The organism is Phytobacter sp. MRY16-398 (assembly GCF_003925915.1).
Lineage (GTDB): Bacteria > Pseudomonadota > Gammaproteobacteria > Enterobacterales > Enterobacteriaceae > Phytobacter > Phytobacter diazotrophicus.
This window is the reverse complement of record NZ_AP018756.1, coordinates 690,047-747,717: the sequence shown is the minus strand read 5'-3', so window position 1 is coordinate 747,717 and position 57,671 is coordinate 690,047. Positions and strand designations below refer to the sequence as shown.

49 protein-coding genes and 1 tRNA gene (2 of these 50 running past the window's edge) are annotated in these 57,671 nt (G+C 51.2%); 24 read left to right on the top strand and 26 right to left on the bottom strand.

All coding sequences use genetic code 11. The annotated features are described in order from the left end of the window. The 8 genes from rpoD to MRY16398_RS03575 form a co-directional block, all read left to right on the top strand. Window positions 1-271, top strand: partial view of an RNA polymerase sigma factor RpoD gene (gene rpoD / locus MRY16398_RS03605; protein ID WP_039078118.1) — the end only. It extends 1,577 nt beyond the left edge of the window; the window shows 271 of its 1,848 coding nt (coding positions 1,578-1,848); the start codon falls outside the window, past its left edge; it ends in the stop codon at window positions 269-271. A gap of 68 nt (window positions 272-339) precedes the next feature. After that, window positions 340-1,320, top strand: coding sequence for an IS5-like element ISKpn26 family transposase (locus MRY16398_RS03600; RefSeq protein ID WP_000019441.1), 981 nt, complete (start codon window positions 340-342; stop codon window positions 1,318-1,320). Then, window positions 1,302-1,532: a hypothetical protein gene (locus MRY16398_RS31210; RefSeq protein WP_350354095.1), complete on the top strand. Its 231-nt coding sequence runs from the start codon at window positions 1,302-1,304 to the stop codon at window positions 1,530-1,532. The genes MRY16398_RS03600 and MRY16398_RS31210 overlap by 19 nt, the downstream gene beginning before the upstream one ends. Beyond that, window positions 1,522-1,722 carry a hypothetical protein gene (locus MRY16398_RS03595; RefSeq protein ID WP_125123846.1) on the top strand — a complete coding sequence of 67 codons (201 nt, stop codon included), beginning with the start codon at window positions 1,522-1,524 and terminating at the stop codon, window positions 1,720-1,722. Before MRY16398_RS31210 ends, MRY16398_RS03595 begins: the two co-directional genes overlap by 11 nt. A gap of 82 nt (window positions 1,723-1,804) precedes the next feature. Continuing rightward, window positions 1,805-2,956 carry a capsule biosynthesis protein gene (locus MRY16398_RS03590; protein ID WP_071194530.1) on the top strand — a complete coding sequence of 384 codons (1,152 nt, stop codon included), beginning with the start codon at window positions 1,805-1,807 and terminating at the stop codon, window positions 2,954-2,956. Between the two features lie 34 nt (window positions 2,957-2,990). Then, a complete protein-coding gene (locus MRY16398_RS03585) occupies window positions 2,991-4,667 on the top strand; it encodes a polysaccharide biosynthesis/export family protein (protein ID WP_125123845.1) in 1,677 nt (558 codons plus the stop codon). A 113-nt stretch (window positions 4,668-4,780) separates the two neighbouring features. Next, window positions 4,781-6,805: a capsular polysaccharide biosynthesis protein gene (locus MRY16398_RS03580; protein ID WP_125125627.1), complete on the top strand. Its 2,025-nt coding sequence runs from the start codon at window positions 4,781-4,783 to the stop codon at window positions 6,803-6,805. Window positions 6,806-6,831: 26 nt separating this feature from the next. Continuing rightward, on the top strand, window positions 6,832-8,094 hold the full coding sequence (locus tag MRY16398_RS03575; protein ID WP_107223697.1) for a capsule biosynthesis protein: 1,263 nt from the start codon (window positions 6,832-6,834) through the stop codon (window positions 8,092-8,094). A 225-nt stretch (window positions 8,095-8,319) separates the two neighbouring features. Here MRY16398_RS03575 and MRY16398_RS03570 read toward each other — a convergent pair whose 3' ends face one another. The 5 genes from MRY16398_RS03570 to MRY16398_RS03550 are packed head-to-tail and all read right to left on the bottom strand — an operon-like array spanning window position 8,320 to window position 15,525. Continuing rightward, a complete protein-coding gene (locus MRY16398_RS03570) occupies window positions 8,320-9,222 on the bottom strand; it encodes a hypothetical protein (protein WP_125123844.1) in 903 nt (300 codons plus the stop codon). 30 nt (window positions 9,223-9,252) lie between these two features. Next, on the bottom strand, window positions 9,253-13,029 hold the full coding sequence (locus tag MRY16398_RS03565) for a CDP-glycerol glycerophosphotransferase family protein (RefSeq protein WP_125123843.1): 3,777 nt from the start codon (window positions 13,027-13,029) through the stop codon (window positions 9,253-9,255). 41 nt (window positions 13,030-13,070) lie between these two features. Beyond that, complete coding sequence (locus MRY16398_RS03560) at window positions 13,071-14,063, bottom strand: galactosyltransferase-related protein (protein ID WP_079497086.1); 993 nt, start codon at window positions 14,061-14,063, stop codon at window positions 13,071-13,073. A 23-nt stretch (window positions 14,064-14,086) separates the two neighbouring features. Next, a complete protein-coding gene (locus tag MRY16398_RS03555) occupies window positions 14,087-14,752 on the bottom strand; it encodes an ABC transporter ATP-binding protein (protein WP_079497085.1) in 666 nt (221 codons plus the stop codon). Then, window positions 14,749-15,525: an ABC transporter permease gene (locus MRY16398_RS03550; protein WP_079497194.1), complete on the bottom strand. Its 777-nt coding sequence runs from the start codon at window positions 15,523-15,525 to the stop codon at window positions 14,749-14,751. Before MRY16398_RS03550 ends, MRY16398_RS03555 begins: the two co-directional genes overlap by 4 nt. A gap of 1,168 nt (window positions 15,526-16,693) precedes the next feature. Between MRY16398_RS03550 and MRY16398_RS03545 the strand changes: the two genes are divergently transcribed. Next, window positions 16,694-16,769 (top strand) — tRNA-Ile (locus MRY16398_RS03545). 74 nt (window positions 16,770-16,843) lie between these two features. On the opposite strand, the gene MRY16398_RS03540 is transcribed toward MRY16398_RS03545, so the two are convergent. Then, window positions 16,844-17,167 (bottom strand): DUF1889 family protein, encoded by a 324-nt coding sequence (locus MRY16398_RS03540; RefSeq protein ID WP_039078157.1) that lies wholly within the window; start codon window positions 17,165-17,167, stop codon window positions 16,844-16,846. Between the two features lie 226 nt (window positions 17,168-17,393). Here MRY16398_RS03540 and MRY16398_RS03530 point away from each other — a divergent pair. Further along, a protein-coding gene (locus MRY16398_RS03530) for an IS3 family transposase (protein ID WP_202816177.1) occupies window positions 17,394-18,529 on the top strand; the annotation gives its coding sequence in 2 pieces (ribosomal slippage) (window positions 17,394-17,640 and window positions 17,640-18,529; 1,137 coding nt in all). A gap of 633 nt (window positions 18,530-19,162) precedes the next feature. Here the strand turns inward: MRY16398_RS03530 and MRY16398_RS03525 are convergent. After that, window positions 19,163-19,639 carry a hypothetical protein gene (locus MRY16398_RS03525; RefSeq protein WP_039078158.1) on the bottom strand — a complete coding sequence of 159 codons (477 nt, stop codon included), beginning with the start codon at window positions 19,637-19,639 and terminating at the stop codon, window positions 19,163-19,165. A 244-nt stretch (window positions 19,640-19,883) separates the two neighbouring features. Between MRY16398_RS03525 and MRY16398_RS03520 the strand changes: the two genes are divergently transcribed. From MRY16398_RS03520 to MRY16398_RS03510, 4 genes are all read left to right on the top strand, one after another. Next, a complete protein-coding gene (locus MRY16398_RS03520; RefSeq protein WP_000019441.1) occupies window positions 19,884-20,864 on the top strand; it encodes an IS5-like element ISKpn26 family transposase in 981 nt (326 codons plus the stop codon). Further along, window positions 20,846-21,046 (top strand): hypothetical protein, encoded by a 201-nt coding sequence (locus MRY16398_RS31205; protein WP_350354094.1) that lies wholly within the window; start codon window positions 20,846-20,848, stop codon window positions 21,044-21,046. Before MRY16398_RS03520 ends, MRY16398_RS31205 begins: the two co-directional genes overlap by 19 nt. A gap of 397 nt (window positions 21,047-21,443) precedes the next feature. Next, window positions 21,444-22,406 (top strand): hypothetical protein, encoded by a 963-nt coding sequence (locus tag MRY16398_RS03515; RefSeq protein WP_125123842.1) that lies wholly within the window; start codon window positions 21,444-21,446, stop codon window positions 22,404-22,406. 62 nt (window positions 22,407-22,468) lie between these two features. Next, entirely contained in the window at window positions 22,469-22,999 is a 531-nt protein-coding gene (locus tag MRY16398_RS03510) for a YoaK family protein (protein WP_125123841.1), read from the top strand. A 53-nt stretch (window positions 23,000-23,052) separates the two neighbouring features. On the opposite strand, the gene MRY16398_RS03505 is transcribed toward MRY16398_RS03510, so the two are convergent. The 3 genes from MRY16398_RS03505 to MRY16398_RS03495 all read right to left on the bottom strand — a co-directional run bounded on the left by MRY16398_RS03505 (window position 23,053) and on the right by MRY16398_RS03495 (window position 26,374). Further along, complete coding sequence (locus MRY16398_RS03505) at window positions 23,053-23,313, bottom strand: hypothetical protein (protein ID WP_079497083.1); 261 nt, start codon at window positions 23,311-23,313, stop codon at window positions 23,053-23,055. Window positions 23,314-23,341: 28 nt separating this feature from the next. Continuing rightward, window positions 23,342-24,346: a LacI family DNA-binding transcriptional regulator gene (locus MRY16398_RS03500; protein ID WP_125123840.1), complete on the bottom strand. Its 1,005-nt coding sequence runs from the start codon at window positions 24,344-24,346 to the stop codon at window positions 23,342-23,344. A gap of 141 nt (window positions 24,347-24,487) precedes the next feature. Then, a complete protein-coding gene (locus tag MRY16398_RS03495; RefSeq protein WP_039078162.1) occupies window positions 24,488-26,374 on the bottom strand; it encodes a beta-glucoside-specific PTS transporter subunit IIABC in 1,887 nt (628 codons plus the stop codon). Window positions 26,375-26,738: 364 nt separating this feature from the next. Between MRY16398_RS03495 and MRY16398_RS03490 the strand changes: the two genes are divergently transcribed. Continuing rightward, window positions 26,739-27,908, top strand: a complete 1,170-nt coding sequence (locus tag MRY16398_RS03490; protein ID WP_039078163.1) for a coiled-coil domain-containing protein — start codon at window positions 26,739-26,741, stop codon at window positions 27,906-27,908. A 146-nt stretch (window positions 27,909-28,054) separates the two neighbouring features. On the opposite strand, the gene MRY16398_RS03485 is transcribed toward MRY16398_RS03490, so the two are convergent. Then, window positions 28,055-28,828, bottom strand: coding sequence for a siderophore-interacting protein (locus MRY16398_RS03485; RefSeq protein WP_272879240.1), 774 nt, complete (start codon window positions 28,826-28,828; stop codon window positions 28,055-28,057). Window positions 28,829-29,064: 236 nt separating this feature from the next. On the opposite strand from MRY16398_RS03485, the gene MRY16398_RS03480 reads away from it, so the two are divergent. Further along, window positions 29,065-29,661, top strand: coding sequence for a PadR family transcriptional regulator (locus MRY16398_RS03480; RefSeq protein ID WP_079497081.1), 597 nt, complete (start codon window positions 29,065-29,067; stop codon window positions 29,659-29,661). Here the strand turns inward: MRY16398_RS03480 and MRY16398_RS03475 are convergent. The 3 genes from MRY16398_RS03475 to MRY16398_RS30515 all read right to left on the bottom strand — a co-directional run bounded on the left by MRY16398_RS03475 (window position 29,658) and on the right by MRY16398_RS30515 (window position 33,486). Then, entirely contained in the window at window positions 29,658-31,220 is a 1,563-nt protein-coding gene (locus MRY16398_RS03475) for a methyl-accepting chemotaxis protein (protein ID WP_125123838.1), read from the bottom strand. The two genes, MRY16398_RS03480 and MRY16398_RS03475, sit on opposite strands and share 4 nt — an antisense overlap. A gap of 454 nt (window positions 31,221-31,674) precedes the next feature. Continuing rightward, window positions 31,675-33,195 (bottom strand): methyl-accepting chemotaxis protein, encoded by a 1,521-nt coding sequence (locus tag MRY16398_RS03470; RefSeq protein WP_039078167.1) that lies wholly within the window; start codon window positions 33,193-33,195, stop codon window positions 31,675-31,677. A 135-nt stretch (window positions 33,196-33,330) separates the two neighbouring features. Then, a complete protein-coding gene (locus tag MRY16398_RS30515; protein WP_158276533.1) occupies window positions 33,331-33,486 on the bottom strand; it encodes a hypothetical protein in 156 nt (51 codons plus the stop codon). Between the two features lie 142 nt (window positions 33,487-33,628). Here MRY16398_RS30515 and ygjG point away from each other — a divergent pair, with 142 nt between their 5' ends. Further along, window positions 33,629-35,008, top strand: a complete 1,380-nt coding sequence (gene ygjG / locus MRY16398_RS03465; protein ID WP_047373471.1) for a putrescine aminotransferase — start codon at window positions 33,629-33,631, stop codon at window positions 35,006-35,008. A gap of 203 nt (window positions 35,009-35,211) precedes the next feature. Here the strand turns inward: ygjG and lsrG are convergent, their stop codons facing one another. From lsrG to lsrA, 6 genes are read right to left on the bottom strand one after another with little or no spacing between them, the layout of a single operon-like run. Further along, window positions 35,212-35,502, bottom strand: coding sequence for a (4S)-4-hydroxy-5-phosphonooxypentane-2,3-dione isomerase (lsrG, locus tag MRY16398_RS03460; RefSeq protein WP_125123837.1), 291 nt, complete (start codon window positions 35,500-35,502; stop codon window positions 35,212-35,214). Then, window positions 35,499-36,386 (bottom strand): 3-hydroxy-5-phosphonooxypentane-2,4-dione thiolase, encoded by an 888-nt coding sequence (gene lsrF, locus MRY16398_RS03455; RefSeq protein WP_071194481.1) that lies wholly within the window; start codon window positions 36,384-36,386, stop codon window positions 35,499-35,501. The genes lsrG and lsrF overlap by 4 nt, the downstream gene beginning before the upstream one ends. Window positions 36,387-36,398: 12 nt before the next feature. Beyond that, complete coding sequence (gene lsrB, locus MRY16398_RS03450; protein ID WP_071194480.1) at window positions 36,399-37,412, bottom strand: autoinducer 2 ABC transporter substrate-binding protein LsrB; 1,014 nt, start codon at window positions 37,410-37,412, stop codon at window positions 36,399-36,401. 16 nt (window positions 37,413-37,428) lie between these two features. Next, entirely contained in the window at window positions 37,429-38,406 is a 978-nt protein-coding gene (gene lsrD / locus MRY16398_RS03445; RefSeq protein ID WP_039078171.1) for an autoinducer 2 ABC transporter permease LsrD, read from the bottom strand. Beyond that, on the bottom strand, window positions 38,407-39,441 hold the full coding sequence (gene lsrC, locus MRY16398_RS03440; protein ID WP_039078172.1) for an autoinducer 2 ABC transporter permease LsrC: 1,035 nt from the start codon (window positions 39,439-39,441) through the stop codon (window positions 38,407-38,409). Further along, the gene (gene lsrA, locus MRY16398_RS03435; RefSeq protein ID WP_125123836.1) at window positions 39,438-40,928 is read right to left on the bottom strand and encodes an autoinducer 2 ABC transporter ATP-binding protein LsrA; all 1,491 of its coding nucleotides are present in this window, start codon (window positions 40,926-40,928) and stop codon (window positions 39,438-39,440) included. Before lsrA ends, lsrC begins: the two co-directional genes overlap by 4 nt. A gap of 216 nt (window positions 40,929-41,144) precedes the next feature. Between lsrA and lsrR the strand changes: the two genes are divergently transcribed. The 3 genes from lsrR (at window position 41,145) to MRY16398_RS03420 (ending at window position 45,973) form a co-directional block, all read left to right on the top strand. Next, window positions 41,145-42,116 carry a transcriptional regulator LsrR gene (lsrR, locus tag MRY16398_RS03430; RefSeq protein WP_039078174.1) on the top strand — a complete coding sequence of 324 codons (972 nt, stop codon included), beginning with the start codon at window positions 41,145-41,147 and terminating at the stop codon, window positions 42,114-42,116. A 43-nt stretch (window positions 42,117-42,159) separates the two neighbouring features. Next, window positions 42,160-43,752: an autoinducer-2 kinase gene (lsrK, locus tag MRY16398_RS03425; RefSeq protein ID WP_079497077.1), complete on the top strand. Its 1,593-nt coding sequence runs from the start codon at window positions 42,160-42,162 to the stop codon at window positions 43,750-43,752. A gap of 199 nt (window positions 43,753-43,951) precedes the next feature. Next, entirely contained in the window at window positions 43,952-45,973 is a 2,022-nt protein-coding gene (locus MRY16398_RS03420) for an NADPH-dependent 2,4-dienoyl-CoA reductase (protein ID WP_125123835.1), read from the top strand. Between the two features lie 113 nt (window positions 45,974-46,086). Here the strand turns inward: MRY16398_RS03420 and rlmG are convergent, their stop codons facing one another. Beyond that, window positions 46,087-47,217, bottom strand: a complete 1,131-nt coding sequence (gene rlmG, locus MRY16398_RS03415; RefSeq protein ID WP_125123834.1) for a 23S rRNA (guanine(1835)-N(2))-methyltransferase RlmG — start codon at window positions 47,215-47,217, stop codon at window positions 46,087-46,089. A 69-nt stretch (window positions 47,218-47,286) separates the two neighbouring features. Here rlmG and MRY16398_RS03410 point away from each other — a divergent pair, with 69 nt between their 5' ends. Then, complete coding sequence (locus MRY16398_RS03410; protein ID WP_039077543.1) at window positions 47,287-47,784, top strand: M48 metallopeptidase family protein; 498 nt, start codon at window positions 47,287-47,289, stop codon at window positions 47,782-47,784. 446 nt (window positions 47,785-48,230) lie between these two features. Here MRY16398_RS03410 and MRY16398_RS03405 read toward each other — a convergent pair whose 3' ends face one another. Then, window positions 48,231-49,415 carry an aminotransferase-like domain-containing protein gene (locus tag MRY16398_RS03405; RefSeq protein ID WP_079497073.1) on the bottom strand — a complete coding sequence of 395 codons (1,185 nt, stop codon included), beginning with the start codon at window positions 49,413-49,415 and terminating at the stop codon, window positions 48,231-48,233. Window positions 49,416-50,102: 687 nt separating this feature from the next. After that, window positions 50,103-51,485, bottom strand: a complete 1,383-nt coding sequence (locus MRY16398_RS03400) for an amino acid permease (protein ID WP_071194474.1) — start codon at window positions 51,483-51,485, stop codon at window positions 50,103-50,105. A 335-nt stretch (window positions 51,486-51,820) separates the two neighbouring features. On the opposite strand from MRY16398_RS03400, the gene MRY16398_RS03395 reads away from it, so the two are divergent. From MRY16398_RS03395 to MRY16398_RS03385, 3 genes are all read left to right on the top strand, one after another. Beyond that, window positions 51,821-52,300, top strand: coding sequence for an Lrp/AsnC family transcriptional regulator (locus MRY16398_RS03395; protein WP_039077540.1), 480 nt, complete (start codon window positions 51,821-51,823; stop codon window positions 52,298-52,300). Between the two features lie 251 nt (window positions 52,301-52,551). Then, window positions 52,552-53,166: a YitT family protein gene (locus MRY16398_RS03390; RefSeq protein WP_039077539.1), complete on the top strand. Its 615-nt coding sequence runs from the start codon at window positions 52,552-52,554 to the stop codon at window positions 53,164-53,166. 38 nt (window positions 53,167-53,204) lie between these two features. Continuing rightward, a complete protein-coding gene (locus MRY16398_RS03385; protein WP_125123833.1) occupies window positions 53,205-54,398 on the top strand; it encodes an amino acid aminotransferase in 1,194 nt (397 codons plus the stop codon). Between the two features lie 4 nt (window positions 54,399-54,402). On the opposite strand, the gene MRY16398_RS03380 is transcribed toward MRY16398_RS03385, so the two are convergent. From MRY16398_RS03380 to MRY16398_RS03370, 3 genes are all read right to left on the bottom strand, one after another. Further along, window positions 54,403-56,727, bottom strand: coding sequence for a molybdopterin-dependent oxidoreductase (locus MRY16398_RS03380; RefSeq protein ID WP_125123832.1), 2,325 nt, complete (start codon window positions 56,725-56,727; stop codon window positions 54,403-54,405). A 160-nt stretch (window positions 56,728-56,887) separates the two neighbouring features. After that, window positions 56,888-57,649 (bottom strand): SDR family NAD(P)-dependent oxidoreductase, encoded by a 762-nt coding sequence (locus tag MRY16398_RS03375; RefSeq protein ID WP_125123831.1) that lies wholly within the window; start codon window positions 57,647-57,649, stop codon window positions 56,888-56,890. A 3-nt stretch (window positions 57,650-57,652) separates the two neighbouring features. Continuing rightward, window positions 57,653-57,671: the final stretch of an S-ribosylhomocysteine lyase gene (locus tag MRY16398_RS03370; RefSeq protein WP_039077535.1), read on the bottom strand. Its footprint extends 437 nt past the window's final position; 19 of the gene's 456 nt are visible here — the last part of the coding sequence; the start codon falls outside the window, past its right edge; its stop codon occupies window positions 57,653-57,655.

Genomic DNA, 57,671 nt, shown 5'->3' with positions numbered 1-57,671 from the left:
GGACACCACCCTCGAGCTGCCGCTGGACTCTGCGACCACCGAGAGCCTGCGTGCCGCTACGCACGACGTTCTGGCTGGCCTGACCGCCCGTGAAGCAAAAGTGCTGCGTATGCGTTTCGGTATCGATATGAATACCGACCACACGCTGGAAGAAGTGGGTAAACAGTTCGACGTTACCCGCGAACGTATCCGTCAGATCGAAGCGAAGGCGCTGCGTAAACTGCGCCACCCAAGCCGCTCTGAGGTTCTGCGTAGCTTCCTCGACGATTAAGGAAGGTGCGAACAAGTTCCTGATATGAGATCATCATATTCATCCGGAGCGCATCCCAGAGGGACATCATGAGCCATCAACTCACCTTCGCCGATAGTGAATTCAGCACTAAGCGCCGTCAGACCCGAAAAGAGATTTTCCTCTCCCGCATGGAGCAGATTCTGCCATGGCAGAATATGACCGCTGTCATCGAGCCGTTTTATCCCAAGGCGGGCAATGGCCGACGGCCCTATCCGCTGGAGACCATGCTGCGTATTCACTGCATGCAGCATTGGTACAACCTGAGCGACGGTGCCATGGAAGATGCCCTGTACGAAATCGCCTCCATGCGCCTGTTTGCCCGATTATCCCTGGATAGCGCCCTGCCGGATCGCACCACCATCATGAATTTCCGCCACCTGCTCGAGCAGCATCAACTGGCCCGTCAATTGTTCAAGACCATCAATCGCTGGCTGGCCGAAGCAGGCGTCATGATGACCCAAGGCACTTTGGTGGATGCCACCATCATTGAGGCACCCAGCTCTACCAAGAACAAAGAGCAGCAACGCGATCCGGAGATGCATCAGACCAAGAAAGGCAATCAGTGGCACTTTGGCATGAAGGCCCACATTGGTGTCGATGCCAAGAGTGGCCTGACCCACAGCCTAGTCACCACCGCGGCCAACGAGCATGACCTCAATCAGCTGGGTAATCTGCTTCATGGAGAGGAGCAATTTGTCTCAGCCGATGCCGGCTACCAAGGAGCGCCACAGCGCGAGGAGCTGGCCGAGGTGGATGTGGACTGGCTGATCGCCGAGCGTCCCGGCAAGGTAAAAACCTTGAAGCAGCATCCGCGCAAGAACAAAACGGCCATCAACATCGAATACATGAAAGCCAGCATCCGTGCCAAGGTGGAGCACCCGTTTCGCATCATCAAGCGGCAGTTCGGCTTCGTGAAAGCCAGATACAAGGGGCTGCTGAAAAACGATAACCAACTGGCGATGTTATTCACCCTGGCCAACCTGTTTCGGGTGGACCAAATGATACGTCAGTGGGAGAGATCTCAGTAAAAACCGGAAATAACGCCAGAAATGGTGGAAAAAATAGCCTAAATAGGCTGATTCGATGTGTTTGCGGGAAAAAAATCGGCCCAGATCCGCGAAATTTTAATCAGCGAGTCAGCTTGGGAAGAAATGACCTGCTTATTCGCACCTTCCTTAACTATGGCCTGGACACCGACCGTCACGTAGAGATTACCAACAGGAAACAAAATGGATTTTAACGTGAACACGGAAACAGAAGAGCAAGCGCTGATTAACAGCGTACGCAGCACATTGACGGAGCAAGGTGATGCACTCCGCCATCTGGCAGAAGTCATCAATGCGGAAGAGAAGATGACTAAACACCGCATCTCCACCCTACTCATCACCGATAATTCACAGGATGTGATTGGTTCAGTCAGGATTTTCTGACTGACACCTCACCTGTTTATACCGACATAAAAAGTCTTCCCCTCAGCAAATTTTTGCCGGGGAGAATAACGTTGAAAGTGACATGTCTACACACAAAGTAAAGTTGCTGGCGTCCTCGTTACGCGCACGTACGGCTAAATTTAATCTTGCCTGGATCCAGCAGCATCTTGCCTGGATTGTTATTGCCGCCCCGATGGCGCTGCTCGTCATCTATTTGGTGATTTTCAGCCAGCCGCGATATATGAGCGAATCAAAGGTCGCGGTAAAACGTCCCAGTGATATTGAAGGCGCCAGCCTGAATGTCGGCTTGCTGCTGGGTGCATCCAACCCCAGCTCCACCGAAGACGCGTTGTATCTCAAGGAGTACATCAACTCAGCAGATATGCTGAAAGTACTCGATAAACAGCTCGATTTTCACGATGCATGGAGCCATAGCGGGCTGGACTTCATTCATCATCTCTCTAAAGATACAACGGCAGAACAGTTCCTCAATTACTACCGCGACCGAATCTCTGTGGTCTTTGATGACAAAACCGGTCTTTTGACGATTCAGACCCAGGGTTTTACGCCGGAATTCTCACAGCAGTTCAATAAAGCAGTCCTGAAAGAGTCAGAGCGTTTTATTAACGAGCTCTCCCATAAAATCGCGCGAGAGCAGTTGAACTTCGCCCAGGAAGAACTACAGCAGGCCCGTATTCGCCTTGATAAAAGTAAAGCAGAATTACTGGCTTACCAGAATCAGAACAATATCCTCGATCCCGAAGCCTCCGCCACTGCTGCCACCTCTCTGGTGATGACCTTACAAGGTAAAAAAGTTGAGCTGGAAGCCGAGCTGCGTAATTTATTGAGTTACTTGCGTGAAGATGCGCCCCAGGTCATTAGCCTTCGTAATTCAATAAAAGCCCTGCAGGCACAGATCGACGCAGAGCAGAGCAAAATCACCGCGCCAGGCGATAAGAAACTCAACAGCATGGCGGCTGACTTTGACGAGATTAAAGCACGCGTCACCTTCGATACCGAAATCTACACGATGGCGATCAAAGCCATTGAAAAAACACGCCTGGAAGCGGCACGTAAACTCAAAGTGTTGTCGGTCATCAGTTCACCGCAACAACCGGAAGAGTCCAGTTTCCCCAATAGCGGCTACCTACTGGCAAGCTGGTTGTTAGTCTGCTGCCTACTCTTCGGCACCATCAAATTGCTGCTGGCCGTGATTGAAGATCACAAAGACTAATTTTGGACGCACAGTGAATTTTACAGAGTTGAACATGAAATTATTAAAATCGGCACTGCTCCTTCTGGTCTGCCATGCGGCCTGGGCGGCAGGTCCGACAGGTATTACAGCCGATCCAAATCTGACAGGGGCGGCGCCGTTGCCGTCGATTATCTCCGGCAAGACAGAAGAAACTCAGAACGCAACCGGGTTTGACAACACACCGCCACCCGTGGCTGCTGCACTGCCCAGCCGCATGTTCGGCGCACAGTTGTTTACTTCTATCAGCGCAGCTTCAGGCGCAGGTCTGGGGTTCAACCCAGGCTATGTGATTGGTCTCGGTGATACCATCCAGATTCGACTGTGGGGCGCATTCCAGTATGACGGGGCGCTCACCGTTGACCCGAAAGGCAATATTTTCCTGCCTAATATTGGCCCGCTGAAAGTCTCGGGTATGACCAATGCGCAGTTGAACAATACCGTCACCAGTAAGATCAAAGAAGTTTATACGTCGAACGTTAACGTCTATGCCTCCCTGCTGCAGGCTCAGCCGGTGAAAGTTTTCGTGACCGGCTATGTGCGAAGCCCAGGCTTGTATGGTGGCGTGGCATCTGACTCCCTGCTCTCTTATCTGAGCAAAGCTGGCGGCGTCGACAGTGAGCGCGGCAGCTACGTTAATATCATCGTCAAACGTGGCAAATCGGTTATCTCACACGTGAACCTGTACGATTTTCTGCTGAACGGTAAGCTGGGCCTGTCGCAGTTTGTCGATGGAGACACCATCGTCGTTGGTCCACGTCAGCATACATTCAGCGTAGAAGGCGATGTGTTTAACAGTTACGACTTTGAGTTCGCCAACAGTACGATCCCGCTCACAGAGGCACTCAGTTGGGCACGTCCGAAACCCGGCGCCACTCACATGACCATTATCCGCCAGCAAGGCACCGTAAAACGTAGCGAATACTATCCGCTCAGCTCCGCAGCGGGCCGCTCTCTGCAGGATGGCGACCGTCTTATCGTGAGTTCAGACCGTTATGCAGGCACCATTCAGGTACGTGTTGACGGCGCCCATTCCGGCGAACATGCGATAGTTCTGCCATACGGTTCGACCATGCATCAGGTGCTATCACAGATCCGCCCGAATAGCATGTCGCAGATGAAGGCCATCCAGTTGTACAGAACATCTGTTGCGGAGCGTCAGAAAGAGATGCTGAACCTGTCGTTGCAGAAACTGGAAGAGGCCTCTCTTTCAGCACAATCCTCAACGCAGGAAGAAGCCCGTTTGCGCATGCAGGAAGCGCAACTGGTTAGCCGGTTCGTCAATAAAGCGCGTGCTGTCGTTCCGAAAGGGCAAGTCGTGCTTAGCGAAAGCAACATCGACTCGGTGCTGCTGGAAGATGGTGACGTCATCATGATTCCGGAAAAAACGTCGCTGGTTATGGTGCACGGGGAAGTGCTGTTCCCGAACGCCGTCTCCTGGCAGGACGGAATGGATGTGGACGATTACATCAAAAAATGCGGTGGGCTGACGCAGAAATCCGGCAATTCAAAAATCATTGTGATTCACCAGAACGGCGAGTCGGTTGATGCTGACGATGCAGGAAAACTGCAACCCGGTGACGAAATCATGGTTCTGCCGAAATACGAATCGAAAAACATTGAAGTTACGCGTGGTATTTCGACCATTCTTTATCAGCTTGCCGTTGCCGCCAGGGTTGTGCTGACAATCTAATCAGCTCTGTCGCAGATGCTTTTCCCGGCATGCCGGGGAAAGCGAAACAAGCAGCGGTAAAAACGTTTTCTTCTTTAATCAACGGATTGATATTGATGGAACGAACGAGAAACATACTGGGTATTTATTCCGGGGGTATCTGGCGCATTCCGCATCTGGCCAGTTTTCTGCCTGGAGAACCAGTGCGGCTTTCGCCTTATAAAACCATTCCCGAGCAGGTGAATGCTATCGCCGTCTGGGGCCACCGCCCCAGCGCGCAAAAGCCTGTTGCCCTGGCACAATCCGTTGGTCTCCCGGTTATTCGCCTGGAAGATGGCTTTATTCGTTCTCTCGGGTTAGGCGTTCAGGGTTGCCCGCCTCTCTCCATCGTCGTTGATCATTTAGGCATCTATTACGACGCTTCGGTTCCGAGCTCGCTTGAATGCCTGGTAAAAGATAATGACGGCAATAAGCCGCTCGCGGCTGAAGCGCAGGCGATGATGCACGCCATCGTTGACAATGATTTGTCGAAATACAACCAGGCGCCGCCGTTTGTCGCACCGGATATTATGCCAGAGGCCGTGCTGGTGATTGACCAGACGTTTGGCGATATGTCTGTCACCAAAGGCAACGCCGGCCCGGAAAGCTTCCAGCAGATGCTTGAGACAGCAAAGCAGGAAAATCCGAGCGCAGAGGTTTGGGTGAAGGTGCATCCGGATGTGCTATGCGGCAAAAAGGCGGGGTACTTTGCGAACCTGAAATCCGACGACCGTGTGCGCGTATTTGCCGAAGATATCAGCCCGCAATCGCTACTGCGGCACATGCAAAAGGTGTATGTGGTCACCTCGCAGTATGGTTTTGAAGCGTTGCTGGCAGGCAAACCCGTCGTCTGCTTTGGGCAGCCATGGTATGCGGGCTGGGGACTAACAGATGACCGTCACCCAAAGGCCCGTGAGCTTGCCGCACGCCGACAACCGACCACACTGAGCAATCTATTTACCGCCGCCTATTTGCGCTACTGCCGTTACCGACACCCGGTAAGCGGAAAACCTGCAACGCTGGCCTGCGTTGTCGACTGGCTGGTCTTACAGCGTAACCACAACCAGTCACGCCGTGGCACGCTATGGGCGCCGGGATTAAGCCTGTGGAAAACAGCAATACTGAGGCCGTTTCTGAAAACAGCGGAGAACCGGGTACGCTTTGCGAAGCAGTGTCGACAAGCCAGCGCGCTTATTGCCTGGGGTACAAGGGGAGAGAAAAAATGGCAGGCGCAGGCAGATGCACAGCGCATTCCACTGTGGCGGATGGAAGACGGGTTTATCCGCTCCTCCGGCCTGGGTTCCGATTTGCTCGCCCCCCTGTCTTTAGTGCTGGATAAAACCGGTATCTATTACGACGCATCCCGTCCAAGCGATCTGGAAAACCTGCTGAACGCCAGCAGCCTGAGCGAACATCAGCGGGAGCGTGCGCAAGCCCTTCTGCAACAACTTGTGCGCAACAAAGTCAGTAAATACAACCTTGGACAGGAGTGGCACTTACCGCCCGAGGCTACCGGTAAAAAAATCATTCTGGTACCCGGTCAGGTGGAGGATGACGCCTCGATTCTGACAGGGGCGAGATCTGTTAACACCAACCGGGATTTATTGCGTACGGTACGCGAGCGTAATCCTGACGCGTTTGTTGTCTTTAAACCGCACCCGGATGTGTTGGTTGACAACCGTAAAGGGCAAGTCGTGGCGGAAGATATCGCCCGTTGGACCGACTGCCAGGCGCTGGATGCCGATATCATTCAATGCATTCAACTCGCTGATGAGTTACACACCATGACCTCTCTTTCCGGCTTCGAAGCCTTAATGCACGGTAAGCGAGTATTTTGCTATGGCCTGCCTTTTTATGCCGGCTGGGGACTCACTCAGGATGAGCACAATATTCCCCGGCGCGCCCGACAGCTCAGTCTTACGGATTTAGTGTGGCAAACGCTTATCGCGTATCCAACTTATATCCATCCACAGCGACTGGAGCCAATGCAGGCAGAAGAGGCCGTAATGTGGCTGAGCACCGCGCCACGCGGTGAAATGAAAATCACGAAAAAAAATATCGGCCGATTAGCCAGACAGTACCGCAAATTATTGATGTTTTACAAAGTTCGTTTTGGTTAGTGTTAATTTGAGACTCATGGACGATGATGCAAAATAATACCGTTAAGACATTACTCGCTGGGAAAAAATATCTGCTGTTGCAAGGACCAATGGGGCCTTTCTTCAATGATGTCGCCAACTGGCTGGAGACGCTGGAACGCGAAGCGGTAAATGTTGTATTTAATGGTGGCGATCGTTTTTATTGTCGACATCGTCAGCACCTTACTTATACACAAACGCCGAAGGAATTCCCGACCTGGCTGAAAGAGACCTGGAAGGTTTATCCATTCGACACCATCTTGTGCTTCGGTGACTGCCGTCCATTGCATAGGGCGGCGCATGCCTGGGCGAAAGCGAAAGGTATTCGTTTCCTGGCTTTCGAAGAGGGCTATCTGCGGCCTCATTTTATTACACTTGAAGAAGGCGGAGTGAATGCTTTCTCCCCCCTGCCCCGTGATCCTGATTTTTACCGGAGCTTGCCAGATTTCCCGCCCTCAGAACCCCAGCCACTGAAACCGTCCTCAGGCCGCCGTTACATCCACGCGACATGGTATTATCTTGTCGGCTGGCGTTATAGACACGAGTTCATGCATTATCGCCATCACAAATCTTTTTCACCATGGTACGAGGCAAAATGCTGGGTGCGCGCATGGTGGCGTAAGCAATGGTATGGCTGGAAACAACGTGGCGTAATGGAGACGCTGCAGACGACATTCGATCAACGCTATTACCTTGCGATTTTGCAGGTCTATAACGATAGTCAGATCCGCAACCATAGCCCATACGCTGATGTCCGGGATTATATTAACGATGTGATCTTCTCGTTTGCACGTAAAGCGCCGAAAGACGATGTGCTGGTCATTAAGCACCACCCCATGGATCGCGGGCATCGTCTGTATGGCCCCTTGATTAAGCGGCTGAGCAAGAAGTATGGCGTGACCAATCGCATAATTTATGTCCACGATTTACCGATGCCGGAATTACTGACGCATGCCAAAGCCGTGGTGACGATTAACAGTACGGCGGGAATTTCAGCGTTAGTGCATAACAAACCGTTGAAGGTGATGGGCAACGCCCTGTATGACATCAAAGGGATGACATATCAGGGACACTTGCACCAGTTCTGGACGGCAAATTTCAAGCCGGACATGAAGTTGTTTAAGAAATTTCGTGAGTATTTGCTGGAGAATACGCAGATAAATGCGGTGTATTATGGGGAAAAAACGGATGTTGAATGCATAAAGCGATTCGTAATTAAAAAAGTCAATCATCTTAGCAATGAATTACAAAGTCAAAACATGGTGAAGTGACTTGATGTAAATCACTCGCCATCAGCTAGTTTTAAGGACAATACCGTAAAAATGGATTTGATAATTCTTGTCATATTTTATCTTTGGTGATCCAGAATGAGATATTGTAAAATCCATTATCAATATAATGTTATTTAACACAGCAAATAACATTGACAATGCATTCTTCGATATTTTCCCGGAAACCCAGAATGGTAAATTCCGCAACATCATATAAAATCATCTTTAATCAGTTTCGGAATATTTATATATATAGTTACTGATGTTATTTTTTCTACCAATCAACATTAGTATTGATAAGATTCCATTATCGTCTATACTCAAGCCTTCTGGTTCAAAAAAACCTTCCTCACCATAAGATTTAACCCTGTCCATACCCACAGTAACGTTCGTATTAGAGCCCAGTAAATTTCCATCCATTGTAAAATTATAAATAGCCTTAGGATTTACTCTTGCATTGCCCAGAACAATACTTACTATTTTTCCATTGGATGCAATTGCCTGTAATGGTCTTAACTCGCCGGATTTATATGTAAATATATTATCAGGCAAAGACCATTGATATTTATAACCCGAAGTTACAAAGATAATATCTTTATTTGAATTTATAATCTTGTCAACGATATATTCCAAATCAAAAACTCTGATTATCATGTTCCTTGAAGCGAATCGCCCGCGAACTATTAGAAACTTACCATCACTGGAAATCGTGGGTATTACTTCATTTTTTTTGAAAAAAGAATCATCAAAAAAAACGATCTCACGCTTCATTACAAGATCATCATTTTTGATCAGGAAAGCAAGCCCGCTAAATGGTGAATTTTTTTTGCTGGTAAAAATCAAATTCATTCCACGCGTGCGATCTTCGTATACACCTATGCCTTGATGACCGATGGAACTATCAGTTAATATTATATTACGCTCCCCATCTTGATTCAAATAGACTAAAGGTATAGGATTATTACTTTGGTGTTCTAACGTATAAACACCTCCATCCAGGTTAATCACCATTCCTTGTATGTTGTTGCGCGTATCAATAATAATTGGCTCCTTTTGCGAAGCCAATACATTTGTTATACAGAATAACAACATAGATGCAATAACAATATCGCGAGTAAACCATCTCATTTCTTTAAATTTCCGAAAATTTAATTTTCCCTATTGCATACGATTTAAACCAGCAAGTGCATCATTCAACTCAGACACTGCTGATAATAGAGTTCTGTAATCATCAGCCCCTTTCCAATTTTTAATATCGCTGTAGAATTCCTCATGTTTTTTTATAATTGACAGGGTAGTAAGTTTCTTAGCCAGTCCAGGCCGTGATTTTTTAAAAAACAATAAAGCATATTGATATATTTCTGCACATGAGAATGGATAAAGATCTTTAGCAACAACACTTTCAATAATTTTAAAAATAACGTCTAAATCGATATCGTCATTATTAATAAACATGCTTTCCAAAACATACACTAGATTGTCATTTCCGGTTAGTATGAAGAGTTCGGATAAGAATTTCTCGATTCCTTCAGATATAAACACCGTGAAGAGATATTTTGCTCGATTATTATCTGAAATAAGATAGCATTTCTTCTTGATCTCATCATTAAGAATAGCACTCATGCTTGCGAAATTTTTCTCTCTGAACAAACGATCAAGATAATGAATAAGAATAGAGTCTGGCATCACATTCTTTTCGTTATAATGGCACAGCAAATCTATCGGGGTGTTCTTGCTCAAAAGTAGGAATGTTTCTATAGCCATAATGCTGTTTTCGTTGACCGGCAATAGTTGGCTTAATTGAAGATTCATTCTATCCTCAGGCTGATGATGCTTATAGATTTCAGAAAGGAGGTATTCTTTTTCTTCGGAAGTCATCGTTAAGCTAGAGAATGAGTTTATTGCCTTCGGTGCTTCCCCATTCTTGATTAATGTCAAGCAATTTAAAAGCATTACATTCCTTGGATTTTGTTCAGCATTGCGTTCTAATTTACTAGTGTATACAGTTAAAGCTCCCTGGTAATCCTGCTTATTATAAAAATCCACGAATGAAATTAGCGAACAGCAATAATTATATAAATTTAAATCAGACCCTTTTTCAAATACTTTACGCGATTTTAGCTTTAACAAATAGTTTTCAGTATATTTGAGAAATTGCATTGCATCAGGTATAACTTGAAAGCTATCTGCAAATGAAAAATCTGTTGGCGTATTAAAAGTTATATTATCCTGTATTACTTCTATTTTTGACAAAATATTATCATTATTATCAAGCTTACAAATAAAAACTATATCTTCAAATACTTCTATTAGCCTGTCATGGAGATAAAGAGGCATTTTTATTAAATTAGTTTCGAAGCTACTCAAAAATGTGTCTATAGATTTAAACTCTAAGTTACTTGTATATCTTTCAAGATATTCAAGAATAGTTTCGCAGTCATAAACTTTAACACCTTCATTCTTTAATCGGTTGAAGAGACGCGAAGAGTTGTTATGATCATCATAAGGAAAGAAGGATTTAATTCTTTTATCATAAAAAGGGGTCAATATAGATTTATTTGCAAGCGTGTTTTTAAGTTCAGCATTTAGTGTATCAATATCACCAACTACTGGTCCAAAGCCAAGCTCCTCATAGTCATAATAACCTTTAGAGTATGAATGTTCAGAGAAGAAAGTTGCACTATCAAACTGGAAATAGATTATTGGTTTCTTCATATATGCAACATCAAATGCAACGGAAGAATAATCAGTGATCAGTAGATCTGCATCTTTAAATATTTCCTGAATACTACAACTGGTTAGATCTCCAACCTGGATATAGTCTGGTATCGCCAACTCAGACAAATAATCAGTTAGATTTGGATGAGGTAAGAATATTATGCTATATCCATAATCCTCTGTTGTTTTGCGAAGCTGCTCTGAACGGAGAAAGCCTCCCCACATTTCACAAAATAATGAATTGATAAATTCAGGGTTTTTAATACGCTTACTGGATTTTCTTATTAATTCTCCAGCTAAGCTTTTACGCCATGTTGGCATTATAAGGATTTGTTTTTTACTTTCATCACGCTTTCTGAGGTTATCATAACGAGGAAAGCCAGTCAGAATTGTCTCTTGAGAAGTATAACGATACCTTCCACGACCAGAGATATCGCTAAATTCATGTCGTGCAGCAGTAACAAGATAATCAATTTTCCTACTATTCAACCATTCAGATTGGTCGTCTTTTGTGATGCCATGCTGAAGAAAAACAAATTTATATTTCATTATATCTGCATAATATTTGCGCGGCAGATAATTAACAATTGCGGGATTTGCATGTGATGAAAGGAGATACTTTGCATTCAATAGCGCTAATCTATGTGCTAAACTACCAAACTTTACCAAATTGAAACCATCATTCTTAAGACGTTGCCAATCGGGAGATTGCTCACTAATCAAAAAATAGCATTTTTCCCCTGGATGATATTTTGAAACATAACGATAAAAATGTTCTGCATTATCATCTGCACGCAATTCATTATCAATAAACAACCAGGAATTAGAATACTTATTTTTTATAATTGAAGATGTAGCTATAGAACGCAATATTTTTGCTTTTCTCGTTATTGCATAAGACTGTACATTTTTACGAACGTGGCTATTAATAATACTAACTATTGCGACTTTTGATAAGCGCTTGCCATTTACAATGATACCGGTGATAAAATCATTCTGCAAAGATAGTTCCTGAGTCGTTGAATTGTAGGAGACCCAAAAATAGATTTCAAAGGAAAAGGAGAGATCGAATATGGTTAATTCCCTTACTTTTGCGGACAAGGGTATCGTCTCTTTGCCATTTAAAAACAATCGCGGAAGAGTGTCATGATGTGAGGCAATTTTAAATTTAACACTCATGTTTGAAAGGTTGACGTCTTCGATGTAGCACAGATCTCTTTCAGCATCTAAACCTAAGAGTTTTAAATACCCTATTTTATGCACATGATTATAGTTTTTTGCCGAATAGCCTTTTAAAACATCGACCCCAAGTAAATTAACAATTGTAACAAGGCAAGTTTTGATTTCATCCTGTAAGTCTTGATTTATTAATTCGTCAGCTTTTTTATTCTTAAGTAAGAGAAGTATAAGGTTATGAATGAGGCAAAATAAATATTTACTTTCCTGTTTCGAAAATTGTTTTGCTTTGAGAATATCTTTAATTTCAAATAATAATATTTTTAGCGAATTTCCTTCTTTTACAATTTCCTGGAGTTCAGATTCGAGACTAGAGCCAGAACTACTACACGAAAAAGCATTTGGAATAAAATGGATATCAGAATCTAACACACATAAAGCAGCAATTTTAAGAGCATTAATAACCTTACTTGCTATGGCATCTGGTTTGATGAATTTTTTTATTTCATAAAGATATTTAGTTTTAAAAAAAATCACAGCCAATGACGGAAAAAAGTAATCCTTTGATGTTAGGTTTTCGACATTTGCGCTCGTTTTTAAATTGGCAATTAATGGATCGAGTTGTGTAACAGAAGCATCATTTGTATATCCGTGTAAAACTATTTCTGCTGACTGAGAGTTGAAACTATACAGATGATAATTTTTAAGGAAATTTTTATGTAATAATTCACCTTGCTCGAGGATTTTCACATAAAAGGTATTTACTTTACTTGCAGCTGAGTGAATCTCATCAGTGATATTTATAACTTCGCTGCTATTAATTATCACGTATGGACTATTTAACCCTGACGTTTTATTTGCCAGAACCACGCTTTCAACGGAATCGTTAATTTCTTGTTCATTATTTGCAATGATGATAAACCCAATTGATGGATTATTATTTAAACAGAATCCGCATGGTTTTATCTTTTTTATAAATTTAGAGTCAGCTATAAATTTCTTGGGTTCCCTGACCATTTTTCTTAATTTTTTTATAATCACTTTAACGTCCTAATGTTATAACTGATAACACTATTAAAATTTCACTTATTCAATAGAAAATTGATTCGTCTTTTAAATGTATCAAATCGATCTATATGTCCAGGTTTATTATCAAAGAAAATCGCATAATCATGAATACTCTTGCCCTGATTAACGCAAAGAGAAACGAAAGGTACGAGTAGTGTCGAATTTATTTCTTCCTGATCGCTAACATTATGTGAATGTGCCTCGATAAGTTTTTTATAATTTTCCTGACGCGCTAAATAATAGTCTTCATGGCCGTCTTTTTCATGATAGAGATGAAAAGCCATATCTTTTTCAAGCAGAACTTCAAGACAAGCTTCTCCTAGATATCTTCTAAAGCCAACCGCAAACAGGGGCGATCTCTCCGTTTTATCAAGCGTGAAATCATTAAATTTTTTTAACATGCCATGTAATTCATATAATCGTATGAGGAAATCAAAATCTTCATACCCATGCCCCCGAAATCTTTCATCAAACCCTTTTATCATCCTATAATCGTCGGATTTCAAAATTGTAATTGATGATGGGCTAGCCAGATGCAAAAATTCTTTACGGGAGAAATCAAAAAATTTTTTCTTCATTCCCTCAACGGAAACCTTTTTTTTCCTTAAAAGCGTGGTCCCATATTCAGTAAGATAAAGACATGGTAATACGTAAAATGGTCTTATCGATCTTTCAATTTTATCTTTGTATTTTATAAAAAGATCAAAATCTGGATAAATGTCCACATCAAGTAAAATTATATAGTCCGTATCAACCAGTTCAAATGCTAAATTTCGTAACAAAGATGAATTAATATATTCAGACACATTTTTTTTAGAATTCATCTGCACATATGGATATCTCTGTAACCGAGAAATTAATTCAAAATCATAGCGAGTTCCACGGTTATTATGTCCAAATATTATCTTAACGTTAGATTGCTGAGCAACCTCGGCTAACACTAGCGCTTTTTCGATGAGATCTTTCGACCTACGTTTTAGATCGATTGGAATTATTGCAGTAAGCATTTGACTATGGCCGTTTTTTACTTCTAAAGCTTTTCTTCTTCCAAATATTTTTTAATTGCATTTTCGACATTATCGAAATAATGAACAACATTATCTCGACCTAAGAAGAGAGCAACATCACAATATTCTTTCAAAGAATTTAAGCTATGTGACACCATTAAGAAACTGGATTCAGAATGGCGGGATTTAAAAAGATCTGAGCATTTCTGCTTAAATCTGGCATCACCTACTGCTGTAACTTCGTCGACGAGATAGTAATCAAATTTAAAAGCCATACTTAAACCAAAACCCAACCGGGATTTCATCCCTGAGGAATAAGACTTGATTGGCATATCAAAATATTTACCTAATTCTGCAAATTCTTCAACGAAATCAACTTTATTTTTTAATTCTGATTTCTCAGAATATAAGCGTGCAACAAATTTAACGTTTTCCCGCCCTGTTAAGCTGCCCTGAAAACCACCAGATAGCCCCACAGGCCAGGATATTGTTTTATTCGTATATATACTGCCACTATCAGGCCTATCTATGCCTCCTATAACGCGAAGAAGTGTTGATTTTCCTGCTCCATTTCGTCCAAGCAGTGCAACGCTTTTACCGCCAGGCAACTCAACATTCAAATCTTTAAAGACATAATGGCGCCCCTGGGGAGTGCGGTAGGATTTCGTGAGATTTTCAATTCTTATCATGATGTTAACATCGCCTCTTCACGTGTCCTGTACAACGCTAACCCAATGAAAAGCATTATTATTGCGCTCAAAGCTAAATATCCCAAACTAACGCCATCGGTCAAATATCCGGCGACAACAGATTCTCGGCTGAGCTCAATAGCATGAACAATTGGATTCCATAAAAGATAATGCCAATATTCTTTAGGAACTGAGTGGATTGGAAACATAATGCATGATATAAAATATAGAGGTTTCAACACTATAGGCAAAAATTTTGCAAGTTCTGGAAAGGTTTTACCAAGGACCATGAAAACCAAACCCAGTCCACATGAGAATATAATTAATAAAAACCAACTAAATACTAATATAAGAATATTAGTTACTGAATACTCCTCCCCCAAAACCCACACTATCGCCATAAGTATTAAATATACAGCGGCATATATTAAGGTTTCCAGAGATGCTCTGGCAATGATTGTATCAATTGGCTTTACTGGACGATAGTTAAATAATCCCAGATTCGCCTCGATAGCACCAATCGAGCGATTGGTTATATTGGTAAAAATAAAATAGGGAATAATGCCATTTAGTAGAAATACGGGAAATGATATATCTGGCATCGTTCTGTGCATTATGAAACCAAAAATAACCATGAGGACAAGCAAATGTGCTGCTGGTTCTAAAACTGCCCAAAAGTAACCGAGTCTGTACTTACCAAATCGCGTTTTAATCTCGCGCAGGAACAGCGCTTTCACAGCCGCTTGCTGAACTTCTAACCCACTTCTGACCATTAGTGATGCAACCTTCATGTCATGAGACACGCTACCGCCCCTGGCTTTAGCTACCAGCATGCTCGGGGGATGCGTATAAATAAAACTATAAATTTATCTTGCTAATTTTTTAACCTGGCGAATTTTCGCATTTTGGGAATGAAATTCCTGACAGGAAGGTAAAGACAAAAGGATAAAAATTGCGGGTATCTTCCTGATACAAACTTACTGAACTTCCAAATCAGCTATAAATGTAGCGAGGTATCCGGATAGATCCTATAAGTTATAATCTATTAATATAACGATATTAATTAATAAGTTCTATAACTATAGATGCTCGTTCAAAAAACTAATAAAATCTTTTAATATCAGCTAGTTAAAAATATTTAAAATTCACAAAACGAATAACTTCTAAATATTTCATAATTTCATGAATAATATTGATATGAAAAATATTTCATGATATTTATTTCGCCTGCCAAACTTATACATTTTTACAACCAAAATATATTGCATTTAACATTGAATATGCATTGAGCTAACGTATTACGATAAAGAATAATTAAGAACCTCATTAGTCAACTAACTTGAAAAAACGACAAGTTGATGGTTATTTAAAATAGATTTCATTCATTAGTTGTAGTGATGCTTTAGTGCAAAAATTAGTTTTATAGCGCCTCACCAATCACGTGGCGGGTGGTTCATGATAAATCTTGTATGTTGTTCTGTTTAGGCTGCTGAGCTTTCGAAGCTCCCAAATTTGAGACGCATCGATAGCAAAATGTTGTCGTCTTCGGGAGTCAACCTGCGCGGCATTCTCTTCAAAATTTCCAGAGTACGGAGCAATGAGTACCAAGAGTTAAGAGTCATCATTATGTTTAAGCAGACTTCACCCGTTTGAACGTCGCTCATCCTACCCACTGCCATCGGCTTTTAAAGCCGAACCTAAGCCACACAGGATCAGTTGATCTTCCACCGCTCGTTGTATGTGTTTCCTGAGGGGTTGCCGGAATTCATTCTGTAGAAAGCAACGCGCAGCCCTGGCACAAGAATATCGAGGCTATCTATTTCCCCGATGTTGGATGCGGAACTTAAGTATAAAGGATTGATAATGCGTTGTTTATAAAACAGCCAGATGGAATGTTGATGCTGGATCGCCTGGAGAAGTTACTTTATAATTGCCCGCCACGGCCCCTTAGCTCAGTGGTTAGAGCAGGCGACTCATAATCGCTTGGTCGCTGGTTCAAACCCAGCAGGGGCCACCAAATTCAAGGGCCTAAGTGAAAACAGAGGCCCTTTGTCGTATTAAAATCCATGTGAGAAGCGAACTGAGATGCGCTTAACTTGCCGGGTCAAACTCGACGTTCACCCGCGCGCGCAGCTCTTCCTTCATATACGAAGTAAAGTATTCAGGGTTTTTAATCACCACGCGGTCAGCGGACTCGATTTTATCCGCCCATCCCGCCACTTTTTTTGTGAACTCCGGGTGCCACCCTTCCCGCTCCCCTCGCGCGATAATCTCCTCGGCGTGAGCTGGAACACCAAGCTCTTTCAGATACTTAAACATCCCCTTCACTGTACTCTCATCCATGGAATGTGGTGTTGAGGCTGATGTGTTCATACCGCCAATAAAGTCCAATGCTTTCTCAATTACTGTTGGCATATTCGTATCCTTAAATTAACCATCTAATAATCACCTCTTCACTATGACCTGAAATGGCGAAGAGTCTGCAATTGATGGTCAAATCTGTTACCTGGCCCCAAAATCAGCTTCACATGTGACGTTTTTCTGGACTGACCCCACCCCGGTAGACGATCCTGCCCTATAGTTGGACTGACCCCACCCCGGTAGACGATCCTGCCCTATAGTTTGAGTATAGGAGGAGCGTATGGGCACACCACGATTTACACCTGAATTTAAGGAAGAAGCCGTCCGTCAGATAACGGAGCGCGGTTATTCTGTTGCTGAAGTATCCGACCGTCTGGGCGTTTCTGCGCACAGCCTCTACAAGTGGCTACGGGCTATCAAGCCTGATAACAGCGAACAGCATGCCCGGGATTTACTGGAAGCTAAAAGCGAGATCCTGAAGCTCAGGGCACAGCTGAAGCGCACTGAGGAAGAACGGGATATTCTGAAAAAGGCCGCGCGGTACTTTGCAAGGGAGCCCGACTGAAGTACCGCTTTATCAATGAGCACCGCACTGTATGGGGTGTCATGACGATGTGTCGGGTGTTGTGCGTTGCCCGGGCCGGGTTTTATGCGTGGCTGCATAATCCGGTCTCTGCGCGGGATAAAGATAACCAGCGTCTGCTGACGCTCATCCGTGATTCATATTCCCTGAGCGGTGGCGTCTATGGCTATCGTCGGGTTCATGGCGATCTGAATGAGATCGGTGAAACCTGCGGCAAAAACCGGGTGGGCCGTATTATGCAACTGAACCGGATTAAAGCCGTGCGCGGCTATAAAGCGCCGCGTCGTATCGCTGGCCGACCTTCAGTGGTTGCGCCTAATCGTGTGCAGCGGCAGTTTACCGCTGTCCGGGCCAATCAGGTCTGGGTCACCGATATTACTTATATCCGCACCTGGCAGGGCTGGCTGTATCTGGCGGTGGTTATCGATCTCTTCGCCCGTAACGTGGTTGGCTGGTCGATGAAGCCCACTCTCTCTCGCGAACTCGCGCTGGACGCTCTGATGATGGCCGTGTGGCGTCGAAAACCGGACGGCGAGGTTATCGTACATAGCGATCAGGGCAGCCAGTACGGCAGTGACGACTGGCAGCGCTTCTGCCGGGCCAATAACCTGGCACCGAGCATGAGCCGGCGTGGCAACTGCTGGGATAATGCGGTGGCCGAATCGTTCTTCAGTTCGCTGAAAAAAGAACGGATCAGAAAACGTATCTATAAAACCCGGGATCTGGCCCGGGCCGATATCTTCGATTACATTGAAGTCTTCTACAACCGGGCCCGGCGTCACAGCCACCTCGGCGGCGTCAGTCCGGAGGCCTTTGAACAGGCCTCGTCGTGAGGACAGGAAATGTCTACTGTTGTGGGGTCAGTCCATTCTGCGCGATGACGTGCCACACAAGCGCAAAGACTTTTCCTCATTGACCAGGGGCCGGGACTTTAGCGCGTTAGCCCACGCCAGTCATTGTGGTAACGACCAGTACAGTCCTCAGGAAGGGTACATACAACACAATGCTCTTATAAGGCTTACAAGTATGCTGAAATATCAGGTAAGTTAGTCCTCCACCTGACTATCGCCAGGCGGGTATGAAGTAGAGGGACTATCATGATCGGTAAAGCTTTATATGAGTTATTAAAAAAATGAAGCAGGCATTTTTATGGTTTTTACAGTCATATATCTATTTAATCCCTTTGGCCCTTATTGTGGCAGGGGCATATATCTTCGCAAGATTTATACCTGATTATTTTGGGATACTGACCTTTTTGTGGCTTATTATCGTCTCATTTTTTTATATCAAGTATAACCGCTGGTATTAGTGTAGCTGACACTGGTTGCGATCACGATTTGAGTCGATATTCGTCTGGTATAAGATGTTCAATGGCTCGTGCGGGGGTTCACGGTTATATTCTGACAGCCCTCTTTCCGTGATAACCCACACTTCATTCAATGTGCTCTTCATTGCCTCTTATGTGCTCACATAAACGCCGTATCATGCTCCCGGCTGTACGCGTCCCGCACGAACTCAACCCATGATGAATCTGCCGTTGGCTTACACAGCGCCTTCCAGAATACCTCGTCAAAACAGCCCGTCAGGAAAAGATAGCGACACACATTCATGACCTCATCGGGACGCCATTCACGCGAACTGCCAATGCCCATCAGGTCAGACTCCAGTCTGCTATACGTTAAATTATCCTCTTCATCTGCCCATGCCCGGTTAAGACGTTCATAAATGGATGCGCCCTTCTGAGCGCTGACCTCAAAAAAGTCGCCATATAATTCATGGGGAAGATACTGATGTTCGCCACCCAAATCATGCAAAAACGGATAAACACCGGACTCCCAGGCAAAGATGTACGCGTCGGTATATTCCTCGTGATGCTTACCCAAATGCATGATCTGAATTCGCTGCTGCGTGAACATGGCTTTCATTATGTGTTGATCAGACATCGAACCTGACTCCTTTTCAAATGCGAGAATAATTTTCGGCTCTAAGGTAATGCACAATGCACCAGGCCGCCAGCGGTGAAAACGTGGCGGCGTGAGCGTTTTGTCTATTTTGAGAATTAGCCCCCAATCCCGCCCGGAATAGGCTTACTGCGCATCTGCATTTGCAGTTATGTTAAGGAAGGTGCGAACAAGTTCCTGATATGAGATCATCATATTCATCCGGAGCGCATCCCAGAGGGACATCATGAGCCATCAACTCACCTTCGCCGATAGTGAATTCAGCACTAAGCGCCGTCAGACCCGAAAAGAGATTTTCCTCTCCCGCATGGAGCAGATTCTGCCATGGCAGAATATGACCGCTGTCATCGAGCCGTTTTATCCCAAGGCGGGCAATGGCCGACGGCCCTATCCGCTGGAGACCATGCTGCGTATTCACTGCATGCAGCATTGGTACAACCTGAGCGACGGTGCCATGGAAGATGCCCTGTACGAAATCGCCTCCATGCGCCTGTTTGCCCGATTATCCCTGGATAGCGCCCTGCCGGATCGCACCACCATCATGAATTTCCGCCACCTGCTCGAGCAGCATCAACTGGCCCGTCAATTGTTCAAGACCATCAATCGCTGGCTGGCCGAAGCAGGCGTCATGATGACCCAAGGCACTTTGGTGGATGCCACCATCATTGAGGCACCCAGCTCTACCAAGAACAAAGAGCAGCAACGCGATCCGGAGATGCATCAGACCAAGAAAGGCAATCAGTGGCACTTTGGCATGAAGGCCCACATTGGTGTCGATGCCAAGAGTGGCCTGACCCACAGCCTAGTCACCACCGCGGCCAACGAGCATGACCTCAATCAGCTGGGTAATCTGCTTCATGGAGAGGAGCAATTTGTCTCAGCCGATGCCGGCTACCAAGGAGCGCCACAGCGCGAGGAGCTGGCCGAGGTGGATGTGGACTGGCTGATCGCCGAGCGTCCCGGCAAGGTAAAAACCTTGAAGCAGCATCCGCGCAAGAACAAAACGGCCATCAACATCGAATACATGAAAGCCAGCATCCGTGCCAAGGTGGAGCACCCGTTTCGCATCATCAAGCGGCAGTTCGGCTTCGTGAAAGCCAGATACAAGGGGCTGCTGAAAAACGATAACCAACTGGCGATGTTATTCACCCTGGCCAACCTGTTTCGGGTGGACCAAATGATACGTCAGTGGGAGAGATCTCAGTAAAAACCGGAAATAACGCCAGAAATGGTGGAAAAAATAGCCTAAATAGGCTGATTCGATGTGTTTGCGGGAAAAAAATCGGCCCAGATCCGCGAAATTTTAATCAGCGAGTCAGCTTGGGAAGAAATGACCTGCTTATTCGCACCTTCCTTAATGCCGCTAAAAAAGTGTTTTTCCGTTGCTAAATAGATTGCCGCATCTTAATTTCACCTCGAAATTATTCATATAGAAAATACCCCATCTCATCACGCTGAAAGGATAAAAGCCCATTTTTTGGCGGGGTGAACTTTGCCTGTTCGCTGTCTAAAATAAGGAATCTCAAGGTTTCCTCTACCATTCGCCAGCAAAAACGGCAAGATAAAAACCAGAAAGAGAACAATTAAATCAGAAGGTTATGAAAAACCTGCATGTTTTCAGTTGCGTCAGCCAGTACATGATATTTAGCTATTTTCTTCGTCTGGCCTGAATAGTGTGCGGCGAAATAAACCTGTACACCGGAAAAAACATCTGTTTGTTAGCCCTGGGAGTCCAGGAATAATCCTGGATTAATACTTCTGTACTCATCATTACAAGGAATGAAAAATGACGCTGCCCGGACTCAACCCCGAAGCAAATATGCCTGGCTATGATTTTGCGCGCTTTAGCGGTAAAGGTGCGACAGATTTCAATTTCGATGCGCTTGGCGCAGCGATGGACTGTACACGTGATTTTGCGCAGGCTGGAATTATCTACGCCGATGGCACGGAGCGGTACCTGGTGCGCCCCAGCAAACGTCACCCGAATGGACAAAGCGGCATCGTAACGCATGTGGTTGTGACAAAGCCTCCCGCACAAGGGTCAAAAACCACGGTGGGTAAATCGTTGACCGACGCCGTCTCCGCAACCTCTCTCGGTCCGGAAATCGCCTCCACCGTCCTCTCCTGCGGCGCAATGATCATTACCGCCGGGGTGATGGCCACCGCGGGCGCCGCCGTCCCGCTCACTGCAGGAGCCAGCGGCGCGCTGGTCGCCCTGGGCTATGCCGGCGCCGCTGCCACGGGTCTGCAATGCATCAACGGCCTCTACCGTTTATATGACCTGGTGGAGAATGGCGGCGAAGATGTGGCCTGGCTGGATTCGCAAGGCTGGTATAATGCCACCTCTACCGCGCTCGATCTTATCTCGCTGGCAAGCGCAGGTGGCGTACTGAAAGAGGTGGTCACGACGTGGCGCGCAATGAAATCCGTTTCGTCGTTAAAAGCGTCTCAGTGGCTGAAAGAGTACCCCCGCCAGGATCGCAAACGCCTGACGGAGCTCATCATCAAGCTGCAAAACCCTGGCATCAGTAATAAAGAAATCAAAGCCCTTATCCGCGCAGGCATTTATCCTAAACGCTTCCCGGTCGAGCCGGTGCAGGTGGAGCTCGCCCGGCAACTGGGTAACCTGGTGACCAGCGTGGCGGCGCTGGCGGGAAGCGCAGTGAGCGGTGTCGTCGCCTCGCCGGGCAATATTCCTAAAACAGGCCGCTATATTGTGGGCACCATTCAGTCACTGGCGGTACTGTAATGCGCCTGGCCACGCTCATTTCCGGTTGGCTTTTTTGTGATCTGCTGGCCCATGGAAGGGAGATGGAACAGGTTATTGCCCGTGGCGATAACAGCCTGTTGCAACATTCAACGCCCGAACTGGAGCGCTGGTTTGATAAACCGCCATCTGAACTGCCCCGGCAGAACGGATTTCCTTTGGCGTTTGTGCTGTTGTTGTTACTGGTAGCCTTCGCTTGTAATTTACTGACGCTGATGGCGATACTGCCAAAACAGACACCGCCAGTCCGGGCGCTTATCTTCTTCCTGCCCGCTATCCTGTTTATTTTCAGCAACCTGACCGCCACCTATATGATCGCACGCGGTAAAACATCCGGGCTGGCCTGGTATGGCCTGGTGCATGGCGTCCTTACCGTGCTGAGTGCGCTACTGCTGGTATTTACCGTGCTGGATGGGCAGACGCATCATGCGGTCATCATGCTGGTGGCTCTGCTCATCATGCTGGCCTGCCGCTATGTGCTTAATGGACGCGGATTTATTTTATTCGTGCTCTACGGTCGCACGCAGCGGATCGCAACACTATCTCGCGGAATGCGCATACGATCGGGCCAATAAGGACAAAAAGGCCGCCGGTGCGTAACGCATGGCGGCTTTTTTTAAGCTGATGGCTATAAGCCAGTGCTAAAGGTAATCAGTCCGAGCACAATACCGGGCGAATTGGCTATCACAATCGGCCAGTTTTTCCTTTCACTCAGTAAACCGTACGTCACCCACAACACGCAGTTCACGGCGGCGGCCAGCGGTTGTAGCGGGTTAGTTTTCACCCCGTGCAGATTATCCAGAATCAACGGTATATACGAGATATACATAAAACAGCAGGCAATGGTCGCCACCCAGCCCACAACAGCATGCGCTCTTGCGTACAACATCACGCTTCGCCTTATGACGTGTGAATGTTCACTCCGCGTCAACGCGTCGGGCAACTGAATCCCGGCTCACCAGGGTTCCCTGATGGGAAAACACGTTTTTTGCGTCGGGATGCAGTAAAATTTCGACCGCATCGCGGATCATTTCGTCCATCGGGACGTGGATAGTTGTCAAAGAAGGCGTGTAGTACTTACCAATCACCGAATCATCGAACCCGGCCAACGAGATCTCTCCCGGCACCGATTTCCCCGCATCCTGAAACGCTTTCGCCAGACCAATGGCCATATCGTCATTGGCGGCCAGCACGCAGGTGAACGGAATATTGAGCGCCAGCAACTGGCGTCCCGCCTCATAACCGCTTTCTGTGCTCCAGGCGCCCCGCACCATCAGTTGCGGATCGGGGCTGATACCCGCTTTTCGCAACGCATCGCGGTAGCCGCGTAAACGGCGTTCACCGGTCGGCGAACCACATACGCCCGCCACAAATGCAATCCGGGTATGCCCCTGCGCCAGTAAATGTTCCACCATCTCCTCGCTGCTGCGGCGATGATCGGTAAACACGCAGCGGTTTCGGTTTCTGATAAGTTCACGATTGATGACAACTATCGGAGTCTGGTTGCCGTCAATGATGTCATCCAACTCACTGACCGACAGATATTTGGGGTAGATCATGATGGCTTCACAGCGAAGCTCAAGGAGCAAACCAATCGCATCGCGCTCGTCCTGAGCGCTGTGTTTCCCGTCTGCAAGCACCAGTTGACGGCTGTGACCTTCACTGCGCGTCGCCGCCTGATAAACCATGCTTGAGAAGAACGGGCCGTTGTACAACCCGTTGGTGATAACCAGCCCAATCGAATTCGTTTTGTTATTAGCAAGATTGCGCGCCAGTTGGTTTGGCCGATAACCGGTATCAGCAACGGCCTGTAAAATTCTGGCCTTCACCTCTTCCCGGACAAACACCTTACCGTTTAGCGCGCGCGATACCGTCGCCTTTGACACTCCTGCCATTCTGGCGACGTCCAGTATCGTTACCATAAGAAAACCTCAATCAATGGGTGGCTCACACTGAGCCAGAAACATCCGGCTCAGAAACATGCTGCAAAAGAGTGCGACTCGCGAAGCCCGACGGGTTACGTCGTGACGCCGTTGACACCATGTTCGTGCGCCCGTGCCTCCTTATGCGAGAGACATCAGCGGCGCCCCCATACCAATCGCGCCATCAAGCTGGTGCTTTGTCAGCGTGAAATCTTCACTGTTAACCACCAGAACCGGGGTTGTCAGATCATAGCCTTCGCGTTCGATGCTGGCTTTGTCGAATTCAAGAAGAGGCGTACCCGCTTTGACCACATCCCCCTCTTTCACTAACGGACGGAAATGCTGCCCCTGCAGGTTGACGGTATTTAACCCAACATGGATCAATAACTCTGCTCCATTATCGCACAATAACCCAATGGCATGATGTGATGCGATCACGGTCGCCACCGTCGCGTCACACGGTGCCACAACTTTGCCTTCTTCGGGCTTGATGGCAATACCATCGCCAAGCGCTTTACCGGCAAAGGCTTCATCTGCCACGCTCTCCAACGCCACCACTTCCCCTTTTAAGGGGCTAAGCATCTTCACTGCACTGGCCGCAGCGGTATTTGACGTCGCTTGCGCTTTGACAGGTGTTGCCGGTTTCGTCTCCTCTTCGTTTGCCGGATCCTCAAAGCCCACGAACTGCACCATCACAATTGTCAGCACGATACAGGTTCCGGCCCCCACCAGTTCGCCGACAAACGACATCGGCGCATTCGGGCTGATAGCATTGACCAGGGTAAACAAGCCAGGCAACGCGGCATACGCGTAGTACAGGCTACCGAAGAGACTGGCGACGACCGCACCCATCGCCCCGCCGATACAGCCGCAAATAAACGGTTTTTTAAAACGCAGCGTCACACCGTAAATCGCCGGTTCGGTGATACCAAAAATCGCCGTGATCCCGGCAGACATTGAGGTCGCTTTTAACTGGGTATTGCGGGTTTTCAGGAACACGCCAAACACCGCCGCCATCTGACCAATAACCGCAATGGTCTGGTAAGCCTGGAAGGAGTCGTAACCCTGGGTGTCAAAATTGGCCATGATTACCGGCGTAATCCCCCAGTGAACCCCGAAGATAACAATAATCTGCCACACGCCGCCAATCACCGCCGCCGCAACGGCCGGTGCTGCGTGAAAGAGCGCGTTGTAGCCATTTGCCACCCCCATTGCCGCCCAGGTGGTAATGGGGCCAATCACAATCAGGGTCAGCGGCACGATGACAACGAAGCAGATCAACGGCGTAAAGAGCGGGCTGACCACGTCCGGGATCCACTTTTCTACCCGGCGTTCGAACCAGGAGAGCGCCCACACCAGGAACAGCGGTGGCAAAACCGAGGAGGTATACACCGTTTTAGAAAGCGGGAAGAAAAGGAAATTGATGCTCTCCCCGCCAGCAATACGCCCCGCCAGCGCAGCCCAGTCAGGGCTAATCAGCGCACAACAGCAGAGAACCGCGATAAACGGGTTACATTTGAAATGGCGCGCCGCCGTAATGGCGATAAACACCGGCAGGAAGGCAAACGGCGTCCAGGACATAAAGTTGAGCACGGCGAAAGTGCCGGTGGTTTTGATATCGGCATCCATCAGACTGACAACAATCAGCAGCCCTTGCAGAATACCTGCCGCCGCCAGAATGTAGACAATCGGCGCGAACACTGCCGACATGGTGGCAATCACCGCGTCAAGCTTACGTGTTTTTTTCGGAGCGCTGCTTATGGAGCCATTCTCTTTTACCAGACCTGACATCGCGTTGAAGACGTCTGCCACGTGGGTACCGATCACCACCTGAAACTGTCCACCGCTTTCCACCACCGCAATGACCCCAGGCAGGCTTTGCACCAGACGTTTCGCATCAGCGGGCGTTTCATTAAGGACCAGACGTAAACGCGTGGCGCAACGGGTAAAGCTGTTGATGTTCTCTTCCCCTCCGACTTCCCGGAGGATATCACTTGCTAACTTATTGTAATCCCGAATAACAGCCATCTTTTTTCTACCTTTTATTTTCGGTAACTGAGTCATGCAATGAATGAAACCGGTTTCATGCTAACCTGGACAACCAGCCATGCAACCGGTTTCATGGAAATATGAGAGCTAAATCACTTGATGAGGTGAATATGAAACAGCCGGGAAGTGGGGAAAAAACGTACCGGGAAAGTATTTCTTTCAGGAATGCTAACGCCTGTAACTTGTGACCTGTATTATGATTTCAACCATATCTGCTTAGCTGAACTGATGCTAATCTTTCAGGGTTGAACGCAGCGGCTGCGGGTACGACAATGAGCTTATTTCGTGTTTGATCATTACCAACTACCATTAACTCAATCTTTAAGCGCCTTAGCGAAAGACCATGAACAAACCCATAAAACGGCTTGAGATCATTAAGTACGCCATTGAACTGGAAGACGAAGGCATTATTCAGAGCCAGCTTCCTTTTCTAAAAAACGAAGTCACCGACAGTGAACTGGCGTTCATCGTATGGGCGCTTGAAGAGAAAAACTTTTCCGATGCGTTGCGCACTATCAATGCCTGGCTGCAGAGCCAGCGTTCAGTGGTGCAGTGGCAGGATCCCCAGGTTGCCGCCAGCAAACTGGAACTGAAAGCGCTGGAAGAGCAGTTGCGTGAGTTAATCGATAAACGTAACACCCGCATTCAGTTGCTGGATGATTTCAACGATCTGTACCTCACCCGTCTTGGGCCACTGATGTCACAGATCCTGCGCCTGCGTAAGATCCTCGCCGAGGCCGCCGTGCGTCGCCAGGAAGCCGAAGCGCATCGTCGTGAGGCCGATTATCTTCGCTGCCAGAAATATCTGTCGCAGGCGGTGGAGGTGCTGGTCACCCTTACCCGCCGCTGGCAAAGTTTTCCGCCCCAATCCCCGCAGGCGGCGGAGGCGCGTAAGCATTTGCAGCAGCAGAATGCGCTGATCGCCTCTTTGCTGGCCGAAGCGCAGGAGCTGGAGCAAGGCTTAACGCGTGAAGATGAACCGGCGCGTCAGGCGCGGGATGAAGCGCGCCAGGAGTATGAAGATTACCAGGAACAACAGCACGATGCCGAGCAGCGTTTTGGCTTCGAGCAGAAAATGTCACCGGATGAGCGCGTTGAGCTGAAACGCTTGTGGCGCCAGGCCAGTAAACTTTGCCACCCGGATTTGGTGGACGATGCCTTTAAAGAAGAGGCGCATGCCATGATGGTTCAGTTGAATCAGGCCAGGCAGCGCGGCGATCTGGGGGCAATTCGCCTTTTGTTAACCCGCCTGCAAAAAGGGCTGGAGCCGTTAATGGCCAGCGATCGTCTTAACGATCTTGCCCGCCTGCGCCAGCGTATTCATGAGGTGAAGCAGCATATTGCCAGCCTGATCGATGAGCTGAATGCGCTGGAGAAAGAGGAGTCGTGGCAACTGGTATCGTCACTGACCGATCAGGAAGGGTATTTCCGCCAGCAAGAGAAAGCCCTTGCCGAGATTCGTCAATCTCTGGAGCAGCAGGTGAGCGAAGCCGAATACGACGAAGTGGCGTAATCCGCAATCTCCCGGATGCGGCGCAAGCGCCTTATCCGTGCTCTTATCGATACCCACCGCACAACCGTAGCCCCGGTAAGCGAAGCGCCACCGGGGAGAGGCACAGATGCAACACTCCCCTTCCTGGTGAAGAAAAGTGTAGCGAACTACTTCTTATGCCAATAAGCCTGACCACGAACCCGTTGCTGGTCGATAGCGTCAGTCGCATAGTGATCCAGCAACGCTTTCACTACCGCACCCTCGCCCGTCAGCCAGATAAAATAGTCTTCCGACGGCACAGCAACCGGCGTCAGCTTTTCCACCACCGTCTGCCCGTCATGGCCAACCACCCAATCAATGTTGTAATCACTCAAATGGGCGAAATAATCTTTGTACGAGGCGTCCCCTACGGTGACCACCGCTTTGACTTCCGGGCGCACCGTCAGGCGGTTTAACCCTTCCAGCCGACGACGCAACGCCGGCATCCCGGACTCATCGCACACATACAACTGCCAGGCATAATCTTCCGGCACCACCAGCGATCCACGCGGTCCGCCGATGGTCAGCTTGTCGCCTGCCCGGGCCTGCATCGCCCAGGTGCTTGCCACACCACCTTCATGAATAAAGAAATCGATCGCCAGCTCCTGGCGGCGCTCATCATACAGCGGTGTGTAATCACGCGTTGCAGGGCGTGGCCCCTCAGCCCAAACGATACCCTCATCGGTTACCTGTGGAGGCGTAAACGCGCTACCCGGCTGTGGGAAAAAGACTTTGGTATGGTCGTCGAACCCGCGAGAGATAAACCCCTCCAGCGCCTCGCCGCCCAGCACAATGCGCTGAAACCCGGCACCCACACGCTCGACGCGTAACACGGTCAACTCGCGAAAACGCAACTCATTGCGTACACGCTGCGGATAACGTTGTTGTTTGATTGTCATAATCGGCCTTCGTGAAATTGAATACGATATATCTAAATTGATTTTTAAATGATAATGATTGCTGTTTATTGAGATGGCAAGCCTTTTTTAGATACATAAAATCAGAAGCGCACAACCTGCAAAAAAGAAAATTAAAAATCATTAAAATCAATAAACTATAAAAATAAACAGAACCAGACTTGTCATATTTTTAATTTTAGATATAAATTAGATATATCAAATTCACCAGGGAGCACAACATGCGACATCATCACAATGCATTCGATGAAGAATGCCAGCAGGGTCACGACAGCGAGTGTCACGCCGGGCGTCGCGGGGAACATCATCGCGGCCACCACGGCGAAGCCCATCATGGGCGCGGCGGCGGACGCCGTCAGCGCTTTTTCGGCCACGGCGAATTACGCCTGGTTATCCTGGATATCCTGACCCGTAATGCCAGCCATGGTTATGAGTTGATTAAAGAGATCGAAACCCTGACCCAGGGAAATTACACACCCAGTCCGGGCGTGATTTACCCGACGCTGGATCTCTTGCAGGATCAGCAGTTTATTATTATTCACGAGGAAGACGGTGGACGTAAAAAGATAGCCATTACCTCGCAAGGTCAGGCGTGGCTTGCCGAAAATAGCGAGCACCTGCAGCATATTCAGGCGCGTATCAAGGCGCGAAGCGTGGGTTATCAGTTACGAAAAGATCCGCAAATGAAGCGCGCGCTGGAAAACTTCAAGGCGGTGCTGGATTTGAAAGTTAACCAGTCAGAAATCAGCGCCGCCCAGTTAAAACAAATTATCGGTATTATCGACCGGGCGGCGCTGGATATCTCTCAACTGGATTAAGCCATCGCCCCGTCTTCACGCAGGCGGAAAACTTGCACCAGCTCGCGCAGGTGCGTCGCCTGCTCATTAAGCGCCGCCGCCGCCGCAACGGACTCTTCCACAAGGCTTGAGTTCTGTTGCGTGGTGGAATCAATCAGCCCGATAGCGCTGTTGATTTGTGAAATACCGTCGGTCTGCTCGCGGCTTGCCTGGCCAATCTCGCGCAGGATCACATCCATCTCCTGAACGTTGCTCACCATGCCGTTGATCAAACTGCTGGCTTTTTCCACCAGCGCCATGCCCTCACGGGTCTGGCTGGTGGAGTTTTCAATAAGCTGGCGGATTTCATTGGCAGATGCGGCACTTTTTTGCGCCAGTTGACGCACTTCACCGGCCACAACCGCAAAGCCACGACCATGCTCGCCTGCACGTGCCGCTTCCACTGCCGCATTTAGCGCCAGGATATTGGTCTGGAAGGCGATGGCGTCAATCAGGTTGATGATGTCAGACATACGGTTGGAGGTCTCATTGATCACACGCATCTTCTCGGTGACCTGTTTCATCATCTCGCCATTGTTTTTAACCACATTGGCCGCATCCGCAGACAGGCTGGTGGCTTCGGTGGTGTGATCGGCCGTGTTTTTCACGGTCGCGGTAATCTGCTCCATGGACGATGCAGTCTGTTCGACAGAGCTGGCCTGCTCCTCTGTGCGGGCCGCCAGATCCTGGTTTCCGGCCACAATTTGCGCCGCGGCGCTTGAGATACTGGCCGAGCCAAACTGCACTTCCTGAACAATGTCCACCAGGCGGGTTTTCATCTCCATCAAAGCACGCAGCAGGATACCGGTCTCATCACGATAGTCGGAGTGGATAGTGCGGGTTAAATCACCGCTGGCAATCGCCTCGGCGAACGTCACCGCTTCACGCAGCGGGCGAGTAATGGCGCGCACTATCACCCATCCCAAAAGCGTACCCACGCCGATACTGATAATCGCCAGGGCAATCAGCAGTAAACGGTTGGTGCTGAAATCGCTTTGAACCTGCTCACTACCATGACGCATCTGCGCATCCTGGATAGCAATCAGGGCCAGCACTTTCTCTTTGTAGGCTTTTTGGATTGGCACCATTTTGATCATCATTTCAGTGATAGCCGCCGAATGATCATCCTTCTTCACGTCTTCCAGAATACGAAAACGCGAGTCCAGAAATTGCTGACGGATATCTTTAATCTCGGCGAGGATTTTTTGCGATTCGCTGTCATGGAGGTTTTTTGTCAGATCGTCCAGAAGAACCGTTACGCGGGAACTAATTTCGCCGAGCTGCTTCTCGGTCTCTGCCTGCCATTTGCCATCCGTGTCCAGTAACATAAGTTGCTGCGTACTGACAAAGCTCTGGAAGTTATCGATGAGTTGATTGGCTTTTACGGTGGTCGGATAATCATTGTGAATAATATCCTGCATTCCATTATTAGCACGATTCAGACTGAACAGTGAAAGAGCGGAGCTGGCTACCATCAAGACAATAAAAAATCCGAACGCGAAAAATAATTTCGCACCAATTTTTACATCATGTAAAAACATATATTCCCCCATGCACATGATTATAATTTTGCGAAAAAACCCTTTTCAACAAAGAGTTAGATGCGTTGCTTTAAAAGAGACGCCAGAAATAATATCTCCACTGCATGTTATCGGTAACCGCTGCGCTAACTTTATGAGATTGATCGTTTTTTTATTTCAGTTGTGATTATTCTGATAGTTATCAGCTATTAATTGAGATCTATCGATCGTTATATGTTCTGAGGGAAGAAGTTGCGCAACGTATATTAACGCCACTTAATTGTCTTTTAATAGGAATAACAAGTTAAATTAAATGGAATATAAGTGATCAAAAAAGAAACTATATTTAATATTAATTTAACATTTTATAAATATAAATAGAACAAATTAAAAGATGCAATATAACCATATAAAAAACAAGGTTAAATAAATACAAAGAGAAAATTCCCTCTCTATAAATAGAGAGGGAGAAGAATTAATGCAGCACGGAAACGGCGTCCTGCAAACGGCTGGCGCGGTGTTTTACCATTGAGGAAACATTGGCGTTTTCGGCTACCAGCCCGGCATTTTTTTGCGCGATGGTATCCAATTCTGCCACAGCATGGGTCAGCTCTGACAGCCCTTGCGCCTGTTCAGAAGTCGACTGGCTAATCTGACCGATCAGGGAGGTCACGTTTTGAACCTGGGTGACGATATTGTCCATTGTCCTGCCTGCCGCATGGACCTGTTCATAGCCCGATTGCACTTTGCTGGCGCTGGCATCAATCAACTTGCGAATATCATTTGCCGCACTGGCGCTACGGCTGGCAAGGTGGCGAACTTCCCCGGCCACCACCGCAAAACCTTTGCCCTGCTCACCGGCACGGGCGGCCTCCACTGCGGCATTGAGCGCCAGAATGTTGGTCTGAAAAGCGATGTCATTAATCAATGCGGTGATTGAACCGATGCGCTGCGTACTGTCAGCAATTTCGTCCATCGTTTTCACCACCGTTTCCATCGCTTTTCCTCCATTCGCCGCCGCGCTACTGGCGGAGCTGGAGAGTTTGTCAGCCTCTGTCGCGGTATGGGAATTATTTTGCACCGAGGCGGCCATCTGGCTCATCGTGGCAACGGTCTGCTGCACATTGACGACGGTCTGCCGAGTACGCTCGTTCAGATCGTCGTTACCTTTTGCCAGCGTTTCGCTACCGCTGCGCACGCTACTCACCTGACCGGAAACATCGTGAATCAGCCAGCGACACATTAACCCCAACTGCCCAACGGACCGCAGAGTAAGGCCCAGTTCGTCGCTACGTTTCAGATGCGTCACGCTGTTACGTTCACCGGTCGCCACGCTGAGGGCCTGACGGGCGACTTCCTCAACCGGACGCACAATTTGCCATTCAAGGCAGGCACAGCCCAATAGCAAGATCGCGGCACTCAACAAAATCGTCGCCGGACCATTCCCGGAAAGCCACAGACCAGCCGCCAGCACCATCCACAAGAGCGCCATCACCCCGCGTGTCCGCCAGCGTAATGGCAGAGAGGGCAGTTTACCCAGCCAGCCCCGGCTAACCACCAGCCCTTTATGGATCCGCTTTTTAGCTCGCCCTTCCTGAATGGCTTTATATAAAGGTGTGACAGCGGCAATTTCTTCCTGGGTGGCGCGGGTACGAATGGACATATAGCCCGTCACTTTTCCGTTACGCACCATTGGTGCAGCGTTAGCCCGTACCCAGTAATGATCGCCATTCCGACGGCGGTTTTTAACAATACCGCTCCAGGGTTCGCCCTGTTTCAGGGTGTACCACATGTCCGCAAAGGCGGCTTTCGGCATATCCGGGTGGCGTACCAGGTTGTGCGGCTGGCCGATCAGTTCGTCCAGCTCAAAGCCGCTTACCTGCGAGAAGGTGTCATTGGCGTGGGTGATATAGCTTTGCAAATCGGTGGTCGACATCAGGGTGGTGTCAGCATCAAGGGTGTATTCCCGTTGCGTGACAAACGGCGGAGCAGACATGATAAGCATCCTTTGCAAGTTATTCGGCTGTTAAAAATTTTATCGAATGTTATTTCGGCGATAATGAATTTATCTTTAGTTGTTAAATTTGATTTAGATCGCAATTTGCGATTAAACCGCACTATTTGTATGTTTTTAAGCTGCTGATTTATATAGTAACGCCTTGAAACTACCAAGTTTTCCTGATTTATCGCTGCGCGAAAATGAGGCAATAATCGCACCACCACGGTGCATTTCGCTTAAAAAACGCGCACTGCGCGTTTTCTTTTCCTCTATTTCAGAGCGTAACAAAGGGTAAGATCCGGGATCTAATCTCGTACAAATGCATTTTTCCCTGGTGTTTATCCCGATTTTCATTTACGGCTTCGATGTGGCGCAATCCCTGCAATACTTAAATCAGTATCATGTGATACGCGAGCCCCGGGAGCATATTTTGAACAGATTACCTTCCAGCGCATCGGCTCTTGCCTGCAGCGCACACGCACTGAACCTCATAGAGAAACGAAAGCTTGATCATGAGGAGATGAAAGAATTAAACCGAGAGGTACGAGAATACTTTAAAGAGCATGTCAATCCGGGGTTTTTAGAGTATCGAAAATCTGTTACTGCCGGCGGGGATTACGGAGCCGTAGAGTGGCAAGCGGGAAGTTTGAATACGCTTGTCGACACCCAGGGACAGGAGTTTCTAGATTGTCTGGGTGGGTTTGGTATCTTCAATGTGGGGCACCGTAATCCAGTAGTGGTTTCCGCCGTACAGAATCAACTCGCAAAACAACCTCTGCATAGCCAGGAGCTTCTCGACCCACTGCGGGCGATGCTGGCAAAAACGCTGGCGGCATTAGCCCCAGGCAAACTCAAATACAGCTTCTTTAGCAACAGCGGCACGGAATCCGTCGAAGCGGCATTAAAGCTCGCTAAAGCGTATCAGTCGCCACGGGGCAAATTTACCTTTGTCGCGACCAGCGGCGCGTTCCACGGTAAATCCCTGGGTGCGTTGTCTGCGACGGCGAAATCGACCTTCCGTAAACCGTTTATGCCGTTGCTGCCGGGCTTCCGTCATGTGCCGTTTGGCGATATCGAGGCCATGCGTACCCTGCTCAGTGAATGTCATAAAACCGGCGATGATGTCGCTGCGGTGATCCTTGAGCCCATTCAGGGTGAAGGCGGCGTTATCCTGCCACCGCAGGGTTATCTACCGGCCGTGCGTAAGCTGTGTGATGAGTTTGGCGCGCTGCTTATCTTTGATGAAGTGCAGACCGGGATGGGCCGTACGGGCAAGATGTTCGCCTGCGAGCATGAGAACGTCCAGCCGGACATTTTATGTCTTGCGAAAGCACTCGGCGGCGGCGTGATGCCGATCGGCGCGACTATCGCGACCGAAGAGGTCTTCTCCGTCCTGTTCGATAATCCTTTCCTGCATACCACCACGTTTGGCGGTAACCCGCTGGCCTGTGCGGCCGCGCTGGCGACCATCAACGTGCTGCTGGAAGAGAACTTACCGGCACAGGCAGAGCAGAAAGGTGACATGCTGCTTGACGGCTTCCGCCTGCTGGCGCGTGAATACCCGGACCTGGTGCAGGATGCACGCGGCAGAGGGATGCTGATGGCTATCGAGTTTGTGGATAACGAAATCGGCTATACGTTTGCGAGCGAAATGTTCCGCCAGCGTGTACTGGTTGCCGGGACACTCAACAATTCGAAAACTATTCGTATTGAACCGCCGTTAACACTGACGATTGAACAGTGTGAACAGGTACTCAAAGCGGCACGCACCGCGCTGGCAGCAATGCGCGTGGCGGTGGAAGAAGCGTAAAGACGGTGCGCCCTTCTCCCCCTCACCCCTGCCCTCTCCCTCAAGGGAGAGGGTGAAAAACAGCCCCCCACCCGCTCGATCGGTTCCCTCTTCCCTGTCGGGTTGAGGAATCCCCATAAAAATGCGAGCACGAACGGTCCCCCTCTCCTCTTTGGGAAGAGGGTCAGGGTGAAGTAAACACCGCGCACCACTCCAAACCGCTATTACGGCATCAGCCCCACAAACGTCCTTTTCTTACGCGGCTCCGACATCAGATCTTCCAGCTTCGCCACGCAGGCCAGATAGTGCGGCGTCTCCTTGTGCGCCAGCACAGCAGCCTCATCCTTATACGCCTCGTAGATAAAAAACCGCGTCTTCACTTTCGGATCCTGCAACACATCAAAACGCAGATTTCCCGGCTCCTTCACTGCCCCCTCGTGATTGGCGCGAAACACCTCAAGAAACTCATCGATCTTGTCCGGCTTGATGTTAATTTCCACCAGCGTCACATTCATTGTTGCTCTCCCTGTTTCTCTTCCTGCCAGAACTGATACGCCTCACGGGCGCTCATATTCTCGTGTACCACTTTTTTTACTGCTTTGAGCATGGCGAGCGGCGCGCTGGACTGGAAGATATTGCGCCCCATGTCCACGCCGGACGCCCCCTGGTCGATGGCGCGAAAACACATCTCTAATGCCTCCAGCTCAGGCAATTTCTTGCCCCCGGCAATCACAATCGGCACCGGGCAACTGGCGGTGACTTTCTCAAACCCCTCTTCGACAAAGTAGGTTTTGACAAACTGCGCCCCCATCTCGGCGGCGATACGGCTGGCCAGTGAAAAATAGCGTGCATCCCGCGCCATCTCTTTGCCGACGCCGGTGACCGCAAGCGTAGGGACACCGTAACGGTTCCCGGCATCCACCAGCTTAATAATGTTATTGATCGACTGATGCTCATGCTCGCTGCCGATATAAACCTGGGCCGCCACCGCACAGACGTTCAGCCGCAGGGCATCCTCCATCGCTACCGCCACGCACTCGTTCGACAGTTCGGTCAGAATAGAGTTACCTCCCGACGCCCGCAGCACCACCGGTTTATTGGTAGCGGGCGGCACCTGGCTTCGCAGCACCCCACGGGTACACATCAGCACGTCCGTTTCGCCAAACAGCGGGGCGATGGATAAATCGATACGCTCAAGGCCGGTAGTCGGCCCCTGAAAATAGCCGTGGTCAAACGCCAGCATCACCGTGCGGTTGCTTTTCGGGTTGAAGATGCGCGACAGACGCGACTGCATCCCCCAGTCCAGCGCCCCGCAGCCTTTAAGCGTAAACGGCACATTCTGTTGCGGCCGGTCGAGGCCAAAATCTTTGCCATCTTTGATGTCATCTAAATCCGCCATCGTTTCCTCCCATCAGAAGTCGTATTTGCCAATGTTCTCTTTGGTGAACACCACGCGTTCCGGCAGCAGCACAATCCCGTTGCCTTTCGCTTCATACTGATAGCCCTGCACGCTGTTTGGCTCGACTTTAAGCGTGCCGATATCTTTCACGTCGACGCTGTCGCCCACGTTAAGATCGCCTTTTTTCAGCAGATGTTCGGCGACATTCACCGAAATTTTCCCCTGTTGCACCACATCCCACAGGCCAAAGGCTTTCACCGTACCGCGCTCTACATACGGGCGCATGACGTTCGGCGTACTAAAGCCGACAATCGCCACTCCTTCCCGTTTCAGGTTCTCCGCAGCCTGTGCTGCCGCTGGCAGAGCATTGGCATCCGGCGCAATGATCGCGTCCAGATCCGGATACGCTTTTAAGATCCCTTCTGCGGTTTGCAGCGATTTGGTCGCATCGTTATAGCCAAACTGGGTGGTGACGATTTGCCACTGGGGATGATCTTTCTCGATTTTGGCTTTCGCCTCTTTTACCCACTGGTTCTGGTCGGTCACCGTTGGGCTTGAATAGAAGAAAGCGACTTTGGCATTCGGTTTGGTTACCTGCTTTGAAGCCATCTCCACCAGCAGACCACCCAGTTGCTCTGGCGTCCCCTGATTGATGTAGATGCTGCGACACTCAGGCTTGGTATCGGAGTCCCAGGTCAGCACTTTCACACCGCGCTGCATCGCCCGTTTCAGCGCCGGGCACAGCCCATCCGGCGAAACCGCGGAGACAATAATGGCCTTGTAGCCCTGGTTGACGAAGTTGTTGATGAGCTGAACCTGGCCGGAAACGCTCGGTTCGGTCGGGCCGTCATAGGTCACATCCACACCCAGGTCTTTGCCCGCCTCTTTCGCGCCGTTGCCGCCGCTGGTGAAGAAGCCCACCCCAACCAGTTTGGGAATAAAGGCGATACGGTCAGCCGCCTGGGCAGCCATGACGCTACCCGCCAGCGCCAGCGCGCTCAGTTGCACTATCAGTTTTGTCTTCATCTCATGCTCCAAAAAATTAACGCGAGAGAACCCGATGCCAGGTCATACGCACCCATTCCCGGTGCAGACTCAGCGAACGTCCCATCACCACCACCACCAACAGCGCCCCTGACAACGCGCTCGACACCTGGTTGGGGATGCCGACCATCTGTAACCCCTGCTGTAAATACCCCACCAGCAACGCTGCCAGCGCAGTACCCAGCACCGAACCTGAACCGCCATAAATATTGGCCCCGCCCAACACTGCGGCGGTAAGTGCAGGCATCAGCAAATCGCGCCCCAGATCGGAACGCGCTGAACCGAAATAAGAGACCAGCACCACGGCGGCAATGGCCGATGCCACCCCGACCAGCCCGTAAAGTGCGTAAGGCATACCGTTCACCGACAGCGCCGCATAGCGCGCCGCACGCGGGTTCTGCCCGAGTAAAAAGAGGTGACGGCCAAAACGCGCCCGGTGCGTGATCAGCCAGAAAAACAGCGTGATCACCGCAAACAGCACCAGCGGTACGGGCAGGCCCAGCAAAGTGAGATTGGCAAAGGCGGTAAAGCTATCCGGGAAACCGCTGATACCTTCATAACCCGTCGCGCCCGCCATGCCGGAGAGCAACAGCGCGCCACCGCCATAGAGATAAAGCGTGCCGAGGGTAATGACCAACGGACTGATGCCGGTATAGTGAATCAACGCCGCGTTGACCAGCCCGCACAGCAGCCCAAGCGCCAGCGTCAGCACTATGGCCACGCTCATCGGCCAGCCCGCCTGCATCATCACTCCCAGCGCGATGGCGCACAGGCCAATGGTCGAGCCAAGCGAGATATCGATACCGCCGCTGATGATCACCAGCGTCAACGGCAGCGCCACAATGCCAATACAGATAAAATCACTGGTGCTGAACAGCAGCATATTGACGTCCAGCATGCGCGGGTTCAGCGCGCCAAAAAGCAGGATCTCCAGCACCAGTAACAGCAGCAGCGCAAATTCCCAGTTGAGCTTCATTTACGCCACCTCTTTGTTTTTACGTTTGGGAAAAGGGGCCACGTTTTTGCTCCCCTTATTGCCGGGCATAAAGCGGCTGTATTTCAGTTGCCGTTGATGGCGGGCCAGCGCCTGGCGTAAACGTCCGTCCAGCACCAGCACGCCGAGCAGCACCAGACCCGCGATAAAGTCATTCCACCAGGCCGGGAGCTTAAAGAGCACCAGCACGGTGTCGATTTGGGTGAGGAAAAAGGCACCGAGAAACGCGCCGACAAGCGTTCCCGTCCCGCCGAGCAGCGAGATACCGCCGAGCACACAGGCGGCGATGGCTTTCATCTCCAGCCCGCTGCCGGTCTGATTCGGTACAAAGCCAATCTGCGAGGCAAAGACAATACCGGCGCAGGCCGCCAGCACGCCGTTCAGGGTGAAGGCCAGCATCCGCGTGCGGTTCACACCGACACCGAGCTGGCGGGCGGCGGCGAGATTATCCCCCACCGCATAAAAGTCGCGGCCAAACGCCGTGCGCGCCAGCACCCAGGTCCCTGCGCCGAGCACCAGCAGCACCAGCCAGCCCAGAGGGGAAACCCCGGTCGCTCCCGCCACAGAGAGTGATTTCAGACTGGCAGGCAGCCCTTCAATCCACTTACCGCCTGTCCACAGCAACATTGCCCCGCGATACAGCCCGAGCGTACCCAGCGTTGCCACAATCGCCGGAATTTTCAGTCCCACCACCAGCAGGCCATTAAAGGCCCCGGCCAGGGCGCCAATCGCCAGGGAGAAAAGCATGGCGACAGGCAGACTGTAGCCGCTGTTCAGCGCCACCCCGACGGCAATGGCGCACAGCCCCACCGTTGAGCCCACCGACACATCAATATTGCGGGTCAGCATCACCAGCGTTGCGCCGAGCGCCAGCAACATCAGGATCTGGCTACTGGCGAAAATCATGCCCACGGTTTGCAGGCTGAAAAAGGAAGGGTTCAGCGCCACCAGCACCACAAACAGCGCCAGGATAGCCAGAAACGCGCTGAGCTCACGGTTTTTCAGTAATGTTTTCATGGCTGTCCTCCGCCGAAAGCCAGTGTCATCATGCGATCCACACTCACCGCATGGCGCGGCAGTTCCCCGCTCAGTCGGCCCTGATGCATAACCAGCACCCGGTCGGCCAGCCCTGGAAACTCATCCAGATCGCTTGAGATCATAAGCACCGCCACGTTTTGCGCCGCCACGCTTTTGATCAATTGATAGATATCCGCCCGCGCCGCCACGTCCACCCCGCGCGTCGGTTCATCGACAATCAGCAACAGCGGGTTGGCCTCCATGCAGCGCGCCAGCAACACCTTTTGCTGGTTCCCGCCGGAGAGGGTGCGGACAATTTGATCCGCATGATTCAGCTTGATCCCCAACGCCCGGTGATAGCGCTCCACTACTGCAGCTTCACGTTTGCGCTGCTGCCAGAGAGAGGGTTCATTCAGGGCAACCGTGTTCCAGCGTACCGGGGCATCAAGAAACAACCCCGACACCTGGCGGTCTTCCGGCAGATAAACCAGCCCGCGCGCCAGGCGTGCGCGGGTGGAATCGCCACTGATCTCACGGTTCTCCAGCCAGATACGCCCCGCGCGCACCGGGCGCAGGCCATAAAGAGTTTCAGCAAACTCGGTACGCCCGGATCCCACCAGCCCTGCCAGACCAACGATCTCCCCGGCGTGGATCTCAAGGCTGAGATCGATAAACCCCTCCCCCGTCAGATCAGCCACCCGCAGCACCGGGAAATCCTGCGGCTGGGTACGGCGATTGCCCGGCAGCGCCAGCCACAGTTTTTGGGTATCGCTTAAGCTTTTTTCGCGGCTCGCGGGCGTCATGGCGGTAATCAGGGCGTTGTCGTCGAGGCTGGCGATTTCACCGCTCAGCACCACTGCCCCGTCGCGCATCACCGAGACATGGCTTGCCAGCGCGCGGATTTCCGGCAATTTATGAGAGATAAAAACAATCCCAACACCCAGCTCTTGCAGGGCGCGGATCTGGCGGAAAAGCCGGTCAGTTTCGCCGGGCGTAAGAGAGGCGGTGGGTTCGTCGAGGATCAGGATCTTCGCGTCGCGCATCAGGCCGCGTAAGATCTCCACCATTTGCTGATCGGCCACTTCCAGCGTACTGGCGGCAGCCTCCAGGTTAAGCTGGCAGTTAAGCTGCTGCAGTTTCTCAGTGAGCAACGCGTCATGTTGTGCGCTGCGCGGCAGACGAAACAGGATATTTTCCCGCACGCTCAGGTTGGGAAACAGCATCGGTTCCTGCGGGACCAGATAGATACCAAGCTGATGCGCCTGATTCGGCTTAAGGCGCGCAAACGCCTTGCCGCAAACGAAAAGTTCACCGCTGTCTGGCGTTTCCACCCCGGCGATAATTTTCATTAGCGTCGATTTTCCCGCGCCGTTACCGCCCATCAGCGCATGGACCTGGCCTGAATACAGCGTGAAATCAATGCCTTTCAGGACCGTGACGCCTGAAAATTGCTTATTGATACCTCGCGCTTCAATCAGTGGATTCATTGCAGCCCCGCTATTGAACAAATGATTTTTTATTTCAATAATGTTCAAAAGCGTAGACGGTGAACTATATTTACAACCGTGCAGTGATCACACTTTTATGTATTTGGATCTCTCTATTCCAACAGCGACATCAAAAGATCTGTTTTGCCAGGCGGCTCACATTTTCACCGCAGGCAAGCACGAACATATGATCTAAATTTTTATAAGAGTTCAGATATGAGCGAAAAAAGAACATTAGAAGAAGGACGCTTTGCAGGTCTGGCGCTGGCAGAAGAAGAGCTGGTGGCCCGTGTGGCCTGGTGTTACTACCACGACGGCCTGACACAAAACGATATCGGCGAGCGTCTGGGTTTACCGCGCCTCAAGATTTCGCGCCTGCTGGAGAAGGGGCGGCAGTCCGGGGTGATCCGCGTACAGATTAACTCCCGGTATGAAGGGTGTCTGGCGCTGGAAACGGAGCTGCAACGCCAGTTTGGCTTACGCCTGACCCGCGTGCTGCCAGCCCTGAATACCCCGCCCATGAGCGTGCGACTCGGGATTGGCGCCGCACAGTCGTTAATGGGAGTGCTGGAGCCGGGTCAGCTTCTGGCGGTGGGATTTGGCGAAACCACCATGAGTTGTCTGCAGCACCTGAGCGGGTTTATCAGTTCGCAGCAAATTCGCCTGGTGACGCTCTCCGGCGGTGTCGGCCCCTACATGACCGGGATTGGCCAACTGGATGCCGCCTGTAGCGTCAGCATGATCCCCGCGCCATTGCGCGTATCGTCGCCGGAGGTGGCAGAGATCCTGAAACGGGAATCGAGCGTGCGGGATGTGATCCTCGCCGCCACCGCCGCCGATGTTGCCGTGGTGGGTATTGGATCAGTGAACCAGAAGCGCGACGCCACGATCCTGCGTTCGGGCTATATCAGCGAAGGTGAACAACTGATGTATGCGCGCAAAGGGGCCGTCGGCGACATCCTGGGCTTCTTTTTGCAGGCCGATGGTGAACGGGTCGAAGGGCTGGAGATTCATCGGGAATTACTCGGCGTCACCCTGGATGAGCTGGCGCAATTGCCGACCATCATCGGTGCCGCCGGGGGCGTGGAAAAGGCAGACGCGATTTATGCCGCACTCAAAGGCCGCCGTATCAATGGCCTGGTGACGGAAGAAACAACAGCACGCGCGGTCCTGGCGTTGGCGCAATAACGCGCCGCTTGCCGCGCTGCGCTGATAACAGCGAGGCAAGCCCATGAGTTACCTTTTAGCGTTAGATGCAGGGACCGGCAGCATTCGTGCAGTGATCTTCGATTTAACCGGGAGACAGGTTGCCGTCGGCCAGGCGGAATGGAAACACCTGAGCGTGGAAAATGTGCCGGGCTCAATGGAGTTCGATCTCGCCACCAACTGGCAACTGGCCTGCCAGTGCATTCGCCAGGCGCTGGCGAACGCGGGTCTTTCCGGTGCGGATATCAAGTCCATCGCCTGCTGTTCCATGCGCGAAGGCATTGTGCTGTATGACCAGTACGGTGATGCCATCTGGGCCTGCGCCAACGTCGACGCGCGCGCCAGCCGGGAAGTGGCCGAACTCAAAGAGATCCATAACGATCGCTTCGAATCCGAAGTCTATGAGGTCTCCGGGCAGACGCTGGCCCTGAGCGCGATGCCCCGCCTGCTCTGGCTGGCTCACCATCGCCCGGATATCTATCGCAACGCGGTCACGATCACCATGATCAGCGACTGGCTGGCGGCGCGCCTTTCCGGCTGGCTGGCGGTCGATCCTTCCAACGCGGGCACCACCGGCATGCTCGATCTGTTTACCCGTGACTGGCGGCCTTCGCTGCTGGATATGGCCGGACTGCGCGCCGATATTCTCTCGCCTGTAAAAGAGACCGGCAGCGTGCTGGGCGAAGTGACCAGAGAGGCGGCACAGGAGAGCGGTTTGCGCGAAGGCACGCCGGTAATCATGGGCGGCGGCGATGTCCAACTGGGTTGTCTGGGGCTGGGGGTGGTACGCCCCGGACAGACGGCCGTGCTCGGGGGGACATTCTGGCAACAGGTGGTCAACTTGCCGCAGGTGCGGACCGACCCGGAGATGAATATTCGCGTAAACCCGCATGTGATCCCAGGCATGGCGCAGGCGGAGTCGATCAGTTTCTTTACCGGCTTAACCATGCGCTGGTTCCGTGACGCCTTCTGCGCGGAAGAAAAATTGATTGCCGAGCGTATGGGAATGGACACCTATAGCCTGCTGGAAGAGATGGCTGCTCGCGTTCCGGCAGGCTCCCACGGCGTGATGCCGATCTTCTCCGATGCGATGCATTTCAAGCAGTGGTACCATGCGGCGCCGTCGTTTATTAACCTCTCCATCGACCCGGAAAAGTGCAATAAAGCGACGCTGTTCCGCGCGCTGGAAGAGAATGCCGCCATCGTCTCAGCCTGTAACCTGGCACAGATTTCCCGCTTTTCCGGCGTGAAGTTCGACAGCCTGGTGTTTGCGGGCGGCGGTTCAAAAGGGGCGCTGTGGAGCCAGATTTTAAGTGACGTCACAGGCCTGCCTGTACGCGTGCCGGAAGTCAAAGAGGCCACCGCGCTGGGCTGCGCCATTGCCGCAGGCGTCGGGGCGGGTCTGTATGACGATATGGCGGCAACCGGTGAACGACTGGTGAAATGGAGCCGGGAGTTCACGCCGAACCCGCAGCATCGCGAGTTATATGACGAGATGATGCAGAAGTGGCAGGCGGTGTATGCCGATCAGCTCGGTCTGGTGGATAGCGGGCTGACAACATCCATGTGGCAGGCACCTGGGCTGGTACGCGCATCATCACCCCGTCTTTCTGTCTGAGGGCCCAGGCCGCAACCCCTGATGCGCCACGGCGAGGCAGAAACGCTCGATCGGTCCCCTCTCTCCGTGGGAGGGGGTCAGGCCGCGCCAATCTTTGAATCCCATCACAATCACCGCATTCCCCTTTTCCCTTTTCTCCGCCAAACGCTAAATTACAACTCATCCGACCACATAACAAAAAATTAACACTGGAAGCGATATGAGCCATTACCCGTCGTTATTTGCCCCACTGGATTTGGGTTTTACTACGTTAAAGAACCGCGTATTAATGGGGTCAATGCACACCGGTCTGGAAGAGCGCCCTGACGGCGCGACCCGGCTGGCGGCCTTCTATGCCGAACGAGCACGCCATGGTGTGGCGCTGATTGTCACCGGCGGTGTGGCGCCGGCGCTTTCGGGCGTAACGATGCAGGGTGGTGCGGTACTTAACGATGAACATCAGCTTCCGCATCATCGCCTGATAACCGATGCCGTACATCAGGAAGGCGGCAAAATCGCCCTGCAAATTTTGCACACCGGGCGTTACAGCTTTCAGCCAAACCTGGTGGCACCGTCCGCCATTCAGGCGCCGATTAACCGTTTTACCCCGCACGCTCTGCGTCATGACGAAATCCTGGCGCTGATTGACGACTTTGCCCGCTGTGCACATCTGGCACAGCAGGCCGGTTATGACGGCGTGGAAGTGATGGGCTCAGAAGGCTATTTGATTAACGAGTTTCTCGCCGCACGCACCAACCAGCGGGAAGACGAATGGGGCGGCGATTACGCCCGGCGAATGCGCTTTGCCGTGGAAGTGGTCAGGGCGGTGCGTGAACGGGTAGGCCGTGATTTTATTGTTATCTACCGCCTGTCGATGCTCGACCTGGTGGAAGGCGGCGGCGTTTTTGAGGAAACCGTCCAACTGGCGAACGCCGTTGAAGCGGCGGGCGCGACCATCATCAACACCGGTATCGGCTGGCACGAAGCCCGTATCCCGACCATTGCCACCCCGGTGCCGCGTGCGGCATTCAGTTGGGTTACCCGCAAGCTGAAAGGCAAAGTGGGCATCCCGCTGGTCACCACCAACCGCATTAACGACCCGCAGGTGGCAGACGATATTCTCTCTCGCGGCGATGCCGATATGGTGTCGATGGCGCGCCCGTTCCTTGCCGATGCCGGGATCCTTTCCAAAGCGCAAAGCGGTCGCGCTGATGAGATCAACACCTGCATCGGCTGCAACCAGGCCTGCCTCGATCAGATCTTCGTGGGCAAAGTGACCTCGTGCCTGGTCAACCCGCGCGCCTGCCACGAAACCAAAATGCCGCTCACACCAGCCACCCGCCAGAAAACGCTGGCCGTGATTGGCGCAGGTCCCGCCGGTCTGGCCTTTGCCGTCAACGCCGCTGCCCGTGGGCATAGCGTGACGCTGTTTGATGCGGCTGCCGAGATTGGCGGTCAGTTCAATATCGCCAAACAGATCCCCGGCAAAGAGGAGTTCTACGAAACCCTGCGCTACTACCGCAAAATGATCGACATCACCGGCGTGACGTTACGGCTCAATCAGTTTGTGCAGCCCACCATGCTGGAAGCCTTTGACGAGGTGATCCTCGCCAGCGGTATTGTGCCGCGCACGCCGGAGATCGAGGGGATCACCCATCCTAAGGTGCTGAGTTACCTTGACGTTTTGCGCGATAAAGTGCCGGTCGGCGAGAAGGCGGCGATTATCGGCTGCGGGGGAATTGGTTTTGATACCGCGATGTATCTTAGCCAGCCGGGCGAACCCACCAGCCAGAATATCGCAGAATTTTGTGTGGAATGGGGCATCGATACCAGCCTCAACCATGTGGGCGGTTTGCGCCCGGAAGGCCCACAGTTGCCGAAAAGTCCGCGTAAGATCGTGATGCTCCAGCGTAAAGCCAGCAAACCGGGTGAAGGTCTGGGGAAAACCACCGGCTGGATCCACCGTACCACCCTGCTGTCGCGCGGGGTGAAAATGATCCCGGCGGTCAGTTATCAGAAGATCGACGACGAGGGGCTGCATGTCTTGATCGGCGGCGAACCGCAGTTGCTGGCGGTAGACAATGTGATCCTGTGTGCAGGCCAGGAGCCGCGCCGCGAGCTGGCAGAGCCGTTACAGGCGGCGGGAAAAACGGTGCATTTGATTGGCGGCTGCGATGTGGCAATGGAGCTTGATGCCCGCCGGGCGATAGCCCAGGGCACGACGTTAGCGCTGACGATTTGATGTGGTATGACGACCCGGATGGCGGCGCAAGCGCCTTATCCGGGCCAGGGGTTGTTTTCCGGTATTCGGGCGCGCTTTGTAGCCCCGGTAAGCGCAGCGCCACCGGGGGAAAATCAGCGCTGTCTGCGCAATTTCACCGCTTTTAGCACCACAAACTTACCGTTAGACGCCACGTTGCTGCAGTTACTAAAAATCTTCTTAAGCTTACGGAAATAATCAAGATGACGGTTGCCCACCACAATTAATTCACCGCCATATTTCAGACTGCGGCGAGCATCGTGGAACATCTGCCAGGCAATATGATCGGTGATGGCGCTTTGCTGATGGAACGGCGGATTGCACAGCACCACATCAAAACGGTCCGGTTCAATACCCGACAGCCCGTTATTGACCATAAACTCGCTACGCTCCAGCGCGTCCGGCATGTTACGTTCCACATTCAGGCGGCTGGAGGCCACGGCCATATGGGATTCGTCGGTAAAGAGCACACGCGCCTGCGGGTTCTGCGCCAGCAGTTGCAGACCAATCACGCCGTTACCACAGCCGAGATCGACCATCTCCCCTTCCACGTTTTCCGGCAAATGCTTGAGGAAAAGACGCGCACCAATGTCCAGCCCGCTGCGTGAAAATACATTCGCATGGTTATGGATGGTCCAGTCCGTTCCCTCTAATTGCCAGTCATAGGTCTGCGGCGCATCAGCTACCGCCGGAGCAGTAAAAGTACAGTGGATCAGACGCGCTTTTTTCCACGCCAGCGACGTAGTGGTCGGGCCGAGGTATTTTTCAAACAACGCCATGGTGGAGTTGTGAATATCACGCGCTTTGGCACCGGCGATAATCTGCGTTTGTGGGGTCACGACGCGACGCAGCGCACAAAGCTGTTGCTCCAGCAGCGCAAGCTGTTTGGGTACTTTAATCAGCACGCGCACAGGGGCAGCCGGCAGTTCGCTCAGGCTATCCAGGAAAGTCACGGCGTCTTCGTCCATCCCGTTCAGACGCAGGTTATGGCGGGTAGCCTGTTCCGCGATAAACGAGTCATTCACGCTGACAGGACGATATGCCGCCAGGGCACAGGCCAACGCGCCGAAGCTATCGTTAAAGATGAGCGTCGTGCCTTCGGTCTCATTTACCTGATTTAGCAGATATTCATCTGCCGCATCCCACGCCTGTAACGACGCTTCTTCGGCATTGGGTGGGAAACGCTCTAATGCAAATGACTGTCCAATTAACTCAACCTGGCCCATCGACCCTCCGGGGTGCTAGAATTCGCGCGTTTTATCGCTTAATTATCCGGAGTTGTAAACCCCTTAAACATGACAACACTCACTTATTTGCAGGGTTACCCCGAATCACTGCTGGCACAGGTACAAACGCTGATCGCGCAAAATCGGCTGAGCGAGGTTTTGCTCAAGCGTTACCCCGATACGCACGACATCACGACCGATAAAGCGCTCTATGTTTATACGCAGGATTTTAAAAATCAGTTTTTGCGTAACGCGCCGCAAATCAACAAAGTCGCTTATGACAGCAAAATCCATGTGCTCAAAAACGCGTTAGGGCTGCATACCGCGGTATCGCGCGTGCAGGGCGGTAAGCTCAAAGCAAAAGCAGAAATCCGCGTCGCCACCGTTTTTCGCCAGGCACCGGAAGCCTTTCTGCGTATGATCGTGGTGCATGAACTGGCGCACCTGAAAGAGAAAGAGCACAACAAAGCGTTTTATCAATTATGTTGCCATATGGAACCTCAGTATCATCAACTGGAATTTGATATGCGTTTGTGGCTTTTATGTAAAGACGAAGGGTGGCTTTGATATGAAATTAAATAAAACATCAACGATCCACAAATAATTAAAGTCATTTATTCTGCATTTATTAATATGCGATCCCAGTCACTAATAATGCAACGAGTTAACCTTTATACGATGACATAAAAAAACCCGTAACTCTCTGTAAATAATAACTTATTTAAAAAATTCCGTATCACTATCTACCAAAGTGGATTCAGATAAACATCCAGCGCGTTATTTATCTTATTTTTGAATCATATGATTCAAGATTTGAATTTGACGCAGAGGGACAATAAAATCATTATGTAGAAATACTTTTACAGCTTGTTGTAGAAGTATTCTCGAAGCATTTAGATGATTGGTTTTAATACCTGTTCGCACTCGGGCACATTTATGTCAGCGAATAGGGATATAAACCCTTTACTCACCATGTATCCCTGATGGGATACATGGTTTTTTTATGTCTGAACTTATTCAAGAGAGGCTTTGAGGCGGGCGACGGCTTTTCTGAGATTTTCATCCGCCACTGACACATAAGACATACGCAGCGTCGATGCATCCGGGTTATCCGCATAGAAGAACTCACCCGGCACATAGACCACGCCATTCGCCAGCGTCTTTTTCAGCCAGTCGGTGGTATTCTTCTCGTACTTAAATTTGGCCCACAGGAACATGCCCCCTTGCGGACGGTGAAAGGTCAGATGCTCACCCAGTTCACGTTCGATCTCTTCGCATAACACCTGACATTTATCTTTATAAGAAGCGCGGATAATCTTTAACTGTTCTGGCAGGCGGCCCGTCTGCAAATAGTGATAGGCCAGCGACTGCGACAGAGAGCTGGTATGCAAATCCGTGGCCTGTTTCAGGGTCACAATCTGCTTTTTAATCCACTCCGGCGCAACAACCCAGCCGACGCGCGCACCCGGCGCCAGAATTTTGGAAAACGTCGAGGTGTAAATAACGTTCTCGCTGTTGTCTATCTCTTTTGCCCAGGCAGTTAATGGCTTGAACAGTTTGTCGGTAAAATTAATTTCGCTATAGGGATCATCTTCGATAATGACAAAGTTATAGCGCTTAGAGAGCGCCACCAGCTTTTTGCGGCGCTCATCAGAGAGTGTGACCCCGCCAGGGTTGCCGAAGGTCGGCACAATATAAACGGCTTTGATGGTGGTGGTTTTGACCAGATCTTCCAGCTCATCAACCTTCATGCCTTCCCCGTCTGTACCAACAGATGCAAGCTGAGCTTCCGCCAGATGGAAAACCTGCAACGCGGCCAGATAGGTGGGTCTCTCCACAACAATGACATCGCCAGGGTTAATCAGCACGCGGGCGAGCATATCCAGAGACTGCTGAGAACCGGAGGTAATCACGACTTCATCAGGGTTACAGGTAATCAGACGCTGTTCCAGAAGCTGGCAAATTGCCTCACGCAAATCCGGGCTGCCTTCGCTCAGGCCATATTGAAAAGCATCTTTCCAGGAAACGGATAACACTTTATCCATCGCCATCTGGAGCCCTTCGCGATCAAAGAGATCAGGATTAGGAATGCCCCCGCCAAGAGAGATAACCCCTTCCATTTTGCTGTGTTTTAATAATTCGCGGATGGCAGATGACTGCACATTTTTGACTTTATCGGAGATTCTCTCGTCTGACATTACCTTAACCTTACCCTTTGTTTTGCCGTTCGATCTTATTATGTTGCGATAGTTTTCATGCTAAGCATTTCCGTTATACAGCAATAAAAACAGGCCGTAAACGGAGCCGCCCGCTCACCCGTTTAATTTATACTATGCCAGAATTTTTATTTTTTCTGGTTTAATATTCCGCACATGACGCTAAATATTAATTAAATAGATATCTATAACCGGCAAGTGTCCGGGATTTCTTCTGATCATCGTCCGATCATTTTAAAACAATGCAGAAGGCTTATCTGCGCTCAACCATCCAGCCAGCATTATTATTTGAATTGCGGCCCGTCTCTTGTGTGTGTTCAGTAACTGTATTTATACACAGTCAATAAACACACAAGGTCGAGGCAAATGAAAAGAGAAAGATACTGCCTTTCTGTTGCGGTTTTTATCCTGCTCAGGAAAGGCAATCAGATATGTATGTTCAAACGCACGGGCACAGGATGGATGGCTTTTACAGCCTGCCGCCAGGGGCTTGAGGACGGTGAAACAGTGACCGCCGCCGCAACGTGTGCGGCCACACACCACCATTTCTTATGTCAGGCAGGCTATCGACAATATCCTGATTTCACATGTTTATTCCGAATAGGGCTGGTGACGTTCCCCACCCGTTTTCCACTTTGATGCCGGAGCATCGCTCCGGCATTATCATCTTTAGCCTTGATTCACTTCCGCTACCAGAACGGCGGCGGCGCGTTTTTTCTTGAACATATAGCCCGCCCCCAGCACCAGCAGCCATGCCGGGATCAAACATACAGAGATACGGATCCCCGGTGTCATAAACATCACCACCAGGATCCCCGCCAGGAAAAGCAGACAAATGATGTTAGTCAGCGGATAACCGAGGCTTTGAAAAGCGGTGGTTTTTCCGGCTTTTTGCATGGCGAGACGGAATTTCAGGTGGGTGATACAAATCATCGCCCAGTTGATCACCAGGGCCGCCACCACGAGCGCCATCAGCAATTCAAAGGCTTTGCCCGGCATTACATAGTTGATCAGCACGCACAGCGCCGTGGCCAAAGCCGATACCCCCAGCGCGGTCAGCGGGATCCCCCGGCGGTTCACCTTGAGCAGCGAACGCGGCGCGTTACCCTGCTGCGCCAGGCCAAACAGCATGCGGCTATTGCAGTAAACACAACTGTTATAGACCGACAGCGCGGCGGAGAGCACCACCAGATTGAGGGCGTTCGCGACGATGTTGCTGTCCAGCGCATGGAAAATCAGGACGAACGGGCTGCCGCCTTCCACCACGTTTTTCCACGGATAGAGCGACAGCAAAACGGCCAGTGAACCCACATAAAACAGCAGAATACGGTAGATAACCTGATTAGTGGCTTTGGGAATGCTCTTTTGCGGATCGTCGGCCTCTGCCGCCGTGATCCCCACCAGCTCCAGACCGCCAAAGGAGAACATGATCACCGCCATCGCCATGACCAGGCCACTGATGCCATTCGGGAAGAATCCACCGTCCTGCCACAAGTTCGCCACCGATGCATCCGGACCACCGCTGCCGCTAAACAAAAGATAGCCGCCAAAAGCAATCATGCTGATGATGGCCGCAACTTTGATAATGGAGAACCAGAACTCCATCTCGCCGTACACTTTGACGTTCGTCAGGTTGATGGCGTTAATTGCCACAAAGAAAATGGCCGCTGAGACCCACGTTGGCACGTCGGGCCACCAGTATTGAATATAAATCCCAACCGCCGTCAGTTCCGCCATACTCACCAGCACATAGAGCACCCAGTAGTTCCAGCCGGACATAAACCCGGCAAAAGGTCCCCAGTAGCGGTTGGCAAAATGGCTGAAAGAGCCCGCCACTGGCTCTTCAACCACCATTTCACCGAGCTGGCGCATAATGAAAAAAGCAATCACCCCGGCGATGGCGTACCCCAACAGTACCGACGGCCCGGCCATGCGAATGGTCTGCGCAATGCCCAAAAAAAGCCCGGTGCCTACGGCCCCACCGAGCGCAATCAACTGGATATGACGGTTTTTTAACCCGCGTTTTAATTCGTTAGTGTGTTGTGCTGCCACCTCTGACCTCTCCCCTGTCTGTAAACGTCACCTTCGGCCAGAGCAACTTTCAGGCCAGCCAGCGGGGAGAACACGACAATGGCAGGCTAACTATCTGAATAAGCGGGAGATATAAATTTCCTGTCATATCCACAGCTTGAGCGCGGCGATTGAATTTTCAGCAGCTTCGCGCAATAAGCACGCTTAAATCGCACGATGTATGAGAAAAACAGCCTCTGCATGCATGAAAACGAACCGTTTTGGTGCAGCGGAAAAAAGCGCAGCGCCGTCAGGCTTCTCGTCATCAAAAAAGCTGTTAGTCTGGTAGCCACTCTTTCGTTCCGGTATTGGCGCACATGTATAACATCGACGACTTTGATCTGAAAATCCTCACCTTGTTGCAGGCCAATGGCCGTTTAACTAACCAGGAGCTGAGCGATCTCATCGGCCTTTCTGCTTCCCAGTGTTCACGGCGTCGTATCGCGCTGGAGCAGGCGCAACTGATTCTGGGCTACCATGCGCGGCTTGCACCGGATGCCGCCGGGCGCGAGATGCTGGGTCTGATTGAGGTGCGTCTTTTAAACCACACGCAGGAGTATGTGGAAAGCTTCCACCAGATGGTGAGCGAAGTGGACGCGATTCTGGATGCCTGGAAAACCACGGGCGATGCCGATTACCTGCTCAGGGTAGCCGTGCCGGATTTGCCAGGTCTGAGCCATTTAATCAGCCATATTCTGGCGCAAAATAAAGGGGTCGCTCATTTGAAAACTTCGGTTGTCCTTAACCGCCTGAAAGAGAATGGCCAATTGATGCCGGGCAGTGGTCTTGCGCCCTAAGACAGGGCAACACGCCTTATTTTGGTGCAATCAATCGGTTAATTAATGTATCCGGCGAGACAAAAATACACATCTCAACCGAATAACAGCATGAAAACGCACAAAACACGCAACATTCTCTTTTTGCCATATCAATACGTTAGCGATATGGCCGCCTGTTTTTCCTCCATTCAATCGCATCAGGAAGCGGATCTGGTGCGGTTTTTGCAGGATATTTCTTATCTTTAGCAATTGTTGAATCGTACTTTCTTATGGATAACGTCCTGACTCCCAATAAACTTGCTCATACCTGGCTGGAAGATGCGCTGGCGCTGCTGTTCGGTACGCTAATGATCTCTTTTGGCGTGATAATGTTTCGCCAGGCGGGCGCGCTCACTGGCGGTACGGCGGGTATCGCTTTTCTGATCCATTACGCGACTCACCTGCCGTTTGGCGTGGCGTTCTTTTTGATCAACCTGCCCTTTTACTGGCTCTCTGTTCGCCGGATGGGCATGCAGTTCACGCTGAAAACGTTCTGCGCCGTGGCGCTGGTGTCGTTGTTCTCCGATCTGCACGGGCGCTTTATCCATTTCGATCAGCTTAACCCCTACTACGCCACGCTGTTTGGCAACATCATGGTCGGCATTGGTTTTGTGGTGCTGTTCCGTCATAAAGCGAGTCTCGGCGGCGTGAATATTCTGGCGCTCTATCTGCAGGATAAAAGCGGTATCCGCGCCGGTAAATTCCAGATGGTGGTCGATGCCTGTATCGTGACCGCATCGCTGTTCTTCGTGAGCCTGCCGATGCTGGCGGCCTCCATAGTGGGCGCCGTGATTCTGAATTCCATTATTGCCATGAACCACCGCCCGGGACGCTATGCGGTGTAATGGATTGACCTCTGACAGTAATATCAGGAGTAGTGACTGTGTTCCAGAACGTTGACGCCTACGCGGGCGATCCTATCCTGTCGTTGATGGAGACTTTCCATCAGGACCCCCGTACTGACAAAGTGAACCTTAGCATCGGGCTGTATTATGACGAGCAGGCTATCATTCCTTGCCTTAAGGCAGTACAACAGGCCGAAACCCGCCTGCAGAGCCAGCCGCAAAAAGCCAGCCTCTATCTGCCGATGGAAGGTTTCGCCCCTTATCGCAGCGCCATTCAGACGCTGCTGTTTGGCGACAACCATCCGGCACTGAACGCCGGGCGTATCGCCACCATCCAGACGCTGGGCGGTTCCGGCGCGCTGAAAGTGGGTGCCGATTTCCTGAAACGCTACTTCCCGGACTCCGGGGTGTGGGTCAGCGATCCGACCTGGGAAAACCATATCGCTATTTTTGCCGGTGCAGGGTTTAAGGTTCACACCTACCCGTACTTCGATAACGCCACGCGCGGTGTCGATTTCAGCGGCATGCTCAACAGCTTAAAACAACTGCCGCCGCGCAGTATCGTGCTGCTCCACCCGTGCTGCCACAACCCGACGGGCGCGGATCTGACGAATGCGCAGTGGGATGAAGTGATTGAGGTGCTGATTTCCCGCGATCTGATCCCGTTCCTCGACATTGCCTATCAGGGCTTTGGCGCGGGTCTGGAAGATGATGCCTACGCCATTCGCGCTATCGCCAGCACCGGCCTGCCTGCGCTGGTCAGCAACTCCTTCTCCAAAATATTCTCGCTGTATGGCGAGCGCGTGGGTGGGCTGTCCGTGGTGTGTGAAGATGCTGACGCCGCCGGACGCGTGCTGGGCCAGTTGAAAGCCACCGTACGTCGCAACTACTCCAGCCCGCCGAATTTTGGCGCGCAGGTCGTCTCCATGGTGCTCAATGACCCGGAGCTTAACGCCCTGTGGCGTGCCGAAGTGGACGCCATGCGCACCCGCATCAGCGAAATGCGCCAGGCGCTGGTGGATGTCCTCAAAGATGCCCTGCCGACGCACGACTTTACCTACCTGCTGACCCAGCGCGGGATGTTCAGTTACACCGGGTTCAGCGCTGAACAGGTGGATAAACTGCGCGAAGCCTTTGGGGTCTACCTGATTGCCAGCGGCCGCGTCTGCGTGGCGGGCCTTAACCACAGCAATATCGGTCGCGTGGCCTCAGCCTTCGCCGCCGTTCAGTAAGGCATCAGGCCTGTTTTTGTTGCGCGAGCGTGACAAAAACAGGCGGTTCCCAGGCCGTTATCGCCGGTAACGGCCCTTCAAACTTCACCACATCCACCCGACAACTCTGCGCGCTGCATCCTTGCCCCAGACGCGAACTGCCGCGATCTTCTGTTAAAACGTTGGGATTGCCATGTTTATCGAGTGGCTGCGCATCTTCTGTATTCTGCGGATCATACCAGGCGCCGGTGGACATCTGCACCACGCCGGGCCGGATGGCCTCGCTCAGTTTCACCCCGGCCAGTAACGCACCTCGCGTATTAAACACTTTCACCACTTCGCCGTCGTGAATGTCGCGCTCAGCGGCATCATGCGGATGCATCCACAGTGGTTCACGCCCGGCAATTTTGGTCTCCCGACTTACGCTGCCGTGGTCGTACTGGCTGTGCAGGCGGGTACGCGGTTGGCTGGAGAGCAAATGCAGCGGCCATTCGCGGGCGACCGCCTGCTGATATTGCGCCTCCGGCTCGTGCCAGTACGGATGCCCCGGACACTCTTCGTAGCCAAAATCGGCAATGGTCTGCGAAAAAAGCTCAATTTTGCCGGAAGGGGTGGCAAGGGGCGCGTTCAGCGGGTCGTCGCGAAAATCTTTAAGCAAGATCTGCTGCCGGGCGGGGCGTGAAAATTCCAGAACACCCTGCTGCCAAAACGCATCGAAGGCCGGGAGCGCGATCCCGTCGGCCTCGGCACGGGGGCGCGACTGTTCATACATCTCCTCCAGCCATGCTCTGGCGTCCCGCCCTTCGGTGTAAGCCTCACCAAACCCGAGACGGGCCGCCAGCCCGCTGAAAATGGCATAGTCGTCACGCGCATCGGCAAACGGCGCAATATGCTGGCGCATGGCAATCATAAAACCGTCGTTGCTGGCGCTGCCGATATCCTCCCGCTCAAGCGAAGTGGTGGCGGGCAGGACGATATCGGCGAATTTAGCCTGTGCGGTCCAGTACTGCTCGTGGACCACAATGGTTTCCGGGCGCCGCCAGGCGCGTACCAGCTTGTTCAGATCCTGATGGTGATGAAAGACATTGCCGCCCGCCCAGTAGACAAAGCGAATATCGGGGTAAAGGTGGGTCTGCCCGTCAAATTCATAAGGTTCGCCAGGGTGCAGCAGCATGTCGGAAAATCGGGCAACCGGAATTTTCCCCTCAACCGGATTGCGCCCCTGGGGCAAACGCGGGCCGGAAAAGACGCGACGGTCGGCCCCCGCCAGGTTGGTCGAGGCGTAGCCGAAGCCCAGCCCACCGCCGGGAGTGCCAATCTGCCCCAACAATGCGGTTAACGCCACTGTCGCCCAGAAAGCCTGTTCCCCCTGACGGGCTCGCTGAACCGACCAGGCAATGTTGATCATCGTGCGATGCTGTGCCATCTCATGTGCCAACTGGCGAATCACCCCGGCAGCGAGTCCGGTTCTGGACTCGGCCCATTCCGGGCTTTTTACTACGCCGTCGCCCCGGCCAAAGAGATAATCCCGGTATGGCGCGAACCCGACCGTGTGGCTGTCGACAAAGGCCTGGTCGTATAACGCGTCGGCAATCAGCACCTGGCAGAGCGCCAGCAGCAACGCCGTATCGCTGCCAGGTTTGACCGCCAGCCAGTCGGCATCCGGCACGGCCGAAAGATCGTTTTGTACCGGGCTGATATTGATGAAACGGGTGCCGTTGCGGCGCAACGTTTGCAACCAGTGCTGTAGCGCGTGGTCGTTGGCCCCGCCGCCGTTAACCTGCGCATTACGCAGCGGCAAACCGCCGATGGCGACAAACAATTGGCAGTGTTCCGCCAGTACCGGCCAGTGGGTGTGCTGGCGTTGTAAGGTGTCGAGATCGCCAAGAATGTGCGGCAAAATGCGCTCCCCGGCGGCGATACTGTAGGTGTTGGTGCTGCCGGCGTAGCCACCAAAGAGATTGAGAAAACGGTGAAGCTGGCTCTGCGCATGATGAAAACGGCCGGCGCTGGACCAGCCATAAGAGCCGCCATAAATCGCCGCATTGCCCTGCTCGCCTTTAACCCTGGTGAGTTCATCGGCCACCAGCGTCAACACCTGCTCCCAGCTCACTTCGACAAAGGGTTCACGCCCGCGCCCCTCCCGGCTGGCGGCGCTCCCTTTCAGAAACCCTTCCCGCACTGCCGGGCGACGAACGCGTGATGTCCCCTGCACCGCGCCCGGCAACGACTGCCCAATCCGTGACGGGTTGCTGTCCCACGCAACCGGGCTGACCGCGGTCAGTTTGCCGTCATCGGTGGTCACCCGATAGGTTCCCCAGTGCATTACCGCAAGTTGCTCGGGTTTCATGGTGATACCTCGATATAAAACCTGTTAATCAGGCAGTTATTGTTGCAGGCAGCCTGGACCCGGACAGCGCGCAACAACCAGAACGTACATGAAGTACGTGAGGATTGTGAGCACTGCCCTGCGCCAAAATGGCAAATGAGATAACCTGATGGGCAGGTTTTTAATGCATCGTCATCCCACCGGTCACATTAATCGCCTGCCCGGTCATATAGGCCGCCAGCGGGCTCGCCAAAAACGCCACCACGCCAGCTACATCGGCTGGCTGCGCCGTGCGGCCCAGTAATACCTGCGAGCAGTCTTCGGCATAGATGGCTTCCGGCGTCATGCCGCGCAGCGCTGCGCCTTCCCGACGCTCGCGCCACTTCATCTCCGTCTCGACAATGCCGGGGCAGACCGCATTCACCAGAATATTGTCACGGGCAAGCTCAATGGCCATCACTTTGGTCAGGCCGAGCACCGCATGTTTAGAGGCCACGTACTGGCCCATTAGCCGGTAGCCATTTTTGCCCGCCTGCGAGGCGATGTTGATGATGCGTCCCGCCTTTCTGGCCCGCATCAGCGGAATGGCCGCCTCAGAGAGCCAGCCAATCGCTTTGACGTTCACATCCAGGATGCGCTGCCAGTCCGCCTCGCTCATGGCATCGACCGCGCTCATCGCCGAGATGCCGCAACTGTTGACCAGGATGTCCACGCCGCCGAAAGTCTCCACGGCGGCGCCAATGAGCTGATGGGCCTGTTCACGCGAGGCAACATCGGTACGTAGCACCAACTGGCGCAGGCTCTGCTCCCGCGCTCTGGCGGCGATATCACCGATCACTACGTTCGCGCCGCCCCGATGCAACAGTTGCACAATGGCTTTACCGATGCCCTGTAGACCGCCCGTCACCACCGCGGTCTGGCCGCTAAAATCAAGGGCAATCATCGTTTATTCCCGAAACGGGTCG

What these genes read in the sequence shown, in the direction of transcription:
- MRY16398_RS03600 (WP_000019441.1), top strand. Translation starts at nt 340, where the DNA reads ATGAGCCATCAACTCACCTTCGCCGATAGTGAATTCAGCACTAAGCGC.
- MRY16398_RS03595 (WP_125123846.1), top strand. Translation starts at nt 1,522, where the DNA reads ATGGATTTTAACGTGAACACGGAAACAGAAGAGCAAGCGCTGATTAAC.
- MRY16398_RS03590 (WP_071194530.1), top strand. Translation starts at nt 1,805, where the DNA reads ATGTCTACACACAAAGTAAAGTTGCTGGCGTCCTCGTTACGCGCACGT.
- MRY16398_RS03585 (WP_125123845.1), top strand. Translation starts at nt 2,991, where the DNA reads ATGAAATTATTAAAATCGGCACTGCTCCTTCTGGTCTGCCATGCGGCC.
- MRY16398_RS03575 (WP_107223697.1), top strand. Translation starts at nt 6,832, where the DNA reads ATGCAAAATAATACCGTTAAGACATTACTCGCTGGGAAAAAATATCTG.
- MRY16398_RS03570 (WP_125123844.1), bottom strand. Translation starts at nt 9,222, where the DNA reads ATGAGATGGTTTACTCGCGATATTGTTATTGCATCTATGTTGTTATTC.
- MRY16398_RS03560 (WP_079497086.1), bottom strand. Translation starts at nt 14,063, where the DNA reads ATGCTTACTGCAATAATTCCAATCGATCTAAAACGTAGGTCGAAAGAT.
- MRY16398_RS03555 (WP_079497085.1), bottom strand. Translation starts at nt 14,752, where the DNA reads ATGATAAGAATTGAAAATCTCACGAAATCCTACCGCACTCCCCAGGGG.
- MRY16398_RS03550 (WP_079497194.1), bottom strand. Translation starts at nt 15,525, where the DNA reads ATGGTCAGAAGTGGGTTAGAAGTTCAGCAAGCGGCTGTGAAAGCGCTG.
- MRY16398_RS03540 (WP_039078157.1), bottom strand. Translation starts at nt 17,167, where the DNA reads ATGCCAACAGTAATTGAGAAAGCATTGGACTTTATTGGCGGTATGAAC.
- MRY16398_RS03525 (WP_039078158.1), bottom strand. Translation starts at nt 19,639, where the DNA reads ATGTCTGATCAACACATAATGAAAGCCATGTTCACGCAGCAGCGAATT.
- MRY16398_RS03520 (WP_000019441.1), top strand. Translation starts at nt 19,884, where the DNA reads ATGAGCCATCAACTCACCTTCGCCGATAGTGAATTCAGCACTAAGCGC.
- MRY16398_RS03515 (WP_125123842.1), top strand. Translation starts at nt 21,444, where the DNA reads ATGACGCTGCCCGGACTCAACCCCGAAGCAAATATGCCTGGCTATGAT.
- MRY16398_RS03510 (WP_125123841.1), top strand. Translation starts at nt 22,469, where the DNA reads ATGGAACAGGTTATTGCCCGTGGCGATAACAGCCTGTTGCAACATTCA.
- MRY16398_RS03505 (WP_079497083.1), bottom strand. Translation starts at nt 23,313, where the DNA reads ATGTTGTACGCAAGAGCGCATGCTGTTGTGGGCTGGGTGGCGACCATT.
- MRY16398_RS03500 (WP_125123840.1), bottom strand. Translation starts at nt 24,346, where the DNA reads ATGGTAACGATACTGGACGTCGCCAGAATGGCAGGAGTGTCAAAGGCG.
- MRY16398_RS03495 (WP_039078162.1), bottom strand. Translation starts at nt 26,374, where the DNA reads ATGGCTGTTATTCGGGATTACAATAAGTTAGCAAGTGATATCCTCCGG.
- MRY16398_RS03490 (WP_039078163.1), top strand. Translation starts at nt 26,739, where the DNA reads ATGAACAAACCCATAAAACGGCTTGAGATCATTAAGTACGCCATTGAA.
- MRY16398_RS03480 (WP_079497081.1), top strand. Translation starts at nt 29,065, where the DNA reads ATGCGACATCATCACAATGCATTCGATGAAGAATGCCAGCAGGGTCAC.
- MRY16398_RS03475 (WP_125123838.1), bottom strand. Translation starts at nt 31,220, where the DNA reads ATGTTTTTACATGATGTAAAAATTGGTGCGAAATTATTTTTCGCGTTC.
- MRY16398_RS03470 (WP_039078167.1), bottom strand. Translation starts at nt 33,195, where the DNA reads ATGTCTGCTCCGCCGTTTGTCACGCAACGGGAATACACCCTTGATGCT.
- lsrG (WP_125123837.1), bottom strand. Translation starts at nt 35,502, where the DNA reads ATGAATGTGACGCTGGTGGAAATTAACATCAAGCCGGACAAGATCGAT.
- lsrF (WP_071194481.1), bottom strand. Translation starts at nt 36,386, where the DNA reads ATGGCGGATTTAGATGACATCAAAGATGGCAAAGATTTTGGCCTCGAC.
- lsrB (WP_071194480.1), bottom strand. Translation starts at nt 37,412, where the DNA reads ATGAAGACAAAACTGATAGTGCAACTGAGCGCGCTGGCGCTGGCGGGT.
- lsrD (WP_039078171.1), bottom strand. Translation starts at nt 38,406, where the DNA reads ATGAAGCTCAACTGGGAATTTGCGCTGCTGCTGTTACTGGTGCTGGAG.
- lsrC (WP_039078172.1), bottom strand. Translation starts at nt 39,441, where the DNA reads ATGAAAACATTACTGAAAAACCGTGAGCTCAGCGCGTTTCTGGCTATC.
- lsrA (WP_125123836.1), bottom strand. Translation starts at nt 40,928, where the DNA reads ATGAATCCACTGATTGAAGCGCGAGGTATCAATAAGCAATTTTCAGGC.
- lsrR (WP_039078174.1), top strand. Translation starts at nt 41,145, where the DNA reads ATGAGCGAAAAAAGAACATTAGAAGAAGGACGCTTTGCAGGTCTGGCG.
- lsrK (WP_079497077.1), top strand. Translation starts at nt 42,160, where the DNA reads ATGAGTTACCTTTTAGCGTTAGATGCAGGGACCGGCAGCATTCGTGCA.
- MRY16398_RS03420 (WP_125123835.1), top strand. Translation starts at nt 43,952, where the DNA reads ATGAGCCATTACCCGTCGTTATTTGCCCCACTGGATTTGGGTTTTACT.
- rlmG (WP_125123834.1), bottom strand. Translation starts at nt 47,217, where the DNA reads ATGGGCCAGGTTGAGTTAATTGGACAGTCATTTGCATTAGAGCGTTTC.
- MRY16398_RS03410 (WP_039077543.1), top strand. Translation starts at nt 47,287, where the DNA reads ATGACAACACTCACTTATTTGCAGGGTTACCCCGAATCACTGCTGGCA.
- MRY16398_RS03405 (WP_079497073.1), bottom strand. Translation starts at nt 49,415, where the DNA reads ATGTCAGACGAGAGAATCTCCGATAAAGTCAAAAATGTGCAGTCATCT.
- MRY16398_RS03395 (WP_039077540.1), top strand. Translation starts at nt 51,821, where the DNA reads ATGTATAACATCGACGACTTTGATCTGAAAATCCTCACCTTGTTGCAG.
- MRY16398_RS03390 (WP_039077539.1), top strand. Translation starts at nt 52,552, where the DNA reads ATGGATAACGTCCTGACTCCCAATAAACTTGCTCATACCTGGCTGGAA.
- MRY16398_RS03380 (WP_125123832.1), bottom strand. Translation starts at nt 56,727, where the DNA reads ATGAAACCCGAGCAACTTGCGGTAATGCACTGGGGAACCTATCGGGTG.
- MRY16398_RS03375 (WP_125123831.1), bottom strand. Translation starts at nt 57,649, where the DNA reads ATGATTGCCCTTGATTTTAGCGGCCAGACCGCGGTGGTGACGGGCGGT.